Here is a 55085-nt window from a genome sequence, read left to right on the forward strand (position 1 = left end):
GCGGGACTTCAGGCCGAGGCGGTGCGCCTTGCCGATCACCGCATTGCGGCTCACCCCGCCGAGCTCGTCGGCGATCTGGCTGGCGGTGGCGCCGCCTTCCCACATCTTCTTCAGCGTGGCGATCCGTTCGTCGGTCCAGCTCATTCGGTTTCCATTCGCAATAAAATCTATCGGGGCGCGGCTTGCCAGCGAAGGCGCGGAGCACTAGTCGCGCCACAATGGCCGATCAAGCCCGCACACCCGCCGGTTCGCCTCTCGAAACAGGCTCATTCCCCGTTGACGAAAATCCCGGCGGCATGAGCCGGTTTCCGCCGCGCGGCGTGCCCGTGTTCGACGGGATCAACCGCATCGGTTTGTGGAGCCTCTATATGAAGGAGGTTCGGCGATTTCTCAAGGTGCAGACGCAGACCGTGTGGGCGCCTGCCGTCACCACGCTGCTGTTTCTGGTGATCTTCACCGTCGCGCTGGGCCGCTCGGGCCGCGAAGTGCTCGGCGTGCCGTTCGCAACGTTCGTCGCGCCCGGTCTGATCGTCATGGGGATGATGCAGAATGCCTTCGCCAATTCCAGCTTTACCCTGCTCGGCGGCAAGATCCAGGGCACGATCATCGACGTGTTGATGCCGCCGCTGTCGGAAGGCGAGCTGATGGCGGGCATCGTCGGCGCCGCGGTGACGCGCGCGATCATGGTCGGCCTCGCCGTGGCGCTGGCGATGGCGTTCTATCCCGGCGTCAGCTTGGCGATGGAGCATGTCTGGGCTGTCGTCTGGTTCGGCCTGATGGGCGCGGTGATGCTCTCGCTGATGGGCCTGCTGACCTCGATCTGGGCCGAGAAGTTCGACCACAACGCGGCGATCACCAACTTCGTCGTCGCCCCGCTCGCGCTGCTTTCGGGCACGTTCTACGTGATCCACAACCTCGCCCCGGTGTTCCAGACGATCAGCCGCGCGAACCCGTTCTTCTACGTGATCTCGGGCTTCCGCTACGGCTTTCTGGGGCAGAGCGACATCGGCAACACCGACGCGGCACTGGTAAAGAGCGCAATCGGCCTCGGCCTGTTCAACCTCGCCCTCGCGTACTTCTGCTACCGCGTGCTGAAATCGGGGTGGAAGCTCAAGGACTGAGCCGGCGCGCCTGCGCTCAATGCGTCAGCGAACGGCGCATCCGGTAGCGGCCGTTGCGGAATTCGTCGAACAGTTCGGGCACGTTCGGATGGTCGACCGGCCCCCCGTCGGAATCGGGCAGCAGGTTCTGCTGGCTGACGTAGGCGACGTAGGACGAATCCTCGTTCTCGGCGAGCAGGTGGTAGAACGGCTGATCCCGGCGCGGACGCATGTCCTGCGGGATCGCCTCGTACCACTCCTCGCTGTTCGAGAAGACCGGGTCGATATCGAAGATGACCCCGCGGAAATCGAACATGCGGTGGCGCACCACGTCACCGATCCCGAACCGGGCGGTGGCATGACGCGGCATCTCGATGAAGCGACCCGCCTGGGCGGAGAAGAACTGCGAACGTTCCATTACAGCCGGAAATATAGGACGTTGCATGCGCCAGACAAGCGCAGCGCGCGCATCATCCCCAGTCACGTCGAACAAGGGGCTTGGCAAGGCGCCGGACCTCGGCTAACCGCCGCCCTCCCGAACGCCCCGGGGCGCCCCGCGCCCCATGCGCTTTCTCGTGCGGAGAGGTGCCGGAGTGGTCGAACGGGACGGTCTCGAAAACCGTTGTGCCCTTACGGGTACCGTGGGTTCGAATCCCACCCTCTCCGCCATGAATCCCTCGTCCGATGAGCCGGGACCGCATAGCGCGGCCCGGTCGGCGATTCGTCACGATAAATTGAGCCTGACTACCGCCGTGCGATCGGTTAGGGCGGCGCGCATGTTACCATTCCGCCTCGCGATCTTCGCCCTCCCGCCTCTCACGCTCGCCGCTCCCCTTCTCGCGCAGGACTCTGCCGGGAAGTCTGACAGCGAGGCGAGGGAGATCGTCGTGCTGGGCCAGGGTCTCGAGGAGACGCCGGCGGCCCCTGCCTACGACACGATCGTGATCGGGCGCGACCAGATCGTCAGCGCGCCCTCCGGCCGGATAGAGGACGTGCTGGGCGCCGTTGCCGGTTTCCAGCAGTTCCGCCGTTCGGACAGCCGCTCGTCGAACCCCAGTGCGCAGGGCGTGACGCTGCGCGCGCTTGGCGGCAATGCGACGAGCCGCGCGCTGGTCCTGCTCGACGGCGTGCCGATGGCCGATCCGTTCTTCGGCTACATCCCGCTGAGCGCCGTCGCGCCCGAGCGTCTGGGATCGATCCGGGTGACGCGCGGCGGCGGCTCGGGGCCGTTCGGCGCCGGCGCGCTCGGGGGACGGATCGAGCTCGAAAGCGCCGATCCGGCGGCGCTCGGGCCGCTATCCGCCTCGCTGCTCGCCAACGACCGCGGCGAGACCGAAGCGAGCCTGGGCCTGGCCGAAGATCTCGGCGCCGGGTTCGTCGTCGTCGACGGGCGGTGGGACCGCGGCAAGGGCTTCTTCACCACCCCGGCGGAGGACCGCGTGCCCGCGACCGCCCGCGCCGCATTCGATAGCTGGTCGGTCGGCCTGCGCGGGGTCGCGCCGCTGAGCGAGACGATCGAGCTGCAGGCGCGGGGCCTGGTATTCCGCGACGACCGCACGCTGCGTTTCGAGGGCGCCGACTCCTCGAGCGAGGGTCAGGACGCCAGCCTGCGGGTGGTCGGCCGGGGCGACTGGCAGTTCGAGGCGCTGGGCTATGTTCAGGCGCGCAATTTCTCCAACGTCGTGATCAGTTCCACCCAGTTCACCCGCGTGCTCGACCAGCGCAACACGCCTTCGACCGGGCTCGGCGGCAAGCTGGAGCTGCGGCCGCCGGTTGGCGACGACCACGTGCTGCGCCTGGGCGTCGATTATCGCCGCGCCTCGGGCGAACTGCAGGAAGAGGCCTACAGCGCCATGTCCGGCGCGCTGACCGAGCGCCGCCGCGCGGGCGGCACGAACACCGACTTCGGCCTGTTCGTGGAAGACGACTGGACGCTCGGCAATCTCGTTCTCACCGGCGGGCTGCGCGCCGACCGGACGACGGTGGCGGGCGGGTTCTACCGCGCGGTCGACGCGAACGGCGTGCCGGTGGAGGTGACGGTCGCGCCCGACCGGGCAGACTGGACGCTGGGCTGGCGGGCCGGCGCTACCTACGGCCTCAGCGGCGCGCTGCGCCTGCGCACCGCCGCCTACAGCGCTTTGCGCCAGCCCACGCTGAACGAGCTCTACCGGCCGTTCGTGGTCTTCCCGGTGGTCACGCAGGCCAACGCTGCGCTGGAGAACGAGCGGCTCGAGGGTTTCGAGGCGGGGTTCGACCTGACCCCGGCCGAAGGTGTCGAACTCGCGGTCACCGCGTTCGACAATCGGGTGAAGGGGGCCATTGCCAACGTCACGCTCGCGCCGGACTTGCGCCAGCGGCAGAACCTGCCCGCGATCACCTCGCACGGGGTCGAGGGAGGCCTGTCGGTTACGCGCGGCGCCCTGCGGTTCGACGGCACGCTCGCGTGGACCGATGCCGAGGTCGAGGGCCGCGGCTCTTCCGCCGATCTCGACGGCAATCGTCCGGCGCAGACGCCGCGCTGGGCCGCCGGAGCGTCGCTCGCGTGGGCGCCTTCGCCGGGCTGGCTGCTGTCCGCTTCGGTGCGGCACGTCGGCGCGCAGTTCGAGGACGATCAGGAGACCGACGTGCTGCCGGCCGCGACAACCCTGGGCGCCTATGCCCAGGTGCCGCTGACGGAACGGCTGTCGCTTGTCCTGCGGGGCGAGAACCTGACCGACGAGGAAGTGGTGACCCGCAACGACGGCGGCTCGATCGATCTCGGTGCGCCGCGCACCGCCTGGGCGGGCATTCGCTTCGGCTACTGAACCGCGGAGGGCGGGCCGCTTTCCCGCCGGCGCCGAGGGAGACGTTCGGCACCGGCGAGATCGCGTTTCGCAGGATTGGCGTTACATCTTGATGCTGATGCTGCCGATCAGGCGGCGATCCGTGAGGCCCTGGAAGCAGAGCAGCGCGTTGTTGTTCACGCAGAACTGCGCCTGATCTTCCTGCAGCAGATTGATCCCCTCGACGCCAATGTTGATGTTGTCGGTGACGTCGTAGTTCACGCTCGCGTTGAGCTGGCCGCGCGCGCCGTTGATGCGCGGAAGACCGAAGAAGAACGAGTCGTTCGAAACGTAGCTGGAGCGCCAGGTGTACCGCACCCGCGCGTTGAGCCCGTACTTGTCGTAGAACAGCGTGGTGTTGAACGAGTGCTTGGAAAGGTTGGGCAGGGTGATCCGATCCTGAGCCCCGACGATTCCCAGCCGCGTGAAGACGTCGCGGGGGCCGTCGGCCTCGCGGAAGTTCGTCGGGAAGTTCGCCGCAGTGCCGCCGGTGACCTGATAGGTGTAGTTCCCGATGAACCCGAAACCGGAGGCGAAGCCCAGCGTGTCTTCGTAGGCCGACAGATCGTGCTGGAAGGCGACTTCGATGCCGGTCTGCGTCGTATTGCCTTCGCCGTTGATGGTGGTGACGCGCGGCACGCAGATCCCGTCACCCGGCGTCGGGTTGTTGATGTTGCGATCGGCGATCGGGTTGAAGATGCCCCCGTCTTCGCACGGTGGCGTGATATCGATGTTGAGGTTCCCGTCGGCATCGAGGTTCGGCGCCGGATCGTCCTGGAACCTGGAAAACAGGTTCGTGCGGATCTTGTGGAACACGCCGATGCTAAGAATGCTCGACGGTGCGAAGTACCAGTCGCCCGAAAGGTCGAACGACCACACGGCTTCGGGCACCAGCGCCGGGTTGCCGACCGAGACCGGCGTGTTCGGGCCGGTGCTGAAGCTGACCGAGGTCGAAAGATCGTCGAAGTCGGGGCGGTTGATGTCTCTTGCGACGCCGGCACGGATCACGAAATCCTGCGCCGGCTCGATCACGAGATTGAAGCGCGGCAGCCAGAAATTGTACGAACCCGTCTGGACGACCGGCGACGCCGCTCCGTTGACGATGGTGTTCCCGCGCGAATTAACGTCGGTGAGGACGTAGCGTACGCCCAGGTTGCCCCGCACCGGCAAGCCGAGGTCGTAGCCATCGAAATTGGCCTGCAGGTAGGCCGCGTGCGTCTGCTCCGTAATGTCGAAGAACGCACTGGCCGACTGCGTCGGCTCGGTGATCGGACTGACCGGAGGCAGGTCGGGATTCGCGGCATTGCTGGCCGCGATGGCGGCGTTGAGCGCATCGCGAACCGCGTCCGGATCCGAGAACGACAGCTCGGGATCGATGATGAGAAAGTCGCCGATGAACAGGTCCCGGCCGTCGGCCGCGCCGAAATTGCTGGGCCCCGGCACGACGATGTCGGAGAAGAAATCGGCACTCGGCCTGGCGAAGTCCGCCGTGGCGCTGGTGTAGTTGAAGTTCTGGGAGAAGTCGTCGTTCAGGCTGGAGGTTTCGTTGAAGCGATACCCGGCGTCGATCGACGTGATGAACGGCATGGACTGTTCCATGTCGTAGGTGAGATCGAACCGGAGCGCGAGTTCCCGGTTCTCCGAGATGTCATGGCTCTGCTGCACCTGGCGTAGCTGATAGTTCGCAGGATCGAGCAGTTGCGCCGTCGTCGGGGTCGTCGCCAGCCCTTGCGCGATGCCGAACTGAAGCATCTGATTGCTGAGGTCGAACTCCACCGGGACGCCATTGTCGACCTCGCCTCCGAAAACCGGCTGCGTGTGGTTCGGGTTGATGAAATCGAGAGTGGTGGTGAAATCGGGGTTCACCGTATCCGAAGTCGACAGCGCGCCTTCGAGCCGGACCTTGAACCGGTCGCGCTCCCACTCGCCGCCGAGCCTCCAGACGTGGCTCTTGGTCAGGCGAGCGCCGGTATTGCTCGATGTCCGCAGGTTCGGATCGGTCGCGCCGGGTTCGATCACGCCGGTCAGTGCGGCTTCGACCGTGCCCAGATCGATCGGGCCGTTCGGCCCATCCAGGCTGCCGAAATCGATGGTTTCGAACGAGGTGTTGGTGGTGTTGTCGACCACGTCGCTCGCCGAGACGCCGGAGAGCTGCACCCGGGAGCTTTCCTGCCTGCGCTGCTGGTCGTTGTAGATGCCGTCGAAATAGAACTTCAGCTCCGGGCTCGGCGACCATTCCAGCGACCCGACGAGGTTCAGCGTCTCGTATTCGTAGTTGTTGAGATCCTGGTCGAAGAACTGGGTGCGGAGGAACGGGAAGTCCTCGGCACTCGCGGTATCGTCGGTGGGCAGGACGACGGCGTCGCGGTCGACGCGCGGCCGGAACGCGGTGACGTCCTGACGGGCGTAACTTCCGCTGACCACGACACCGAACTCGCCCGCACCCGTCGACCAGCGGTTGCCGATCGTGCCGGAGAAGCGCGGCAGATAGCTTTCCGAGAAGTCGCTGTGCTCGACCTGGGCGCGGGCGGCGATGAGCGGCTCCGACAGATCCAGCGGGCGGATCGTCCGCAGGTTGATCGTGCCGCCGACCGATCCCTCGATCGTGCTGGCGTCCGGCACTTTGGTCACCTCGACCGAAGCGACGATCGAGGCGGACAGATCCTCGAAGCTGATGCCCCCGCGCCCGGCGCCGGAACCGACGGTGGACACCCCGTTGATCTCGGTGCGGTTCTCGTCCGTCCCGCGGATCTGCACCGCAGTGCCGACGCCTGCTTCCCGGGTGATCTGAATGCCGGAGATGTTCTCGAGCACCTCGGCCAGGTTCTGGTCCGGCAGCTTGCCGATATCCTCGGCCTGGATGACCTCGATCAGATTATCGGCCCGGCGTTCCTCCGCGAGCGCGCTTTGCAGCGAGCTGCGAATACCCTCGACGACGATGACGTTCTCGCTCTCGCCAGTCTGGCCGTCTCCCGCGTCGTTCACGGCACCGGCATCTTCTTCGGCCGTCTGGGCGAATGCCGCACCGGGTAGTGCCAGGGCCGACAATGCGGTCCCGGCCAGAAGCGCGGCGAGGAAACGAGAATTGATCGCGGCTGCGGGGCCGCCGTCGGCGAACTTCGACATGAGATCCCTCCCAAAGGGCTTGTTATGGGAGGCGAGATATCTCCTAGGCCAGATATGTCAACCGTAAATGCATACCCATAACATCCAATCTGTCATACCAATTTCTAAGCCAGAGGCAGTCGATCCTGGCTCCTCGTTCGATCCGTTGAGGTCAGCAAGCGTCGATATGGCCGCACGGTCGCGGTGGTCTGCGGATGGTCGGAGGACGTCCTGCCACCAGCTAGCTGCGACATGTCTTCAAATTCCCGGTCGACCGACGTAGGGGAAATGCTGGGGGAAGAGGAAAAGACATGCGGCACGAAGAACAGGCGGACCTCCCCTATCTGCGGAAGGTCGTCGGCGCATCGATGGCCGGCACGGTGGTCGAGTGGTACGAGTTCTTTCTCTACGGGACCGCGGCCACGCTGGTATTCGGCCAGCTCTTCTTTCCCGAAACGGGCAACGAACTCGACGGCATCATCGCTGCCTTTGCCACCTATGCCGTGGGCTTCATCGCCCGGCCCCTGGGCGGGATCGTGTTCGGCCATGTCGGCGACAAGGTGGGGCGCAAATCGCTCCTGCAATTCAGCCTGATCCTGATCGGTGTTTCGACGTTTCTGATGGGCTGCCTGCCCAGCTTCGACAGCATCGGCTACTGGGCGCCCGTGCTTCTGGTGCTGCTCCGCTTCGTGCAGGGCTTCGCGCTCGGCGGCGAGTGGGGCGGCGCGGTGCTGCTCGTCACCGAGCACAGTCCGAACAGGAGCCGTGCGTTCTGGGGCAGTTTCCCGCAGGCGGGGGTACCGCTGGGTAACCTGCTGGCGACGGCGGTGCTGCTGATCCTCTCGGCAACGCTGCCACACGAGGACTTCCTCGCCTGGGGCTGGCGCGTCGGCTTCTGGCTGTCGGTGGTGATCGTCGCGATCGGCTATTACATCCGCACCCAGGTCAGCGATTCTCCGATCTTCAAGGCGGCGAAGGCGAAAGCCGAACAGGCAGCCGAGACCGGCTATGGTCTGGTCGAAGTGTTCAAGCGTTATCCGCGGGGTGTGTTCACCGCGATGGGGCTGCGCTTCGGCGAGAACATCGTCTATTATATGATCGTCACGTTCTCGATCACCTATCTCCATCACCGCGAGATCGACACGACGCGCATCCTCGCCTTGCTGTTCGCGGCGCATATTCTCCACGTTGCCGTTATCCCGGCCGCAGGCGCGCTCGCCGACCGGATCGGCCGACGGCCGGTCTATATCGTCGGCGCGGCGCTCACCATGGCCTGGCCTTTTTCCGCGTTCCCGATGTTCGACACCGGCAGCACGGCGATGATCCTCGCGGCGATCATGCTCGGCCTCGCTATTCACGCCTTCATGTACGCCCCGCAGCCGGCGATCATGGCCGAGATGTTTCCTACCCGGATGCGCTATTCGGGCGTGTCGCTCGGCTATCAGGTGACCGCGATCATCGCCGGGTCCTGGGCGCCGCTGATCGGCACGGCGCTGCTGCGAGAGTACGACGACTGGATGCCGATCGCACTCTACATCCTGTTTGCCGGCGCAGTCAGCCTGATCGCTGCGCTCGTCATGCGCGAAAGCAAAGCTACCTCGCTGCTCGCGATCGACGAGGCCGATGCGGCTGAGACGGGAGGCAGGTAATCCTCCTCTGAGGCGATCGACGTGACGCGGCAGCTATGCATTCGCTCAGGCAAGCGATCGAAGGGCCGGGCCTATAATGGGCTGAGGATCGTGAAGCCATCGGCGGCGCGCGGCATTCCTGTTGCCAGACGCTCACAAGGAGATGAGCAGCTCATCGGGTTGCGATTCGGGAATATCTCCCGGCGAATTCCGTTGTTCGAAGTCACCCGTCGAACGAGCTAAGTGCTTGAAATCATGGTGGGCGCGGCAAGGATTGAACTTGCGACCCCACCCGTGTGAAGGGTGTGCTCTACCACTGAGCTACGCGCCCGCCGGAGTGCCTCGCGGCATGCCTCCACGGCAGGGGCGCGCCTTTGCCATGCACCGCCGGACTTGGCAAGCGCGGTGATCACCGTTTCCCGTTACGCGAACGCCGCCGGTCATTCTCCCGTCATCCCAGCGAAAGCTGGGATCGCATGCCGCGAAGTCCGACCTGACGGAGAACGACCCCAGCTTTCACTGGGATCACGGACTAGATTGACGCTTTGGCGGGTCAGTTCAGCAAGGCGAACATGCGCTTCAGCCAGCCCTTGGGCTCCGCCACACGCGCCCTCGCCTCGGGTGAGGGCGGGCAGGCGAGGCAGTAGGCTTGCATTCCGCTCACCGACAGCAGCCGGTCCACGTCGCTGGCGACGCGGGCCAGCAGCGTCTGTTCGCGGCGGGCGACCATGGCGAAGATGTCGCCGCTCCGCGCGCTTTCGCCCGCGACGATCTGGCGGATCAGCGAATCGTAAGGCTGCACATCGTCGCCGAGGAATTCGAGATGCCAGCCGCCTTCCTCCAGCTTGGCCTGCTTGGCGGCCCACGCGACCGCATCGTCGAGCCCGCCGTACTGGTCGACCAGGCCGATCTGGCGCGCGGTGCCACCGTCCCACACGCGGCCCTGGCCGATGGCGTCGACCTGTGCGGGCGTCATGCTGCGCGATTCGGCGACCCGCGTCAGGAAGTCGCGGTAGCCGTTCTCGATCGAGCTCTGCAGGATCGCCTCGATCTCAGGCGTGAACCCGCCGATCAGGTCGGGCTGGCCAGACAGCGGCGTGGTGCGCACGCCGTCGGCGTGGATGCCCCAGTTGGCCGCAGCATTCTCGAACGTCGGAATGACCGCGAAGATGCCGATCGATCCGGTGATCGTCTCGGGCTCGGCAAAGATGCGATCCGCCGGGGTCGAGACCCAATAGCCGCCGCTCGCCGCGACATTGGCCATGGAGACGACGATCGGAATGTCCTTCGCCTTGTGGCGCAGGATGCCGCGGCGGATCTCCTCCGACGCAGTGACCGAGCCGCCGGGCGAATCGACGCGCACGACCAGCGCCGCCAGATCCTCGTCGAGCGCATCGAGCAGGATGTCGCGGATGCGGTCGCCGCCCGCGGTGCCGGGCCCGGCATCGCCGTCGACGATCGTTCCCGCGATGGTGACGACACCGATCTTCTTGCCGGGCTGCTCCGGCTCGATGTCCGCCAGCCAGGGGTCGAGCTCGGTATGCGCGTACTTTCCGGGGGTGTCGTCCCAGGTGTCCGCGCCGGCGATCTCCGCCACGCGTTCGCCGAACTCGGTCTTGCTGCCCAGCTTGTCGACGAGGCCGGCTTCCATCGCGGCGGTCGCGAGATCGCCGTCCGCGCCGGCGATCCATTCGACCGGCTGCTGCGTGACCCGGTCGAGCTGGATCTGCGGGCGCGCCTTCTTCACGTTGGCCTGCCACTCTTCCCACAGTGCGCCGTAGAGCGCCTGGTAGTTCTCCCGCGCTTCGGGCGACATGTCGGAACGCGAATAGGGTTCGACCGCCGATTTGTACTCGCCGACCTTGTAGATGTGCGCGTTGACCTGAAGGTTCTCGAGCAGCTCGCCGAAATAGATGTTCGAACCGCCCGGCCCGGCGATGATCGCGCCGCCCAGCGGATCGACCCAGACCTCGCTGGCGTGCGAGGCAAGCATCATCGCATCGTCGCCATAGGCCACGGCATAGCTCAGCACCGGCTTGTCGGCCGCCCGCACGCGGTCGAGCGCTTCGCCGATGTCCTGCAGGTGCACTTGCCCGCCGCCGAGGAACGAGGTGAGATCGAGCACGACCGCCTTGACCCGGTCGTCGGTCGCCGCTTCGTCGATCGCGCGAACGAGGTCGCGCGACTGGAACTCCGTGATCGGCGGCTCTCCGCTGAGCAGCACCGTGAACGGATCGATCTCCGACTTTTCCTCCACCACGACACCGTCAAGCTCGAGCAGCAGCGCGCCTTCGCGCACCTGGGCAGGGCTGGGCCGGGCAGTCAGGAGGGCATAGAGCGCCATGAAGAAGAGCAGCAGGAAGAGGAGGCTCATCCCGTCCTTGATGCCCACCAGCAATCGCCAAACCTTGCCTGCGAAGCTCATCAGTTCGAATTCTCCGGAAATATCGTCCCAGCATGAACCCTAGGGAGTGCGGGCGAAAGGTTCCACCCGAAAGCGCGCGAGCGGCTGACGGGGCTCGACGAAGGGGACACATGCGCCTAAGGGCATGGCTTCAATGGCATCGACGGGAACCCACGACACACCGGGCCGCTTTCCGGCAGGCGCGCGCGCCTTTCCGCATCGCGACCTGACCGGCATTGCGCAGCTCGAACGGCACGAGATCCTGTTCCTGCTCGCCGAGGCGGAGCAGTGGGTGGAGCTCAACCGCCAACCGTCCAAGCACTGCGACGAGCTGGCCGGCCTCACCATCATCAACGCGTTCTTCGAGAACTCGACCCGCACGCTGCTGAGCTTCGAGATCGCGGGCAAGCGGCTGGGGGCGGACGTCGTCAACATGCACGCCGCGCAATCGAGCGTGAAGAAGGGCGAGACGCTGATCGACACCGCGATCACGCTCAACGCCATGCGCGCCGACGCGATCGTGATCCGCCACGGATCGAGCGGGGCGGTGGACCTGATCGCGAGCAAGGTCGACTGCCCGGTGCTCAACGCTGGCGACGGCCAGCACGAGCATCCGACGCAGGCGCTGCTCGATGCGCTCGCACTGCGGCATGCGCTGGAGGATCGGGGCGAGGGGAGCGAGGACTTCACCGGGCTGACGGTGACGATCTGCGGCGACATCCTGCACAGCCGCGTGGCGCGCTCCAACGTGCTCTGTCTGCAGGCGCTCGGTGCCTCTGTGCGCCTTTGTGCACCGCCCGCGCTGATGCCCGCCGGCGTCGAGGCGATCGGCGCGCAGCCGTTCCACGATTTCGATGCCGCGCTCGAGGGCGCGGACGTGGCGATGATGCTGCGCTTGCAGACCGAGCGGATGAGCGGCCAGTTCATCCCCTCGGCGCGCGAATACCACCACCTCTACGGCCTGACCCGCGAACGGCTGGAGCGCTGCGCGCCCGACGCGCTGGTCATGCACCCGGGCCCCATGAACCGCGGGGTCGAGATCGACAGCGACGTGGCCGACATGCTCGACCGCTCGATCATCACCCGCCAGGTCGAAATGGGCGTCGCGATCCGCATGGCCTGCCTCGACGTGCTGACCCGCAAGGCGCGGGGCGTGCCGGGCTGGAACGACGGGCAATGGGTATGAAGCAGGTGCGGCCTCTCACGATCACCGGCGGCCGGCTGGTCACGCCCGAGGGCGTCCGCACGGGCGCGGTTCGTCTCGCGGAAGGGCGGATCGCGGCACTTGGCGAGATTGCCGCGCAGGAGGGCGACGAGAAGCTCGATGCAAAGGGCAAGCTCGTCGCTCCGGCATTGATCGACTTCGGCGTCTTCGCGATCGACAAGCCCGCGTTTCGCTTCGGCGGCATTGCCCGCGCGGCGCTGATGCCGGATCAGAACCCCGCGCTCGACCTGCCGAGCCGCGTTTCGTTCATCGCCAAGAGCGGCAAGCCCGACTTGTGGGTCCACCCGCTCGCCGCGGCGACGCAAGGCCTCGGCGGGACCGAGCTTGCCGAGATCGCGCTGATGAAGGACGCGGGCGCCCGCGGGGTTGCGACGGGCCGGCGGTGGATCGCCGATTCGGGCGTGATGCTGCGGCTGCTGCAATATGCCGCGATGCTCGATCTCGTCGTGGTGACCCACGCGGAGGATGGCGGGCTGGTCGGATCGGCGGCTGCGACCGCGGGCGAGATCGCGACGCGTCTCGGTCTGCCCAGCGCACCCGCGGAGGCCGAGGCGCTTGCTGTCGCCCGCGATATCGCGCTGGCCGAGTTGAGCGGTGCGCGGCTGCACTTGCGGCAGGTCACCACGCGAGCCGCGCTCGATCTGGTTCGCACGGCCAAGCGGCGCGGGGTCGCGGTGACGGCGGGCGTGACGCCTGCGCATTTCATGCTGTCCGACCTGGCGACGGCCGATTTCCGCACCTTTGCGCGCCTCTCGCCGCCGCTCCGGTGCGAGGACGACCGCAAGGCGGTGATCGAGGCGATCGGCGACGGCACGATCGACGTGATCGGCTCGGGCCACGATCCGCGAGGACCTGAAGACAAGCGTCTGCCCTTCGCCGATGCCGAGCCCGGCATGGCGGGGGCCGAGACGCTGCTTGCGATGACGCTGACATTGGTGCGCGATGGGGTTATCGACTGGCCGCGCGCCTTCGACCTGCTGGCGGGCGCGCCTGCGCGGCTGCTCGGCGTGGACACGGGCGTCCTGCGCGAAGGCTGCGAGGCCGACGTGGCGCTGATCGACCCGGAGAAGCCGTGGGTCGTAGACAGCCGCAAGATGGAGGCGACCGCCGGCAACACGCCTTTCGACGGCCAGCCGACGCAAGGCCGCGTGCTCGCCCTCTTCAAGGGCGGCGTGGCGCTCTAGCGAACAGCGAGACCCTTCCCGGGAGGAAGGGGATGATTATCGGCGGGCCTAGCGCCGCGCCATGCGCACGCCGGTGTCGACCGCGCCCGGCAGGGGACGGCCCTCGGCCCAGGCGAAGCAGCCCTGGCCGCGCGCCTTGACGGTCGAGCACATCGAACGGGCGTCGGCCCGCTCCAGCCCGCCAGCGGAGACGCGATAGTAAGCCTTTCCGCGTACCTGCGCTTCGGTGATGACCATCCGGTAACGGTCGAGCCCCGGATACTCGCGCGCATAGATGCCCCAGGCGCGCCGCGCCCCCTCGCGGCTGGCGAACGAGCCGAGCTGGACCAGGTGCTTGCCGTCCGCCGCCTCGATAGCCGCTGCCGGCGTCTCCGCCGTCGCAGCGATGCGGGAGGCGGGGCGGGTCTCGCGGACCGGCGCAGCCTCAGCACCGTAGCGCGCAGGCATTTTCTGCACGACCGGGTTGGAGATGAAGGCGACCATGCTCTCGGTGATCTGCGCGGGCGTCGCGCCTGCGGGTGCCGGCGCGGCAAAAGCGGTGCGCACGTCGGTGGGGGCTGCAACCTGCGGCGCGGCCAGCGCGAGCTGCGGCGCGGGATCGACCGGCTCGAGCTCGCCCGCGGGCGCGGACGACGCGAGGGCGTGCGGAGCTTCCCCTGCAACCGGCTGGGCCAGCGCTGCGGCTTCTGCGGCGAGCTGTTCGGAACTGGGGTGGTTGCTCAGGGCGAGGCCGATCGGCTGGCCGGCATCGTGCACGACCGGCGCGCCGAGAAGCTTGGCGACGCGCGCCTGATACATCTCCGGCTGAACCGCGCGCGCCCACTCGGCGATCCGAGCACCGACCTGATCGGCGGGAACGTCCTCCGCGACCATCAGCCGCGCCGCGCGCCAGTTGCCCTGGAGGGCGTAGGCATAGGCGAGGTTCTGGCGCACCTTGGCCGTGTTCTGCCCGGCGCGCAGTGCGTTGGCGAGCACGTTGGCGCCTTCGTCGGGCCGCCCCGCCAAGGCCAGTGCCAGGCCGAGATCGGCCGGATCGAGATCGTCGCGCCAGTCGTCAAGCACGGCGACGGCCTTAGGGTAGTTGCCCACCGCAGTCTGGGCCAGCGCATAGCTGAGCGCGGTACGCGGCGAGTTGTCGCCGAGCGACATGGCATCCTGGAAACTGGTCGCAGCCGACTGGAACCGGCCCGCTTCCAGATAGGCGGCGCCGAGCATGGCGCGGTACTGCGCATCGCGCGGCGCGGCGAGAACCGCGGCTTCGGCGTGCGCGATGGCCTTGCTGACTTCACCTTCGCCCAGCGCGCTCTGCGCCTTGCTCGCGGAAAGGTTCGCGGGCGGAGCGGCTTTCGTGGTGCAGCCGCTCAGCGCCGCGGTCGCGAGCGCCGTGGTCAGCGCCAGCGCGGCGAGACGGGTGGTCTTGGCGGTGCGGATCATGGTTGTCCCCCCAGAGTTCTCACTGCCGCTCGATCTGCGCCGCAAGGCTGTCGAGTTCGGGCATTTGGGCGAGCAGCGCGTCGAGCGCTTCGGTGACGATCTGCTGCGCGCTGCGATTGCGGACGGTGCAGGCGAGCCGCAGCTTGAGATGCCGGTCGGCATCGAGCCGCAGCGTGAAGGCGGCACGCTTGCCCCGCTCGAGCGCAGAGCGGGGAGCGGCGGCATTGTGCGATTCCATCGCCGCATTCATGCGTTCGGCGAGCACGGTCTGCTGCTGGCGGACCGGCGGTTCCGGCAGGGCGCTTTCTTCGAGCTGACCGTGTGCGGCATGATCGATCTCGCGCGCCTCGGCCGCGGTCGCGGGATTGGACGGGAAGGGCGTCAACTGGAGAACTTCCGCCTCGCGTGCCGGCTCCTCGTCGGCGCCCATGTCGTTCCAGCCGAGATCCTCGATATTGTCCGGCAGGACCGCTGCATGGCCCGCGATCAGCGCGGACTGCGGCCGCATCGCGGGCCGTGCGCCGCCCTTGCGGGCGAGCAGAGAGGAATTGAGGGAGGCGAAGCTGGCGTCGCTCATGGTGATCGCGCCCTTACTGTGCGACCCGGCGGCCGAAGCCACCGGCGGGGCGATGCGCGCCCGGCAACGGAGAAACGGCGTGCGGCGCGGCGAACACGGTGCGGCGGAAGTTCTTCTCCAGCCGGTCGGCGACGTAGTTCCACAGCGCGGTGACCTCGGCGGCGCTGCGGCTGTCGGGATCGACCTCCATCACCGTTCGGCCGTCGATCATCGAGGCGGCGAAATCGGTGCGGTGGTGCAGAGTGATCGGCGCGACGGTGCCGTGCTGGCTGAGCGCGACCGCGGCTTCCGAAGTGATCTTGGCCTTGGGCGTGGCGCCGTTGACCACGAAGACCAGCGGCTTGCCGGCACGCTCGCACAGATCGACGGTGGCACCGACGGCGCGCAGGTCGTGCGGGCTCGGACGGGTCGGCACGACGATCAGTTCGGCCACGCCGATCACCGACTGGATCGCCATGGTGATCGCCGGCGGCGTGTCGATGACGGCCAGCTTGAAGCCTTGCTGCCGCAGGATCTGAAGGTCGCTGGCGAGCCGCGAGACGGTGGTCTGGGCGAAAGCAGGATATTCGGCCTCGCGCTCGTTCCACCAGTCCGCGAGCGAGCCCTGCGGATCGATGTCGATCAGCACTACCGGTCCGGCGCCGGCGCGCTGCGCCTGCACGGCCAGGTGACCCGACAGCGTCGTCTTGCCGGATCCCCCCTTCTGTGAAGCCAATGCCAATACTCGCACAGGCCCGTCCCCCCTGCTGTTCCTGTCCTGCGCCGCGCGAAGGCGGGCCGGGTGCCGGGATCGCAGGATACCCCTAATTTAAGGTTAACGACTGTTACCCAGCCAATGACGGCGGGTGAGGTCAGGTTAGAAACCTTTTGCTAACGGACCATTCACTATGTCAGTCTTTCCTGCAGGAGGGACTCAAGGGGCCGGAACGGATGATAAGGTTCGCACACGCACTGTCGCTCTTGGCCGCCGGCGCTGCGCTGGCCGTAGCCGCGCCCGCAGCCGCCGATGTCAAGGCCGGGGTCGATGCGTGGAGCCGGGGGGACTATGCCGCGGCGGTGCGCGAATGGCGCGAGCCGGCGGCCCAGGGCAATCCAGATGCGCAGTTCAACATGGCGCAAGCCTATCGGCTCGGCCGGGGCGTGGAGCGCGATCAGAGCCAAGCCGAGATCTTTTACGCCAAGGCAGCCGCACAAGGTCATATCAAAGCCGCCGACAATTACGGCCTGATGCTGTTTCAGGAGGGGCGGCGGGAAGAGGCGATGCCGTACGTCTCCGCCGCGTCCGACCGCGGCGACCCGCGCGCGCAGTATCTGATCGGTATCGCGCATTTCAATGGCGACCTGGTGGAGAAGGACTGGGTGCGAGCCTATGCGCTTCTGACGCTCGCCAATTCGGCCGGACTGCCGCAGGCGAGCCCGGCGATTCAGCAAATGGACGGCTACATTCCGCTCGAGCAGCGTCAGGAGGCGCAGGTGCTCGCGCAGCAACTCAAGCGCGAGAGCGACGCCGTGCGGGCGCAGCAACTCGCAGCGGCCGACCTCGCGCTTGGCGATGACACGCCCGCGACCCCGGCGCCTCGCGTGCCGCAAACGCGGCCTCCGGTCGCGGTAGCGCCGCCGCAGGGCCGGGTGCCGACGCCGATCCCGCAGGCGAGCGTTCCGCCCTCCGTGGCCGCCGCCGAGGCGGCGATCGTCGAGGCGAGCCGCGTAACGGGCACGGCGAGTCCGGCCCAGGCAGGCGCCGACTATGCACGGCCGGCGGCGGTGGCCACTGCCACCCCGCAGCCGAAGCCAATGCCGACGCCCACCCCGAAGCCTGCACCAGAACCGAAGGGCACCGCATCGCCGCCGCCGCCGCCCGCTGCGGCTGCGGAGCCCTCTCCGTCGTCGGACGGGCCCTGGCGGGTTCAGCTCGGCGCCTTCTCGGTGGCGGGCAACGCGGACCGGTTGTGGCGCGACGTGGCGGGTCTGGCACCGCTCTCCGGGAAAGAGAAGCTCCTCGTGCGCTCCGGCAAGCTGACGAAGCTGCAGGCCGGCGGTTTCGCGACGCGTGGGGCCGCACAGGCGGCCTGCGACAAGCTGAAGGCCGCGGGCAGAGCCTGTCTCGTCACGCGCTAGCTCCAGCGCACTGCAGGGTTTCCTGCGCGCCAACGAATGCTAACACTCTCGCTGATTGAAGGCAGGGAGGGGCCGTTGGCGCGCAATCCGGACGATCCGCAGTGGCACAATACGCCCGACCAGCCGCAACCTCTGCCTGCGGCCGGCACGGAGCGGATCGAAAGCCTCGATTTCATCCGCGGCATCGCCGTCATGGGTATCGTGCTCGCCAATATCGTGATCTTCGGCCAGCCGATCACCGCGGTCATGTGGCCGGGTGGATTCATCGGGCCGGACAACGATCCCGGCGGATGGCTCTGGATCGCGCAGTTCGTTCTGATCGACGGCAAGATGCGCGGCCTGTTTACCCTGCTGTTCGGCGCGGGAGTCATGCTGTTCATGGAAAAGGCCTGGGCGCGGGGCGCGACCGGCTGGCTCCAGGCGCGGCGGCTCGGCTGGCTGCTCGTATTCGGCCTGCTGCACTATTTCCTGCTGTGGCAGGGGGACATACTTACGCTCTATGCGCTCTGCGGGCTGATCGTGCTCGCCTGCGTCCGATGGGACGTGCAGACCAAGGTCGTCGCCGCGCTGGTGGTCTATGTCGCCGGTGCGCTGCTGTGGACGGCGCTGTTCTATTATTTCTACCTCATCGCCGAGACTCCGCTCGGCGAAAACCCGATGCTCGCCGAGGCGCATGCCGAGATTCTGGCGGCGAAAAGCGTGCCCGTTGCGGACGCGGCTGCCGAGACCGCGCTCATGCGGGATGGAAGCTGGCTCGCCAACGTCGCACACCGGCTGGGCGAGCACCGCTTCGGCTGGCTGACGGTGCTGTGGCAGGTCGCTTGGGAGACCGTGCCGCTGATGCTGCTCGGCATGGCGCTCTATCGCGCAGGCCTGTTCGACGGTCGGATGGATCCGCGCAAGCAGCGGCGCTGGGGCTGGGGCGGCCTGCTCGGTGGGGCGATCGCCACGCTGCTGCTCGCGCTATGGGTCCAGGCGAAAGGATTCACGTACTTCACCACGCTCTACGCCTTCCTCGGCCCCTCGATGCTGACGCGCCTGCCGATGATCCTCGGACTTGCAGCGCTGCTCGCCATGTGGGCGCCCAAGGCCACGGGGTGGCTGGGGCAGCGAACGGTGGCGGCAGGGCGAATGGCGTTCTCGAACTATCTCGGCACTTCGTTCGTCATGCTGTTCGTCTTCTCCGGCTGGGGGCTCGATCTGTTCGGACGGCTTGGCCGTCCGCAGCTTTACCTGGTCGCGCTGTTGAGCTGGGTCATAATGCTCGCCTGGTCCAAGCCATGGCTTGCACGCTTCCGCTATGGACCGCTCGAATGGCTGTGGCGCTGTCTTACGTATGGACGCCTGTTTCCGCTCCGGCGCTGATAGGGGTTGATATTGCGAACGGTTCGCATAAATTGACGCCTGCGAATCGATCGCAGGAGCCGCAATGTATATCTGTATCTGCAATGCCATCAGGGAATGCGACCTGCGCCGCGCCGCGCGTTGCTGCCCGGGCGATGCGGAGGCGGTTTACGCGGCCATGGGCAAGCGCCCCAACTGCCGCCAGTGCCTCGAAGAAGCCGACGAGATCCTGTTCGAGGAGCGCGAGGGCGCGCTTCTGCCCGCCCGCGCAGCCTGATTTCGATCTCCTCCAGGCTAACGCAAATCGCTCGCAAATGGCGGAATTCCGCCATTTTTTCGCCCTCCGACCCTTGCCAGCATGGCGATCGGGGCGCATATTCGCGCGCATATTCCCGAGCCATGGAGACGCCCCGTGAAAGGCGACGCGACAGTCATCGAGTTCCTCAACAAGGCGCTCACCAACGAACTCACCGCCATCAACCAGTACTGGCTGCACTACCGTGTGCTGAAGGACTGGGGCGTCGACCGGCTGGCCGAATACGAACGGCACGAATCGATCGACGAGATGAAGCATGCCGACGTTCTGGCGGAGCGGATTCTGTTCCTCGACGGGCTTCCCAATTTCCAGGCGATCCACAAGCTCAAGGTGGGCGAAACGGTCGAGGAGATCCTCAAGGCCGACCTCGCGATGGAACAGGAGGCGATCCCGCTCCTGCGCGATGCCATCGAGCATTGCGAAACCGTCCGCGACTACGTCAGCCGCGAAATCTTCGAGCGGATTCTGGAGAGCGAGGAGGGGCACGTCGACTTCCTCGAGACCCAGTTCGACATGATCGCGCGGATGGGCCTGCAGAACTACGTCCAGTTGCAGAGCAAGCCGGCCGAGGAAGGGGACTAGGGGGCGGCTCCGCGCCGAGCCGGCAGCCCGCGTCACCCCAGCAGAGGGCGGGGTGGTGCTCCTCGTGCTTTCCTACATGCAGCCATCGGTCCCAGCTTTCGCTGGGGTGACGGCGGAAGGAGGGGGCTGCTAGCTGCTAGCCTTCGTCCCGGTCCTGGTCGAACGCCCGCGCGCCGCGCACTGCGAGGCGGGTTTCGCGGAGGAAGAAGCCGAGGCCGGTCAGGAGCAGCAGCATCGTCAGGATCCAGGCGATGGCGATCAGGGTGCCGATCTGCGGGCGGATGAAGGCGCTGACGAACAGCAGCACGATCACCACGCTGATCACTGCGGCCGAGGCGGTGCTGAACGCCATCGCCTTTTGCACGTGTCTCCGCCGCTGCTCCAGCCACGGCAGTTCGCGCACTTCGTGATCGCCCGCCTCCTCGTCCTCGACGCGGCGATGGATTCGCTCGATGCGCTGGGCGACCCAGATCATCCGGCTCATCATCACGTTCATGATCGCGCCGATGCCGCCGAGAAGGAATGCGGGTGCGAGGGAGAGCTGCACCATCTGCTGCACCCGCGGCGTGCTCGCAGTGCGCTCCAGCATCTCGAGGGCGAGACTGGCGCTGGAAGAGAGCAGATCGAGCATCAGTCTCTCTTGTAGGGATTCTTCGGGCTCTTGAGAACGACCCGCACGGGCACCGCTTCGAAGCCGAGTTCGCGGCGGATGCTGTTGACGAGATAGCGCTCGTAGCTCTTGGGCAGCATGTCGAGCCGCGTACCGAACACGACGAAGCGCGGCGGGCGAGTGCTCGACTGGGTGATGTAGCGCAGCTTGATCCGCTTGCCCCCCGGTGCGGGCGGCGGATTGGCCTCCAGCGCGTCGTCGAACCAGCGGTTGAGCGCGGCCGTCGGGACGCGCTTCGACCAGCTCTCGCGGATTTCGAACGCCGCGCCGAGCATCGTGTCCAGGCCCTTGCCGGTTCGGGCGCTGACCGCGAGCAGCGGCAGCCCGCGGACCTGTGCGAGCCCTTCGTTGAGCGCCTCGCGGATGCCGTTGAAGAGGGACGAGGCGTTCTCCGCCACATCCCACTTGTTGATCGCGACGATCAGGGCGCGGCCTTCCTGCAGCACCATGTCCGCGATCTTGAGGTCCTGATGCTCTAGTCCCTTGGTCGCATCGAGCAGCAGGACCACGACTTCGGCGAAGTCGACCGCTCGCCGCGCATCGGCCACGCTCAGCTTCTCGAGCTTCTCGGTCACGCGCGCCTTCTTGCGCATGCCGGCGGTGTCGATCAGGCGGACGTCGCGCGCCTCGCCGCTGGCGGGATCGGTCCAGTTCCAGTCGATCGCGATCGAATCACGCGTGATGCCCGCCTCCGGCCCGGTGAGCAGGCGATCTTCGCCGAGCAGGCGGTTGATCAGCGTCGACTTGCCGGCGTTGGGTCGGCCGACGATCGCGAGTTTGAGCGGACCAAGCGGTGCTTCCTCGTCGCTCTCGATCGCTTCTGCCGTCTCGCCACGCTCGGCCTTCTCGCCGATGATCGGCCAGAGCGCGCCAAACAGGTCGGCGACCCCTTCGCCATGCTCGGCCGAAAGCGCGACGGGTTCGCCGAAACCGAGCGACCATGCCTCTATCGCCCCCGCTTCGCCGGCGGCCCCTTCGGCCTTGTTGGCGACGGGCACCACGGGCACCGTTTGGCTGCGCAGCCAGCGCGCGATTTCCTCGTCGAGGGGGGTGAGCCCGGCGCGGGCGTCGATCACGAACAGCGCGGCATCGGCACCTTCGAGGCTGACCTCGGTTTGCCGGCGCATCCGGCCGGGCAGAGTGTGGGGATCGTCGTCCTCCCACCCGGCAGTGTCGACCACCGTGAAATCGAGCCCCGCGATGGTCGCATCGCCGAAACGCCGGTCGCGCGTCACCCCCGGCTGATCGTCGACCAACGCCAGCCGCTTGCCCACCAGCCGGTTGAACAGCGTGGACTTGCCGACGTTGGGGCGGCCGATGATGATGACTTGCGGCTTCTTGACCATTGCGGCTGCGCAGGTGGAGCCTATTGCGGCGCTTGGCAAGCGCGCTCGGCTCACCGAGCCCAAAGGTTAAGATCCGTTAACCATAACGGGCAGGCTCGCGTTAACGATGATTCGGCAGCTTCCTGCCGCATGAGGGTGAGCAGCATCTGGATCCTGGCCGCAGCGGGCCTGTGCGCCTTTCACGGCCCGGCGCTGGCGGACGCCAGTCCTGGATTCGAACGGCCGGACCGGCACGAATTGCCCGCCTATCTCCAGTGCGTACCCTATGCGCGAGAGCTCTCGGGTATTCAGATCTACGGCGATGCGCATACCTGGTGGAACCAGGCCGCGGGCCGCTATGAACGGGGCGATGAGCCGCGCGTGGGCGCGGTGATGGCGTTCGTCCCGCATGGCGGCATGCGGCTCGGCCATGTGGCCATGGTGAGCCGGGTGATCGACAGCCGCACCGTGCTGCTCGACCACGCCAACTGGTCGCCGATCAATGGCCGCCGCGGCCAGATCGAGCGCGACGTGAAGGCGGTCGACGTCTCTCTCGCCAACGACTGGAGTCAGGTGCGCGTGTGGTACGGCCCGATCCAGGCGCTCGGCACCTCGGTCTGGCCGGTCCACGGTTTCATTTACGGCGAGCAGGCCCGTTTCCCCGAAACGCGCCTTGCCGCAGCTCCCCCGTCGCGCGCGGCGCCATCCCCCCCGGCGCCCGCGCGACTCCATTCCGCCGCGCCCTCGCGCACGTTCCTGAATGCGTTTGCGGGATTAGCGAAGCCTGCCGCGGAGGCTCGCGGAAATCTCGTTGCGCGCGCGCCCGTGCGGCCGGCCGAGAAGGTCATGCCACAGCGCAAGCCTGCGCCGGCCCCGCGTGATCCGATCGCGGCGGCCGTCGCCCGCTACGGCAACTGAGCCGCTTCAGGCTTTCGCGACCGGCGCCTCGTCGCCAAGATCCTCGTACCAGGCTTCGACCGGCCCGCTGAGCTTGATCGTCAGCGGTTGGCCCTTGCGGTCCATCGCCTTGCCCGCCTGTACCCGCACCCAGCCTTCGGAGATCGAGTATTCCTCGATGTCGGTGCGCTGGCGGCCCTTGAAGCGAATGCCCACGCCGCGCCGGAGCTTCTCGGCGTCGAAGTGTTCGCTGCGCGGATTGACCGAAAGGCGGTCGGGCGGGGTGTCGTTGCTGGTCTCGTCGCTCATGGGAGCGCCCTAGTCCGCCGCTGCGCGCCTCGCAATATTCAATCAATCGGGCGGAGGCGGTGTCTCGATCGGGCTGCGGTCGGGCCTGTCGAAATCGGGATCGGGTTGTTCGATCTCGTCCGGCTCCTGCATCGGATCCTCCAGCGGGGGGCTATCGGGCGGTGTCTCGGGCGGGGAGCCGGGTTCGATTCTGTCGGGAGCGGGATCAGGCTGGGTGGCCATGGGGAAGTTCCTTCAAGTGGTGCGTCGTGCGAATCCAACGCCTCGCGCAGCGGCTGCGTTCCGCCGCCGCGCGCCGCCAATCGCAGCGCTTGCCCTTTTCGGCCCGCCCTTCTAAGGGCGCTCCCCTGTTCGTGTGGGTTTCCCACGCGCGGCTTCGTTCGGGTTGCGGGCGTGGCGGAACTGGTAGACGCGCTGGTTTTAGGTACCAGTATCGAAAGATGTGGGGGTTCGAGTCCCTTCGCCCGCACCAGTGACCGGCCCCGATGCCCTTCGATAAATCGTGATTTTGAAAAGGCTTAAGTTCGCACCATGCAGATCAAAGAGACCACCAGCGAAGGCCTCAAGCGCGGCTTCCAGCTCACCATTCCGGCCGGTGACATCGAGGCCAAGGTCGATGCGGAGGTGAAGAAGATCGCCCCGCAGGTGCGCATGCCGGGCTTCCGTCCGGGCAAAGTGCCGGCCAACCTGATCCGCAAGATGCATGGCGAGAACGTCCATGCGCAGGTGGTCAACGACGCGATTCGCGGTTCGGTCGACGAACTGATTCGTGACAAGAAGCTCCGTCCGGCGATGCAGCCGAAGGTCGAGCTGGGCGAGGGATACGAGCAGGGCAAGGACGCGGTGCTCGACGTGGAGCTCGAGGTTCTGCCCCAGATCGAGGCGCCCGAGGTCGAAGGTCTCGCTCTCGAGCGGCTGGTCGTGCCCGTGAGCGACAAGGAAGTGGACGAGGCGCTCGAACGGATTGCCGGTCAGCAAAAGAGCTACAAGGACGCACCGAAGACCAAGAAGGCGGCTGAGGGCGACCAGCTCATCGTCGATTTCGTCGGTTCTATCGACGGGACCGAGTTCGAAGGCGGCAAGGCGGAAGACGCGCCGCTGGTGATCGGCTCGGGCCAGTTCATCCCCGGTTTCGAGGAACAGCTCACCGGCGTGAAGACGGGCGACGAGAAGACGATCACCGTCACGTTCCCCGAAGATTACCCGGCCGAGCACCTCAAGGGCAAGGAAGCCCAGTTCGCCGTCACGGTGAAGCAGGTGAAGGTCGAAGGCGAGACGAAGATCGACGACGATTTCGCCAAGAACCTCGGCCTCGAAGGGCTGGACCAGCTCAAGGGCTTGCTGCGCGGCCAGCTCGAGCAGGAAACCGCTGGCCTCACCCGCACGCAGATGAAGCGCCAGCTTCTCGACCAACTCGCCGCGGGCCACGACTTCGCGGTGCCGCAGGGCATGGTCGATGCCGAGTTCGAGCAGATCTGGGCCCAGCTCCAGCAGGAAGCCTCGCGCGACGAGGACCCGGCCAAGGCGCTCAAGGAAATCGAGGCGGAGAAGGACGACTACCGCAAGATCGCCGAACGCCGCGTGCGCCTCGGCCTCCTGCTCAGCGAGATCGGCCAGAAGAACGGTGTCGAAGTGAGCCAGCAGGAAATGAGCATGCTCGTCCAGCAGGCCGCGCAGCAGTATCGCGCCGAGGACCGTCAGCGCTTCGTGCAGTACATCCAGTCCGAGCCGATGGCGGCCGCCCAGCTCCGCGCGCCGCTCTATGAGGACAAGGTCGTCGACTTCCTGTTCGACAAGGCCGAGATTTCCGAGCGCGAAGTGACGCGCGAGGAACTCGAAGCCGCGATCGAGGCCGAAGAGAGCGAACCCGCCGAGAAGCCGGCGGCGAAGAAGAAGGCGCCGGCGAAGAAGCCCGCCGCCAAGAAGGGCGCGGCCGAGACCGAAGGCGAGGAGAAGGCCCCGGCCAAAAAGCCCGCGGCCAAGAAGGCTCCCGCCAAGAAGGAAGCGGCGAAGGACGAGGGCAAGAAGGCCCCGGCCAAGAAAGCCGCCGCCAAGTCCGGCGACGAAGCACCGGCGGCCAAGAAGCCGGCCGCAAAGAAGGCGCCGGCCAAGAAGGCTGCTGCCAAGAAGTGATCGTCGGGCTACTGCCGGGTGACGAACAGGGGCGGCGAGCGTGTCTCGCCGCCCTTTCTCGTCCGGGGAGCGCTCGGTGGCGCAGAGGCGAAGGTGCCGATTTCCCCGGCCGCAAGGTTAATCCCCTTGAACATCGCGCTCGCCATCGCGACATAGCCGGTCGCACTTCTGACGAGAGGGAATTTTTCGCATGATCGACCTGTTCGGCACCGACGCCCACGCTTCGCAGGGCCAGTTCACCCGCGATCCGGTGACGGGTGCGCTGGTGCCGGTGGTGGTCGAGCAGACCAGCCGCGGCGAGCGCAGCTTCGACATCTTCAGCCGCCTGTTGCGCGAACGGATCGTGTTCGTGACCGGGCAGGTCGAGGACAACATGGCCTCGCTGATCGTGGCCCAGTTGTTGTTCCTCGAAAGCGAGAATCCCTCGAAGCCGATCTCCATGTACATCAACTCGCCGGGCGGCGTGGTGACGGCGGGCATGGCGATCCACGACACCATGCAATACATCAAGCCGCGCGTTTCGACCGTCTGCGTCGGTCAGGCGGCGTCGATGGGCAGCTTCCTCCTCGCCGCCGGCGAGCCGGGCATGCGCATCGCGCTGCCGAATGCGCGGATCATGGTCCACCAGCCTTCGGGCGGTGCACGCGGCATGGCGAGCGACATCGAGATCCAGGCGCGGGAGATCCTGCGCATCCGCCAGCGGATGAACGATCTCTACGTGAAGTATACCGGCCAGAGCCTCTCGGATATCGAGAAGGCGATGGACCGCGACACCTTCCTCGAGGCCGACGAAGCGATGAAGTTCGGTATCGTCGACAAGGTGTTCGAGACCCGGCCCGAAAACGAGGAGCCGGCTGACGAATCGGGTTCGGGCGGCGCGCCCGAGTAACTCGCAGCCGGGGAACTGCCCCGGCGCGGAACGGTTGCGGTAGCAATCGGGCAACCCTGCCACTTCAGCTTGTGGCAATGCCCCGAATGCTAAACCCGGTGTGTTGATTAATGACCAACCGGCTTTAGAGTCGGTCGAATCCCGCCGTTGGAATCGGCGGGATCGGGAAGCACGGGATATGACCAAGTTGAGCGGAACCGATAGCAAGTCCACGCTGTACTGCAGCTTCTGCGGCAAGTCGCAGCACGAGGTGAGGAAACTCATCGCGGGGCCGACGGTGTTCATCTGCGACGAATGCGTCGAGCTGTGCAACGACATCATTCGCGAAGAGACCAAGGCCGGGCTCACGGGCCGCAAGGAAGGCGAAGTCCCGACCCCGAACGACATCTTCGTGACCCTGAACGATTATGTGATCGGTCAGGACCGCGCCAAGCGCGTGCTCTCGGTCGCGGTGCACAACCACTACAAGCGGCTGAAGCACAGCGGCAAGGCGGGCGACGTCGAGCTGGCGAAGTCGAACATCCTGCTGGTCGGCCCGACCGGTTCGGGCAAGACGCTGCTGGCGCAGACGCTGGCGCGCACGTTCGACGTGCCGTTCACGATGGCCGACGCGACCACGCTGACCGAAGCCGGCTATGTCGGCGAGGACGTCGAGAACATCATCCTCAAGCTGCTCCAGTCGAGCGACTACAACGTCGACAAGGCGCAGCACGGCATCGTCTACATCGACGAGATCGACAAGATCACCCGCAAGGCGGAAAATCCCTCGATCACGCGCGACGTGTCGGGCGAGGGCGTGCAGCAGGCGCTGCTCAAGCTGATGGAAGGCACGACCGCCTCCGTCCCGCCGCAGGGCGGCCGCAAGCATCCGCAGCAGGAATTCCTGCAGGTCGACACGACCAACATCCTGTTCATCTGCGGCGGCGCCTTCGCGGGGCTGGAGAAGATCATCGCCGACCGCCTGCAGAAGCGCTCGATCGGCTTCGGCGCGCACGTCGCCGATCCCGACAAGCGCCGCGTCGGCGAACTGCTCGAGAAGTGCGAGCCGGAGGATCTGCTCAAGTTCGGCCTGATCCCCGAATTCGTCGGCCGTCTGCCGGTCATCGCCACGCTGCGCGATCTCGATGTCGCGGCGCTGGTGCAGATCCTCAGCGAACCGAAGAACGCGCTGGTCAAGCAGTACCGCAAGCTGTTCGAGCTCGAGGATGTCGAACTGACCTTCACCGACGACGCGCTGGAAACGATCGCCGAGCGGGCGATCAAGCGCAAGACCGGTGCACGCGGCCTGCGCTCGATCGTCGAAGGCATCCTGCTCGACACGATGTTCGACCTGCCCGACATGGACGGGGTGAGCGAGATCGTGATCGATAAGGACGTGGTCGAAGGCCGCAAGGACCCGATTCGCGTGCTCGGCGGCGAGAAGAAAGAAGCGGCCGCCTGACAGGCGCCGCTCCGCCGCGCATGGCGCTGCGGACATAATCGGCCCCGCGCGGGCCGTTCACGCCTTACCGGGCGCAAGTGGCGCGGCACGCGGTTGCGCCCCGGACCGGGTCCTGTTTGGGCTCGGGCCGCACTGTCACGCGAAATACGAGGAATTCCCGAACATGGCCACCAACGCACAGCTCGCGGCCAAGCTTCTGCGCGATGCGAGCGGCTTCTTCCGCAACGTCGGCGAACAGAACCCGCAGCTCCAGCAGCAGATGGACGACAACGCGCAGGTTTACGAGCAGGTCGCCGAACTGGTCGAGAACGACCCGAACGGGGAGCTTCCCGCGCAGGAGGGGTAGGGCTTGCGGGCGGCGGGGCACGAGGACCGTTTCCCGCCGTCCCTCTACCTCACTTACCATCATCCCAGCGAATGTTGGGATGACGGCCGTCTCCTAACAACTCTCCGCCGAGGATAGCCCGCAATCGGCATCGCGCTCGATCTGGATCGTCGCGTGACCGATGCGGTGGTGATGGTCCAACTCGTGCGCAATCTCGCGCAGGAAGTCGTCGCCGGGATGGCCGGCCGGCATGACGAGATGCGCGGTCATAGCCGTTTCGGTCGTACTCATCGGCCAGATGTGCAGGTCGTGGATCGCGGCCACTCCGGGCAGACGTGCCAGATAGGCGCGCACCTCTTCTTCCGAGATTCCCTCCGGCACGGCGAGCAGGCCCATCTTCACGCTGTCCTTGAGCAATCCCCAGGTGCCCCAGGCGATCACCGCCACGATCACGAGGCTTGTCGCCGGATCGATCCAGGTCGCACCGGTCAGCAGGATCGCCGCGCCCGCGATCACCACACCGAGCGAGACCAGCGCGTCGGCGACCATGTGCAGGAACGCGCCGCGAATGTTCAGATCGTCGTGCCGCCCGCGCATGAACAGCAGCGCAGTCGCGGTGTTGATCACGATCCCCACGCCCGCGACAACGATCATCGTCCACCCCTCCACCTCGGCCGGATTGGTCAGGCGGTTGAGCGTCTCGAACAGGATCGCACCGATCGCGACCAGCAGCAGCCCGGCATTGGCCATGGCGGCCAGGATGGTCGAGCTCTTGTAGCCGTAGGTGAACTTGCCGGACGGCGGCTTTCGCGCCGCAGCAGCGGCGGCCCAGGCGAGCAGCAGGCTCAGCACATCCGACAGGTTGTGCCCGGCGTCGGCCACCAGGGCCATCGAGCCCGAGATGAAGCCGTAGGCGGCCTCGACCAGGACGAACGCACCGTTGAGCACGATGCCGATCGCGAAGGCGCGGCCGAAATCCGCCGGCGCATGGGCGTGGCCATGGCCATGCGAATGCCCGTGCGAATGTCCGTGATTATGCGAATGACCCGCGCCCATCGCGCTCACTCATAGACGCAGGCGTCGAGCCCGTCACGCCCGACGACGCCCATGCGGGCCGCGATCGTGTTGCCGTAACGGCGCGTGAAGCCGGCCGGATTCACCACCGAACGCTGCTTGGGCAGCGGCAGTGCGGCCGCCATGCGTGCGGCCTCGATGCGGCTGAGGCGGGCGGCGGAGTGATTGAAATAGCGCTGCGCTCCGGCCTCGGCGCCATAGGTCCCGATCCCCGTCTCGGCGACGTTCAGGTAGACTTCCATGATCCGCCGCTTGCCCCAGATGTTCTCGATCAGGAAGGTGAACCAGGCCTCCAGCCCCTTGCGGAAGAACCCCCCGTCCTGCCACAGGAAGACGTTCTTGGCGGTCTGCTGGCTGATGGTCGACGCCCCGCGGATACGCCCGCCCTGCGCATTGTGCTGGATCGCCTTCTCGATCGCTTCACGGTCGAAACCGTTGTGGCTGCAGAACTTGCCGTCCTCGGCGGCGATCACCGCGGCGACGAGATTGCGGTCGATGTTCGAAAGCGGCTCCCAATCCTTGGTGATGCCATTCTCGTCCAGCAACATCGTGACCGTCACCGGCGGCGGCACGAACCTGTAGACGACCACGAGCAGGAGGCTGAGCCCCACGAACCACAGAACCAGCTTGGCGAGCAGCATCAGGAACCAGCGCATGGGCAAACCGGATAAGGGCGGCAGAAGCCGCGTGCAATCGCCTTACTTGCGTGCGTCGAACGCGGCGCGGGCGGCTTCGATCTTCTCGATGTTGCGCTCCGCCCAGTGCCATACTCCGCAAAATGCCTCGGCAAGATCGTGTCCGAGCTCGGTCAGCCGGTATTCGACCCGCGGCGGAACCTCCGGGTGAACCGTGCGCGTCACCAAGCCTTCGCGCTCCATTTGCCTGAGCGTCTGGGTGAGCATCTTCTGGCTGATTCCCGGCACCGCGCGGCCGATCGCGCTGAACCGCTGCTCGCCTGCTTCCTCGAGCGCCTCCAGCACGAGAAGAGTCCACTTGTCGGCAACGCGGCCGATCGTCTCGTCGACCAGTGCGTCCACACGCGGGTCCGAATGATAGCTCGTATGCGGCGGTTTTCCCATTTCTTTCCTTCCGGTAACTACCGCACGTTGAGGTGCCTACTTTCCATAAGAGAGTAATGGACTAGATGGAGTGCCTCTCCAACGCAAGCAAGGAAGGTTCTTCTCATGAAGACCAGTGGCAATACCATTCTCGTCACCGGCGGCGGCAGCGGGATCGGCCGCGAACTCGCGCGGCGCTGGCACGAACTTGGCAACACCGTGATCGTCGCCGGCCGTAACGAAAGCTCGCTCGCCGAAACCGCCGAGGGACATGCGAACATCCATCCGATGGTGTTCGATGTGTCCGATCCGGCCGATATCGAACGTTTCGTGCGGGACCTGATCGGGCGGTTCCCTGCGCTCAATGTGCTGGTGAACAATGCCGGCATCATGCACTACGAGGACGTGACGACGAAACGCGACCTGGCCGATGCGGAGGCGACGGTGGTCACCAATCTGCTCGGCCCGATCCGGCTCACCGACGCGCTCGTCGATCATCTGGCGAGGCAGGACGGCGCTGCGATCGTCAACGTCAGCTCGGGCCTCGCATTCGTGCCGATGCCCAAGGCGGCCACCTATTCGGCGACGAAGGCGGCGCTCCACAGCTATTCGATCTCGCTGCGCGCGAAACTCGAAGGCGCGGTTGAGGTGATCGAGATCGTGCCGCCCGCCGTGCAGACCGAACTGACGCCGGGCCAGTCGACCCGCGAAGGCTACCTTCCGCTCGGCACCTTCGTCGATCAGGTCATGATGCAGTTCGAAAGCGGTGCGCCGCCTGAGGTTTGCGTGCCCAATGCCCTGGTGCTTCGCAACGCGGAGAAGGAGGGGCGGTTCGAGGAAGCCCTGGCGATCACCAGGAGCTTCTGATCGCCGGCGTGGGGCGCTTGCGCGTCAATCGGGGAAGCGCACCACGCTGTTCGCCTCGGGCATGGACGGGCCCGGCACGGGTCCGGCCGGCTGCCAGGGCCCGCTGCCGAGGTCGGTGATCGAGGCGTATCGGCCGATGATCTCCGCGCCTTCGATCAGAAAGGGCAGGCCCTCCGCTGCAAGAGGCGATGGGCGTGAAGCGACATGGAAATGAAGATGCGGGGAGGTGCCCTGACCGGTCAGCCCGAGGCGCGCGATCACCTGCCCGCGCTTCACCCTGTCACCGGGCTTCACCAGAAGGCCCGGCTGCAGATGCTCGTAGAAGGCGAAGCGCCCGTTTCCGAGGTCGAGGGCGACGAAGTTGCCCGTCGCATCGCCGATCGAGACGCGCGGCAGGTCGGCACGCAAAAGCGGTTCGGTAAATTCGTCGCGAGTCGCCGCAACGACGGCGTCGGCCACCGCCAGCACTTCCGCACCATATCCGAGCGAGTCGGCCAACGTCTTGCTGTCGGAGCGATCGAGCCGCCCCTGCGCGTCCGCCTTCATCCAGTCGATCGCAAACCTGCCGGGGATCGTCGCCTGTCCGGCCGTGGCATAGACCACGCGGCGGTGGCCGCGCTCCATCTCGGGCGCATAGACGGCGACCCACGGTCCTCCGCGCAGGGGCGGACTCAGGATCGGCAGCGGGCGTGTGTCCACCTCGATCCGGCCGGCATCTATCACTGCCGCTCCGTCCTTGCTCGTAACCGCGACCTTGTGCGCCAGGCTCGCCGGGATGCCGGACCCACTCAGCGGAACGTCGAGATAGACGATCGTGCGTGCACCCGGCGCGATCGCGAGGCCGTCCGCCCCACTCGAAGGGACCCCGCCGAGCGCTGCGGCGAGCCGATCGCCGGAAAGGGCCAGCAGAGGCGCGCCCGTCGCACCGTCCTCGACCGTCAATTCATCCAAAGTCAGGGGCGCCGACGAAAAATTCGTCAGGTGCAGCTCATAGATGAGATGCTGGCGGCCGCCGATACGGACGGGAGCCGGGCGGTAAGGCAGTTCCGCATCGAACGCCTGGATAGTGGCAGGCGCCCGGACCGGGGGCGCCGGTTGCGCCGCCGCCGCCGGACCAATAACTGCCGGCAAGAGAAGAACGGCCGCCGCGTGACGCCCATACGAAAGGCGCCACGGGCGGACCATTTAGCTTACGCGATGCCCGGCAGCAGCCGCTCGCCGGCGATCCGCTGCATCGCCTTCTGCAGTTTCTCGAACGCGCGCACCTCGATCTGGCGGATGCGTTCGCGGCTGACGTCGTAGACCTGGCTCAATTCCTCCAGCGTCTGCGGATCGTCCGTCAGGCGCCGTTCGGTGAGGATGTGCTTCTCGCGCTCATTGAGGCTGTCCATCGCTTCGACCAGCATCTCGTGGCGCACCTGCGCCTCCTCGGCCTCGGCCACGGTCTCGTCCTGAAGCGGGCGATCGTCGGTCAGCCAGTCCTGCCATTCGCCAGAACCTTCCTCGCCGCCGCGCATGGGCGTGTTCAGCGATCCGTCGCCGCCCATCATCATGCGGCGATTCATGTTGATCACTTCCTGCTCGGGCACGCCGAGGTCGGTCGCGATCTTGGCGACATCGTCCGGATGAAGATCGCTGTCCTCGTAAGCCTCGAGGTTCTTCTTCATCCGCCGCAGGTTGAAGAACAGCTTCTTCTGCGCCGCGGTGGTGCCCATCTTCACGAGCGACCACGAGCGGAGAATGAATTCCTGGATCGAGGCCTTGATCCACCACATCGCATAAGTCGCCAGGCGGAAGCCGCGGTCGGCCTCGAACTTCTTGACGCCCTGCATGAGGCCGACGTTGCCTTCGGAAATGAGGTCGCTGACCGGCAGGCCGTAGCCGCGGTAACCCATGGCGATCTTGGCCACGAGCCGCAGATGGCTGGTAACGAGCTGCGCAGCAGCTTCCGAATCCTCGTGTTCCTCGTAGCGCTTGGCGAGCATGTATTCCTGCTCTGCCGTCAGCACCGGGAACTTCTTGATCTCGGCGAGATAGCGGTTGAGGCTCTGCTCACCGCCAAGCGCCGGAACTGTCAATGCCTTGTTGTTGCTCACGTCTACCCTGACCTTTCTCGTGTCGACCGCGCGGTGACGGACCCCTCATGGGCATCCGCGTTGCGGGCCACGCATTCACATATAGGACGCTGGTGGGGCGGATTGAACCGACTTTCATCGATTTCAACGAGCGGTTTCGTCGATGAGTTCCCGCATGTCCGAGGGCAGTTCGGCCCGGAAATCCACCCTCTCGCCCGTGATCGGATGATCGAACCCGAGCGATGCGGCGTGGAGCGCCTGACGGGCAAAACCGAGCTGCTTGAGGAGCGGGCGAAGCCCTGCCGGTGTGCGTCCATAAGTTGGGTCCCCCAATAGCGGATGGCCGATTGACGCACAGTGAACGCGGACCTGATGCGTGCGGCCGGTTTCCAGTCGGCATTCGATCAGGGCGCAATCCCGCAGCAATTTCAGGGTCTTGTAGTGCGTTACTGCGTGCTTGCCGCGGGCCGAATTGGGCGGCAGCACGGCCATCTTCTTGCGGTTCGCCTCGGACCGGCCGATTCGCCCTGCGATCGTGCCCATCGAGGGGACCGGGTGGCCGGCGCAGACGGCCAGGTAAGCACGGGTGATCGAATGGTCGGCAAACTGCCGCGCCAGCCCCTCGTGCGCCGCATCGCTCTTGGCGACGACAAGCAGGCCGGAGGTGTCCTTGTCGATCCGGTGGACGATGCCCGGCCGCGCCACGCCGTTGATGCCCGACAATTGCCCCCGGCAATGGTGCAGCAGGGCGTTGACCAGCGTCCCGTCAGGGTTTCCCGCCGCGGGATGCACGACCAGCCCCGCCGGCTTGTTCACCACGATCAGATGATCGTCCTCGAACACGATGTCGAGCGGGATGTCCTGCGCCTCGGCCGCCAGCGGCTGGGGCGGGGGAACGTCGATGGAAAACGTCGTGCCTTCGCCGGTCCTGGCCGAAGCGCTGCGCACCACCGCGCCGTCGACCTTGACTCGGCCTTCGCCGATGAGCCCCTTGATCCGCTCGCGCGAAAGCCCCGACGCGTCGGCGAGCGCCTTGTCGAGGCGGAGACCGGGCGCGAGAAATCCGCCGATGACTTGATCGTCCGCCATGCTAGGCCAATGCGCGATGATTGCCCAAGTCTCAAGTGCGGTCCTGGAGCGCATTCTCGCCGAGGCGGCAGCGGCGGCCCCCCGCGAATGCTGCGGCATCCTGCTGGGCGACGGCGCGGAGGTTCGCGCCCTCGAACCCGCGGACAACGTCCACCCCGCGCCCAAAACGCATTTCGAAATCGATCCGCGCGCGCTGATCGATGCGCACCGGGCCGCGCGCAGGGGCGGGCCCCAGGTCGTCGGCTACTATCACTCTCACCCGCGCGGTCCGGCCGAGCCTTCGCCTACGGACCAGGCCATGGCGGCGCGCGACGGCCGCGTCTGGGCGATCGCCGGCCAAGGCGAGGTACGGTTCTGGCGCGACGACGAAGCGGGCTTCGAACCGCTTTCCCTGCGAGTCATTGATCGGTAAGGCAGCGGTTAACCAGACTTTCGCAGTACGGGGCCACGTTTCTCAATCCATGACCGATACCGACGCCATCGACCTCGCCAGCATGCTCTGTTCGCGCCTGTGTCACGACATGCTCAGCCCGGTCGGGGCGCTTTCCAACGGGCTCGAACTCCTCGCAGGGGAGAAGGACCCGGAGATGCGCCAGCGCTGCTTCGAACTGCTCGAGCAGAGCGCGCAGATCAGCGCCGACAAACTCAAGTTCTTCCGCCTTGCCTACGGCGCTGCCGGCGGCTTCGGCGATCAGGTGGACGTGGCCGAGGCCCGCGCGGTGATCGACGCGCTGGCGCGTGATGCGAAGCGCGTCGCGGTGAACTGGGCGCTTGCTGAAAGCCGTTTGTCCAAGCCGGCGGTGAAGGTGCTGCTCAACTTCGCCCATATGGGCATCGAAGCGCTCGTGCGCGGCGGCACGATCGACATCGGGGCGGAAGTGCGGGACGGCGCGACCGAGATCGTCGTCCGCGCGGCCGGCGCCCGGATCGCATTCGACGAGACGATCGGCGCGGCGCTCGAAGGCAATCTGTCGAAGGACAAGCTTTCGAGCCGCACTGCGCCCGCGCACCTGCTATGCTTGCTGGCCGATCATGCCGGGGGCGGACTGCAATATCGGCAGACCCCCGACGCCTTGGTCCTCGGAGCGGTGCTGCCGAACGGCTGATGGACGAACTCGTCCACCACGAGCGGCCGTCGCCCAACTTCAACGAGCGTACGCTGCCGATCTCGATGGTGGTGATCCACTATACCGAGATGGAGAGCGCCGACGCCGCGCTCGAGCGGCTGTGCGATCCGGATGCGGGGGTGAGCGCGCATTACCTGATCTCGGAAGCGGGCGAAGTCACGCGGCTGGTGGCGGAGGACAAGCGGGCGTGGCATGCGGGTACGTCGTACTGGCGTGGGCACAAGGACGTGAACTCGGCGAGCATCGGGATCGAGCTCGATCACCCGGGGCATGCTCTCGGTTACCGCGAGTTTTCGGATGCGCAGTTTGCCGCGCTCGTCCCGCTGGTGGCGCGGATCGTGAAGGAACACGATATTCCGCGCGCCAACGTCGTCGGCCATTCCGATGTCGCGCCCGCGCGCAAGATCGATCCCGGCGAGCTGTTTCCCTGGGACCGGCTCGCCGAATACGGCCTGTGCCTGCCGCGTCCGGAGAAGCTCGAGCTGGGCGATCCCTTCGACAACGACGGCGCCTTCTACCTCGCGCTCGAGCGCTTCGGCTACGACGTGACCGACGGGCGCAAGGCGGTCGAAGCGTTCCAGCGCCGCTGGCGGCCCGAACGGATCGACGGGGAGATCGACGGGCAGATCCGGGCGATCCTGTTCCAGCTCCTCTTGGATCGCGACCGCGGACACGCTAGATAAGGGCCGCCAGGGGGCCGGGCAGCCGCGCCCCTTCGACAAGCTCAGGATGAGCGGGTCGGAGGGTCGAGGAAAGTCCGGGCTCCACGAAACGAGGGTGGCGGGTAACGCCCGCCGGGCTCGCGCGAGCGGGCTCAGGGAAAGTGCCACAGAGAGTATACCGCCGACGCGGCCCTAAAGGCCGCAGGCAAGGGTGAAAGGGTGCGGTAAGAGCGCACCGGGGCTTCGGCAACGCGGCCCGCATGGCAAACCCCACCCGGAGCAAGGCCGAATAGGGGCGGCGCGTCCGCGCAAGCGGGCTGGGGTGTTTCGCCCCAAGCGCAAGCTGCGACCGCCCGGGTTGGCTGCTTGAGCGCACGGAGCAATCCGTCGCCTAGACGAATGGCTGCCCTCACGGGGCCGGTCCCTCCAAGGAAACAAGGGCGGGATACCGCCCGCGAGACAGAACCCGGCTTACAGGCCCCCTGGCATTTTCGTCGTCGCGCAGCGAAAGGCCCTCATTCGCTCTCTCCCCTTCAGGGGAGAGATACGCAGGCTTGCGAGCTTGCTCGCTAGCCGGAGTTGAGAGGGGAGAGAGTAAGCCGAGAAAGAGTTGCGCGATTCCCCCTCTCCCAACCCTCTCCCCTGAAGGGGCGAGGGCTAAAATCGCTGCGAATCAGCCCCGTCCGACGCTGACGTAGGTGAAGCCCGCGGACTGCATGTGGTCGGGCTTGTAGATATTGCGCAGGTCCACCATCACCGGCGCGTTTGCCAGGGCCTTCACGCGCTCCAGATCGAGCGCGCGGAAGGCATCCCATTCGGTGACGATGGCGATCGCATCGGCCCCTTCGATCGCCTCGTAGGGGCTCTTGCACATCTGCACGTCGGGCATCAGCGGTGCGGCCTGCTCCATCCCCTCCGGATCGTACCCGGCGACCTTCACGCCGGCATCTCCGAGCGCCTGCGCGATCGCGATTGCCGGGCTGTCGCGCATGTCGTCGGTGTTCGGTTTGAACGTCAGGCCGAGCAGCGCGACCTTCTTGCCCCGCGCCGCTTCCATGCCGCCGAGCGCGTCGATCACCTTGCGCCCCATCGCGCGCTTGCGGCTGTCGTTGGTCTTCACCACCGCTTCGACGATCCGCACCGGGCTGTCGTAGTCCTCCGCGGTCTTGAGCAGTGCCAGCGTGTCCTTGGGGAAGCACGAGCCGCCGTAACCGGGGCCCGCGTGGAGGAACTTGGGGCCGATGCGGTTGTCCATCCCGATCCCGCGGCTCACGTCCTGCACGTTGGCGCCGACCTTCTCGCACAGATCGGCCATCTCATTGATGAAGGTGATCTTGGTCGCCAGGAATGCGTTGGCGGCATACTTGATCAGTTCGGCGCTGCGGCGGCTGACGAACAGGATCGGCGATTCGTTGAGGAACAGCGGGCGATAGACCTCGCGCATGACCTCGCGGCCGAAGTCGTCCTCCGCGCCGATCACGATCCGGTCGGGTCGCTTGAAGTCCCCGATCGCCGCGCCTTCGCGCAGGAACTCGGGGTTGGAGACGACCGATACGCGGTGCTTGCAGCCGGTCTCGGCGATGATCCGCTCGACCTCGTCGCCGGTGCCGACGGGGACGGTCGACTTGGTCACCACGACCGCATCGTTCGCCAGGTTCTCGCCCACTTCGCGGGCGACGGCGTGGACGAAGGAGAGATCGGCGTGGCCGTCGCCCCGGCGGCTGGGCGTGCCGACGGCGATGAAGATCGCCTGCGCACCGGCGATGCCCTCGGCAAGATCGGTGGTGAACGACAGCCGTCCGGCGGCGACATTGCTTTCGACCAGCGCGTCGAGCCCGGGTTCGTAGATCGGCATCACGCCTTCGTGCAGGCGGTCGATCTTCGACTGGTCCTTGTCGATGCAGACTACTTCATGCCCGAAATCGGCGAAGCAGGCGCCCGACACCAGGCCGACGTAGCCCGAACCGACCATTGCGATCTTCATTGCGCAGTCCCCATCTTGCGAATTGTAATCGTGCCCGCTTCGTCGGCGGCCTGTATGTAGCGCCGCGTATCGCCTTCCAGCACCAGCGCCGTCAGCTTGCCCGTCCGGTAGGCGCCGGTGTCGATCCCGATGCGGTTGGCGCACTCGGCCACCGGGTCGCAGATCGTGTGCCCGTGCACCACGACATGCGAATGCGGCGCGGAGTGGCGCAGGAACCGGTCGCGGATCCACAGCAGGTCGTGGCGCGACTGTTCCTCAAGCGGTACCTCGGGAAGGATACCGGCATGGACGAACAGATAGTCGCCGGCGATCACGTATTCCTCGAATCCGCGCAGGAAATCGCGGTCCGCCTGCGGCACCGCGGCGCACATCAGGTGCTGCAGCTCGTCGAGCGTGCTTTCGTTGTAGCGCTCGCGCGTGATGCCGTAGCTGAACAGCGTCTCGCGCCCGCCGTGCTTGAGGAAGTGGCGCAGTATGCTGCGTTCCTCGAACGACTGGAGGAACATTTCCTCGTGATTGCCGGCGAGGATACGCACGCGGCGGCGCGCCTGCAACTCGCGTGCCTGGGCCACCACACCCGCACTGTCGGGTCCGCGGTCCACCAGGTCGCCGAGCAGCACGATGGTGGTTTCGGCCGGCTGGGCCTCGCGATCATCGCGCTCGACCGCATCGATGAGCGGCTTGAACAGATCGATACGCCCGTGAACGTCACCGACGACATAGATCCGCTCTCCCTCGGGAACGGAGGGGCGCGGCGTCTCGGGGCGGGCGCGAAAGATCTTGCGGAACGGTTCGAACATAGGGTGTTTTGGCGTGGAACAGGGGGCGCCGATAGGCCAGCCGCGCCTGCACGGCAACCGATGACTCGCCACTGAACCTGCGGGGCAGCTGGTGCACGAATTCAACACGTCCGTCTCCCGTCGAACACGGTCTGAAATATTCCTTGTGCATCGCAGCATGATGCTGCACGATCGTTTCGCGTTCGCAAGAGTGTGCTCGATAAAACGAAGCATCCGGCGAACCGGCAGGTGGGACGAAGCACAACTGCAAACGCAAGGAAGTTTGTCATGCTCACGTCCATCCGCGGCCTCACCGCCGCAGCTATTCTATCATCCGCTGTCATGGCTGCTGCGCCGGTGCATGCGCAGGGCGAGACCGACCCGCCGAGCGCGGTCGAAGTGTCCGGCAACGTCGCGATCGTCAGCGACTACCGCTTCCGCGGCGTTTCGCTGTCGGGCGGCGACCCGGCGATCCAGGGCGGAATCGACATAGCCCACGAGAGCGGGTTCTACATCGGCACCTGGGGCAGTTCGATCGACGACGGCGGCACCGATCTGCTGGGCGATGTCGAGCTGGATATCTACGGCGGCTGGAGCGGCCCCGTCGCCGAGGGCCTGACGCTCGACGTCGGGCTGCTGTACTACATGTATCCGACCGAGGATCTCGGCGCCGACACCGATTATCTCGAGCCCTACGCCTCGCTCACGTTCGCGCTGGGCCCGGCAGAGGCTACCGTCGGCGCGGCCTATGCGTTCGATCAGGCCGCGTTGGGGGACAGCGACAATCTCTATGTCTACACCGATCTCGGCGTCGGCATTCCGAACACGCCGATCACCCTGAGCGGCCACCTCGGCTACACCGACGGCGTGCTCGCGCCCCCGCTACTGGCCGGAAGCACGGACGATTCGGGGCTCGACTGGTCGCTTGGGGCGAGCGCCACGGTGCTGGGCGGCCTGAACCTCGGCGTCAGCTATGTCGGCGTCGAAGGTCCGTCGATCGACGGCTATACCGATGACGCCGTGGTCGCGACGCTGGGCATGAGCTTCTGAGCTTCGTCCGGCCGGCCCGCAGCCGTCAGTCCAGCGAGAAGTCCACCGTCGTGACGACGCGCACCTTCTTGTGGGGGCTGTCGGACACGCCCCAGCCGGCTGTCTCGCCGTCGCGCGCTTCGATCGAGAAGTAGCCCTGGGTCGCCTGTCGGATGCTGCCGACGTTCGCGCCGCTGTCTTCGGCAAATTGCTCGGCAGCGGCGCGGGCGTCCTTGGTCGCTTCGGCGATCATCGCCGGCTTGACGGCGTCCAGCTCGGTGAAGGTGTAAGCCATGCCGGAGCCGTCCTCGAGCACGACGCCGCGGCGGACGAGTTCCGCCTGCCGCTTCACTGCATTCTGCGCGCGCTCGATGTCGTTGGTCCGCAGCGACATGCGCTGGCGGACGGTGTAGCGCCCGATGCCCTGATTGTCCGTGAAGTAGCTGACGTTGACGCCCGTCGGTTCGACCGCGCCCGCAGGAAACCCGAGATCGCGAAAGAAGGCCTCGATCGACGCGGTGTCGCGGTCGACGCCCGCCTGCGCGGTCGCCAGATCGGTGGCGGTCGAGGAGTAGGAGATCGTCCAGGTCGCGAGATCGGCCATGACCTCGCGTTCGGAAAGGCCGCGGACGGTGACCGCGCGGTCCGCCTGTTTTGCCCGAACCAGTCCGTCGCCGAGCAGGAAGCCGCCGACGATCAGCCCACCGGCGACGATCGCCGAACTGGCAAGCCATCGCCGTGCGGTGGGCTCGCGCCACATCGGGAGGGAGGCGGACGGCGCATCGGATTTGCTCTCGACCATGATTGGCCCTTTCGTTTCGGGACGGGGAGACCCATGTAGGACGTCTAATATGCGCACGATGAACCGTGCTTTAATGTAGACGAATGGAACCCCCCATGACGAAGTACCTGCACACCATGATCCGCGTCACGGATATCGACGCGACCGTCGATTTCTTCCGCATGATCGGGCTCGAGGAAGTGCGCCGGTTCGACAACGAGAAGGGGCGCTTCACGCTCGTCTTCCTTGCCCCGCCGGGTCAGGAGGGGCTCGCCGAGGTGGAGCTGACCTACAACTGGCCGCCGGAGGACGGCAGCGCGCCGGAAGAGTACACCGGCGGGCGCAACTTCGGGCACCTCGCCTACCGCGTGGAGAACATCTACGAGACCTGTCAGCGGCTGATGGACGCGGGCGTGACCATCAACCGCCCGCCGCGCGATGGGCACATGGCCTTCGTCCGCTCGCCCGACGGCATTTCCATCGAGCTGCTGCAGGAAGGCCATCTCCCGCCGCAGGAGCCCTGGGCGAGCATGGAGAACACCGGAAGCTGGTAAGGCTCCGGATCAGTCGCTCCCGGCCCGACCAGGTTCGTCGCCGGGATGCGCCGTGGTCATGCGCAGGATCGTGAACCCGACGACGGCCGAGCAGAGGGAGCCAAGCAGGATCCCGATCTTGGCCTCGTCGATCAGCAGGCGATAACCGGGGAACGCCAGTTCGCCGATGAACAGCGACATGGTGAAGCCGATCCCGCACAGGATCGAAACGCCCCAGATTTCGGGCCAGTTCGCCCCCTGCGGCCGGGGAGCGAAGCCGATTCGATCGGCGACGAAGATCGCTGAGACGATGCCGATCTGCTTGCCGAAGAACAGGCCCGCGGCGATCGCGAGCGGCAGCGGCGCAAACACGCCTGCCAGCCCGAGGCCGGACAGGTTCACGCCGGCATTGGCGAAGCCGAACACCGGCACGATCAGGTAGGCGCTCCACGGCGCCAACTGGTGCTCGAGCCGTTCGAGCATCGTCTCGTCGTTCTTCCCGACCATCGGGATCAGCATCGCGGCGGCGACCCCGGCGATGGTCGCGTGCACGCCCGAATTGAGCACGAAGTACCACAGCACGACCGCCAGCAGCAGAAAGGGCACCACGGTCTTCACGCGCATCCGGTTGAGCGCCAGCATGACGCCCAGGATCACCAGTGCGCCGACCAGCCACATGAACTTGATGCCCGCGGTATAGGCGACCGCGATGATCAGCACCGCGCCGATGTCGTCGACGATCGCGACCGTCAGCAGGAACAGCCGCAACGACGCCGGCACCCGGTTGCCGAGCAGGCCGAGCACTCCCATCGCGAAGGCGATGTCGGTCGCGGCCGGAATGGCCCACCCCTGGGCGAGCTGCGGGTCCTCTCCCTGGACGAAGAAGAAATAAACCAGCGCGGGCGCCAGCATCCCCGCCGCCGCAGCAAGGACCGGCAGCCGCCGCTGCTCCGCGGTGCTGAGCTGCCCTTCAATCCACTCGCGTTTCACCTCCAGCCCGACGACGAAGAAGAAGATCGCCATCAGCCCGTCGTTGATCCACAGATGCAGCGTGTTGAGCTTCGCAACCGGCGTGAAAGCGAACGGCGCGTGAAACAGATCATGGTAGCTGTGCGCCAGCGGCGAGTTGGCGATCAGCATCGCCGCGGCTGCCACCAGGATGAGCAGCACCCCCGCCGAAGCATCGCCGACGAACAGCGCACGGACGGGGGCGACGAGATCGAGGATCGGTTTGGGTGCTTTGGCCATGGGAACGCTCCATTTCGGATTTCCTAGTGCGTTGCAAGTCCAGCGGCCCTTGGATAGAAATCCCCGCGGGGGGATAACGGATGCTGTCCGGGGGATTGCCGCTGCTCGATTGGGTGGTGCTCGTCCAACGCGAGCTGCTTCTTTTCGCAGCGGTGTTTTTTCTGATCGGTGCGCTCGACGAGTTCGCGATCGATTTCGCGTGGCTCTGGCTGCGGCTGAGCGGCCGCGCGCGGCCCGCGGTCTACGATCCCGCGCGTCCCGATCGCCCGCCGCTGCGCCAGGCGGCGGTGTTCATTCCCGCCTGGCACGAGGATCGCGTGATCGGCGCGACGGTGCGGCACATGCTGCGGGTCTGGCCCGACCGCACCTTGCGCATCTACGTCGGCTGCTACTGCAACGATCCGGCGACGATCGAGGCGGTCGCGGCGGCCGCCAGTGGCGACGACCGCGTGCGGGTGGTGATCAACGAAGCCGCAGGGCCGACGACCAAGGCGGATTGCCTCAACCGCCTCTACGCCGCGCTGGAGGCGGACGAGGCACGCGGCGGCACGCGTGCCGCCAGCGTCCTGCTGCACGATGCGGAGGACATGGTCGATCCCGCCGCGCTGGCGCTGATCGACGAGTGCCTGCGCGGCGCCGATCTCGTGCAACTGCCCGTCCTGCCGTTGCCCCAAGCGGAGTCGCGCTGGGTCGGCAGCCACTATTGCGAGGAGTTCGCCGAGAGCCACAGCAAGGGCCTGGTGGTCCGCGACGCGCTCGGCGCGGGCATCCCGCTCGCGGGCGTGGGGTGCGGCATCGCGCGCGACGCATTGGCCCGCCTCGCGGCCAGCCGGGGCCTCCACGCACCGTTCGCCACCGACAGCCTGACCGAAGATTACGAACTCGGCCTCGGCATCGCGGAGATGGGCGGGCGGACCCGCTTCGTGCGGCGCAGGTCCGCCGACGGGCAACTGATCGCCACGCGTGCCTTCTTCCCTTCGCGGCTTCATCAGGCCGTCCGTCAGAAGACGCGGTGGATCCTGGGGATCGCCTTCCAGGGCTGGGACCGGCTTGGCTGGCATGGGCGCCCGGTCGAAGTCTGGATGCGGCTGCGCGATCGGCGCGGGCCGTTCGCGGCGCTCCTGCTGGGCGTCGCGCTTGCCGCGCTGTTTCTCGGCGGGATCGGTTCGGCGGCGAGCCTCGCCGGCTGGACCGCCGCGCCCGAACTCTCGCCGGCGCTCGAAGCGATCCTCATCGCCAATATCGCCGCCTTGCTGTGGCGCTGCGTCTTTCGCTTCGCCTTCACCGCGCGCGAGCATGGTTTCGGCGAAGGCGTTCGCGCGGTCCTGCGCCTGCCGGTCGCCAATTTCATTGCGATGCTGGCGGGGCGGCGCGCCTTGTCCGCCTATGTCCGAAGCCTGCGCGGCGCGCGGCCGCAATGGGACAAGACCGAGCACGACGCGCATCCCGCGCTCCTGCCCCGCCGGGTGACGTCATGAGCGGCAACGCGGGCCGGCGCCGGGGTGAGCCCCTGCTGATGCTCGCGGTTCTGCTGACCGCCTGGGTCGGAACGCGGGCGATGGTGTGGGAATCCCCATCGCGGCCGCTGGAGACGATGTTGGAGAGTGTGGCCCCGCCGATGTCGACACCCAGCGCCGCGCCCGTAGCGGCGTCCCCCGCACAGGACGCGGCGATCGTTCAGACTACAGCGGATCGGAAGTTTGGCCCGTTGGCGGCTGGTCCCGGGCCGGTGCCCGCGAGCCTGGTCGCGCTGCTCGAACCGCTCCCGGTCTGGCAGGTTCAGGCGACCTCCAGTTCGCCGCCAGCCTCCCGCAGCGAGGTCATGGCCAGCCACCAGCTCCTGTGGCTCGCCGCGACCGCGCAGCTTCCCGTTCCGCCCGATGTGGCGGCGCTCCTGCGGGCGAGGGCGGCGTCGCCCGCAATCCGCACGCGGCCGCCTCTCGCGGTACGGAAGCCCGACCGATGGTCGTTCGACGCCTGGCTGCTCCTGCGCCCGGGGGAGGGCGGCGAAGCTGCAGCGGGCGGGCGGTCGGCGAGCTACGGTGCCAGCCAGGCGGGCGCGGTGATCCGCTATCGCCTCGCATCCGGCAGCGCGCGCCGGCCAGCGGCCTACGCCCGTGCGACGCAGGCGCTCGCCGCCGGCAGGGAGTCGGAACTGGCTGCCGGATTGGCCGCGCGCCCTTTCGCGGCGGTGCCGGTGTCGCTCTATTCCGAAGTGCGGGTGACGCGGCACGGTAGCGGTAAGGTCGAACTTCGGCCGGCGGCCTTTGCCGTCACCGAGCTCCCGCCGGTGGCTCTGCCGCTGGGGCTCCGCGGCGAGGCCTATGCGCAGGCGGGCTATGTCGGCGGCAGGTTCGCCACCGCCTTCGCCGACGGGCAGGCGCGGGTCGATCGCGAGGTCGCCCGCTTCGACCTCGCCGAAGTGCGGGCCGGAGCCGGAGTCTGGGGCGGAGCACAGAAGGGTGCGGCGCGGCTCGATATTGGCCCCACGGCGTCGCTCGACCTCGAGATCGGCGATGCGCCTGCCCGGCTGGCGCTCGACTACCGCTGGCGTATCGCAGGGGAAGCCGCGCCCGGGCGAGGCATTGCGGTCACGCTTTCGACCGGATTTTAATCCGCCCGCTTTCAACCGCCGCTGCCCTCGGTTAGGGTCGAAACCCGATCAGGTCGCGGTCGTGACGGAGCGGATTTTGGCACCAGGCAAGGAGCAAGTAGGGAGCGATGTTCCTGCATCGTGACCGACGCGCGACGCTGCATGGCGTCAAGATCCGCCCGCCGCGCAGCGGTTGCCCCTGGAAGCCCGCCGAGCGGCGTCGCTGGCTTGCGCGTAGCTTTGGCTACGCGACTGCGCTGCGCTCCTTGTCAGCGGGCTTCCAGGGGCAATCACGATCCTCGACCTGATCGGGTTTTGACCCTAGGGCTTCGTCATGGACGTGTACCTCCCCATCGCGAACCTGTCGGTGAACGGGCTGGTCATCGTCGGGCTGGGGGCGCTCACCGGGGTTCTTTCCGGCCTGTTCGGCGTCGGGGGCGGGTTCCTGACGACGCCGCTGCTGATCTTCTACGGCGTTCCGCCCACGGTCGCGGCGGCCTCGGCGGCGACCCAGATCACCGGCGCCAGCGTCTCGGGCGTGCTCGCCCACGGCCGGCGCGGCGGGGTCGACTACCGCATGGGCAGCATAATGGTCGCCGGCGGCATTCTCGGCGCCGGGATCGGCGCGCTGCTGTTCCGCTTCTTCCAGTCGATCGGCCAGATCGATACGGTCATCAACGTCCTCTACGTCTTCCTGCTCGGCTCGGTCGGATCGCTGATGGCGCGCGAGGCGTGGCAGGCTGTCCGCCCGCCGGAGGGGGGCACTGCGAAGCCTGCGATGAAGCGCCGGCACCACCGGCTGATCGCGGCCTTGCCGCTGCGCTGGCGGTTCTACGGATCGGGCCTCTACATCTCCCCCATCGCGCCGCTGCTGCTGGGCGTGGTGGTCGGCACGCTGACCATGCTGATGGGCGTGGGCGGCGGGTTCATCCTCGTGCCCGCGATGCTCTACATCCTGGGCATGAGCGCCAACGTCGTGGTCGGCACCTCGCTCTACAACATCCTGTTCGTCACCATGGTGACGACGATGATGCACGCGCTGACGACCCATGCAGTCGACATCGTGCTCGTCGCCCTGCTGCTGTTCGGGTCGGTAACGGGGGCGCAGCTCGGCACGCAGGTGGCGCAGAAGTTCAAGCCCGAATATCTGCGCCTCGCGCTGGCGGCCATCGTCCTCCTCATCACCGCCCGAATGTTCTTCGGCCTCTTCGTCCGGCCGGAGGAGATCTTCACCGTGGTGCCGCTGTGAAGCGCCTGTTCCTCCTCGTGGCACTGGTGATGCTCTCGGCCCAGCGGGACCCGATCCTGGTGCCCGAAGTCTCGCAGGACGACGTGCAGGTCCAGCAGGGCTTTACCGGCACCGAGCTGCTCCTGTTCGGCGCGATCCTCGATCCCACCGGCGCGCGGGCAGGGCAGGATTACGATATCGTCGTGGTCCTCAAGGGGCCGACGGAGCCGATCGCCGTGCGCGAGAAGGCGCGCGTCGGCGGCATCTGGGTCAATGCCGACAGCACCGCGTTCCAGTCCGCGCCGTCGTTCTTCGCGGTCGCGTCCTCGCGCCCCATCGGGGAGATCGTCGACGAGCGGACCGCTGCGATCTACGAGCTCGGGCTGGACTACCTGCAGCTCTCGCCGACCGGCGCGATCGATCCGGAAGAGCAGACGCGCTTCACCGCCGGCCTGGTCGACTTGCGCAGCCGGCAGGGGCTCTACAAGGAAGATCCCAGCGGCGTGCAGATCAGCGAACAGGTGCTGTATCAGGCGCGGATCTCGCTCCCCTCGAACGTCCAGACCGGCACTTACACCGCCGAAACCTTCGCCATCACCCGCGGCCGCGTGATCGCCTCTGCCATTGCGGAGGTCGAAGTGCGCAAGGTCGGGTTCGAACGGTTCGTGGAAGTCTTCTCGGAACGGCAATCGCTGTTCTACGGCTTCCTGGCGGTCTTCCTGTCGGTCGGGATGGGCTGGGTCGCGGGGCGCCTTTTCGCGCTGATCTAGCTGGCCTTTCGGCCCCGTGTTGACCCGATCTTAACCACCCGGCGTTACGCCCGGCGCCCGGGCAGACGCAGGGATCGACCACTTCATGACCGAGATGGGCCACGGCAACCTCGAACGGCGCCAGCCGCTCGACACGGCGACGCGGGACGGGGGCAGCGCCGCCGGGCACCCGCAGCCGCAAGCCGTCGCCTCCTCCACCCGGTCCGACAATGCCATCCAGCCGATCGGCGTGGTCGTCGAAGTCGCCGGCTCCGGTTCGCAGATCGCGCTCGACGTGCAGCGGCTGAACGAGTGCATGGCCGACGAAGACCCTTCGGTCGCCCTCGCGGGGCAGGTCGGCAGCCAGATCAAGATCCGCGCCGGCAATGCCTGGCTGCTCGCCAGCGTCCGCAACCAGCGGCAGGATCTGCGGGCAGGCGGCGGGATCATCGCCGACGTCGACTTTCTCGGCGAAGGAATGGAGGAGAACGGGACCGGCCGCATCTACGGCTTCCGCCGCGGCGTCACCCGCTACCCCGTTCCCGGGGCGAAGATCTACCCGGCGACCACCGCCGATCTCCGGCACATCTACGCCAGCGATGGGCGCGCGAGCATCCAGATCGGCACCGTCTATCCGACCCGGGACATTCGCGCGGGCCTCTACATCGATGCCATGCTCGGCAAGCACTTCGCGCTGCTCGGCTCGACCGGCACCGGCAAGTCGACCAGCGCTGCGCTGATCCTTCACCGCATCTGCGAGGCCGCGCCCGAGGGGCATGTGGTGATGATCGACCCGCACGGCGAATATGCCGCGGCGTTCCGCGACACCGGGATGATCCTCGACGTCTCCAATCTCCAGCTCCCCTACTGGCTGATGAACTTCGAGGAGCATTGCGAGGCGCTGCTGACGACCAGCGGCAACGAGCGGCAGACCGACATGGACATCCTCGCCAAGTGCCTGCTGCGGGCGCGAGGCAAGAACCGCCTGGCCGAAACGATGGGCAAAATCACCGTCGATTCGCCGATCCCCTATCTCCTCTCGGACCTCTCGAACGAGCTCCAGAACGAGATGGGCAAGCTGGACAAGGCGACCTCGTCGGCGCCCTACATGCGGATCAAGAGCAAGCTCGACGAGCTCAAGGGCGATCCGCGCTACCAGTTCATGTTCTCCGGCATGCTGGTCGGCGACACCATGGCGGAATTCATCGCCAAGATCTTCCGCATGCCCGGCGGGGGCAAGCCGATCTCGATCATCGACGTCTCCGGCGTCCCCTCGGACATCACCTCCACCGTGGTCGCCGTGCTGAGCCGTCTGGTGTTCGACTTCGCGATCTGGGGGCGGGAGGAGAAGACCCGGCCGATCCTGCTCGTCTGCGAGGAAGCGCACCGCTACGTGCCCAACGAGGCTAACGCGGACGGATCGTCGGTCGGCATGATCCTCAGCCGCATCGCCAAGGAAGGCCGCAAGTACGGCATCAGCCTCGGCCTCATTACCCAGCGCCCGTCCGATCTTGCCGAGGGCGTGCTGTCGCAATGCGGCACGATCATCGCCATGCGCCTCAACAACGACCGCGACCAGGCGTTCGTGAAAGCCGCCATGCCCGAAGGCGCGCGCGGCTTCCTCGATTCGATTCCCGCCCTCCGCAACCGCGAATGTATCATCTGCGGCGAAGGCGTCGCGATCCCGATCCGCGTCAGCTTCGACAGCCTGGAAGAAGCCAAGCGCCCGGCGTCGGAAGACCCGAGCTTCGTCGAACTATGGAATGAAAGCGGCGGGGAGGAAGAGGCTGTGCAGCGTGTGGTGCGCCGCTGGCGCTCTCAGGGCCGCTAGGTACGTTTAGGTCCTTCTAGGTTCCCCGCGTATCCCCATAAAGATGGATATGCAGCCGGTCGCTCATCCGGAAACCGCGCTCCAGGCATAACGGCGCAAGCCACGCCTGCCGCGCCCGCAGCGTCGCGCTGTCGGTGCCTTCGGGCATCAGGAACACATGCCCCGGCCGAAAGCGATAGCGCGCCTGAAGCGCCAGCACCTCCGTCACATCCTCGGGCGAGGCGATCACGAACTTGAACCAGGCGCGCGGATCGGCCGCGTAGGCATCGAGCCGCTCGGGCAGCAGCGCGAGCTCGGCCGGATTGCCGCTGTGCGCGAGCTTGGGGCTGACGTTGTACTGGTCGATGCGGATGTCGAGCCGGGGCGGGGCGGCGACGGTGCCGTTGGTCTCGATCTCGACCGTCATGTCGGGCAACAGCTCGAGCAGCTTCGCCAGCGCGCCCGCCTGAAGCAGCGGCTCGCCGCCGGTGATCACGAGGCGCTTCTGGCCCAGCGCCGCGATCCTCTGGGCAGCCTCCTCCTCGCTAAGTGTGATCTGATTGGCCTTGCGCTCGAACGTCTCGCCGGAGCGATGCGGCCGCTCGTCGCCCTCGAAATGCCAGGTATAGGCCGTGTCGCACCACTGGCATGCGAGGTTGCAGCGCGAGAGGCGCAGGAACGCGACCGGCACGCCGGCGCTTGGCCCTTCGCCCTGCAGCGAGGCGAAAATCTCCGGCTCGCCGGGACTTTGCGTGGCTAATACGATCGACATACCCGGTTCAACTCAAGCTGTTCTTAGCCCCCTCCTCTTCAGAGGAGGGGGTTTGGGGGTGGTGCTCGCAACGCGAGAACAGTTCGCTTCGCGAGCGATGCTGGCGCATCGCCACCACCCCTCGATCCCCTCCTCTGAAGAGGAGGGGAGGACTGTCATCCCAGCCGGTCCAGCGCGGCCTTGAGGCGTTCCGCTTCGGCCGCGTGGTGCGCGTGATCGGCGCGGGCCTTCTCGACCGCTTCGGGTTTCGCGCGCTCGACGAAGTTCAGGTTGGAAAGCCGGCCTTCGAGCGATTTCGCCTCTTTCTCCGACGCCGCGAGCGCCTTGGCAAGACGAGCCTTCTCGGCCTCGACGTCGATCAGCCCTTCCAGCGGGATCACCAGGCTGTCGCCGCCGACGCCGACCTGCAGCGCGGCGCCATGCGGTGCCGTCTCGGCATGGACCGCGGACAGGCGCGCCACGCGGTCGAGCGCTGCCGCGCTGGTCGAGAGGACCTTGCTCGCGATCGCGGACGGCTGCGCGAGCCAGGCTTCCAGCTTCGCGCCGGGCGCCAGACCGATCTCGTTCTTCGCCGCGCGCAGGTTGCGCGTCAGGTCGATCAACCACTCGATTTCGGCCTTGGCCTCGGCATCGATCGCCGCGACAGGCTCGGGCCATTTCGCAAGGATCAGCTCGTACGGCCGCTCACCCTGCGCGTGCCACAGTTCCTCGGTGATGAAGGGCATGAACGGATGCAGCATGACGAGGATCTGGTCGAGCGCCCAGCCGGCGACCGCCCGGGTCTCGTCGTCGATCTGGCCCTTGATCAGCTCGAGATACCAGTCGCAGAACGTGTCCCACACGAAATGGTAGATCGCATTCGCGGCCGCATCGAAGCGCAGGTCCGCCATGGCCTTGTCGAGTGCGGCGAGTGTTTCGACCACTTCGCCGACGATCCACTTGTTGACCGCGCTGGTCGCCTGCGGAGCGGCAATCGACTGCGAACCGCCGATGCCGTTCGCCTGGCAGAAACGCGTCGCATTCCACAGCTTGGTGGCGAAGTTGCGGTATCCCTCGACCCGGCTCTCGTCCATTTTCACGTCGCGGCCCTGGCTCTCCATGGCCGCCATGAAGAAGCGCAGCGCGTCGGCGCCATACTTGTCGATCAGGCCGAGCGGATCGACCACGTTGCCCTTGGACTTGGACATCTTCTGCCCGTCCGCCGCGCGCACGAGCCCGTGGAGATAGAGCCGCTTCCACGGCGCCTCCCCCATCAAATGCATCCCCTGCATGGCCATCCGCGCATCCCAGAAGAACAGGATGTCGAAGCCCGAGATCAACAGGTCGTTGGGATAGTGCTTGGCGAGGAGATCGGTCTGCTCGGGCCAGCCGAGCGTGGCGAAGGGCCAGAGGGCGGACGAGAACCAGGTGTCGAGGACGTCCTCGTCGCGGGTCAGCGCCTTGTTGCCGGCAAGGGCCTGGGCTTCTTCCTCGCTCTCGGCAACGTAGGCCTTGCCGTCCTCGTCGTACCACGCCGGAATCCGGTGCCCCCACCAGAGCTGGCGAGAGACGCACCACGGCTGGATGTTCTCCATCCAGTTGAAGAAGGTCTTCTCCCAGCTCTTCGGCACGATCTCGATCTTGCCCGAACGCACCGCCTCGATCGGCGCCTGCGCGAGCTTTTCGGCATCGACGTACCACTGGTCGGTCAGCCAGGGTTCGATGACCACGCCGCCGCGGTCGCCGAACGGGGTGGCGATCGTGCGCGGTTCGGCGTCGTGCGCCTCGCCGTCCTTGTCGACGTGCGGGATCAGGCGGCCGAGCTCCTTCATCCGTGCGACCACGAGTTCGCGCGCGCCGTCCACCCCGTCCTTGCGGAAACGGTGAAGGCCGAGGAATTCCTCGGGCACCAGGCCGTCGGCGGTCTGGCAGACGTTGCCTTCGGCATCGAGCATGTTGAGCATCTCGGCCGCCGCGATCCCGGCGCGCTTGCCGACCTCGAAATCGTTGAAGTCGTGCCCTGGCGTGATCTTCACCGCGCCCGAGCCGAGCTCCGGATCGGCATGCTCGTCGGCGATCACCTTGAACCGGCGGCCGGTGATCGGCTGGACGATCTCCTGGCCGATCACGCTGGCGTAGCGCTCGTCCGACGGGTGAACCGCCACGGCCATGTCGGCCAGCATGGTTTCCGGTCGGGTGGTCGCGACTTCGATGTAGTCCTGTCCGCTGTCCAGCGTCACACCGTCCGCGAGCGGATACTTGAAGTGCCAGAAATGGCCCTTCACGTCCTGCGTCTCGACCTCGAGGTCGCTGATCGCGGTCTTGAGCTTCGGGTCCCAGTTCACCAGCCGCTTGTCGCGGTAGATCAGGCCCTGGTTGTGGAGATCGACGAAGACCTTGGTCACCGCGCGGGTGAATTCGGGGCTCATCGTGAACTGCTCGCGGCTCCAGTCCATCGAGCAGCCGAGGCGGCGGAGCTGGCGGGTGATCGTGCCGCCGCTTTCCTCCTTCCACTCCCACACTTTCGCGACGAAGTCCTCGCGCGAGTAATTGGTGCGCTTGTCCTGCCGCTTCTCCAGCTCGCGTTCGACGACCATCTGCGTCGCGATGCCCGCGTGATCGGTGCCCACCACCCACAGCGCATCCTTGCCCCGCAGCCGCTCGTAGCGGACCACGATGTCCTGCAGCGTGTTGTCGAGCGCGTGCCCGATGTGGAGGCTGCCGGTCACGTTGGGCGGCGGATTGACGATGGTGAAGGGCTCGGCGTCCGGCCGCTCGGGCCGGAACAGGCCGTGCCCTTCCCAATGCGCGTACCAGCGCGCCTCGATTTCGGTCGGGTCGAAAGTCTTGGAAAGTTCGGTGCTCATAGGTTCGCGGCCTTTGCCAGCGGGTGCGCTGCGGCGCAACACGGCTGATTGCGCGCTTGTAGTGCACACGGTTTGGCCGCATAGGTCGCCGAGATGAAGGATGGGGCGTTCTTCGAGGTCGAGGATGGCGGCGCCGGTGGTGCGCGGCTTGTCCTTTCAGGGCCTTATCTGGTTTCCACGATCGGCGCGGTCGACAGCGACCTGCGATCGATCGAGGGCGATCTCGCCACCGTCGACCTGTCGAACGTCAGCGAAATCGACACGGTCGGGGCGTGGATCGCCAGCAGCCTCGCCAAGCGGCACAATGCGGAGATCATCGGCGCCAGCGAACGCGCGCAGCGTTTGCTGGCGGCTGTCGAACCCGCCGGCGACGGAGCCGACATTCGCGCACCGCGCCTTCCGGTGTGGGAGCGCGTGCCCGAGCGGGTGGGGGAACTGGTCCACGAGTTCGGGCAGGGCGTCGTCGGCATGGTCGGGTTCCTCGGCCAGATCCTGCTCGCGGCGGGAAGCCTGATCCGCCACCCCTCGCGCTTTCGGGGCAAGGCGATGGTGCACCAGCTCGAGCTGGTCGGTGTCTCCTCGCTGCCGATCATCGGCCTGATGAGCTTCCTGATCGGTATCGTGATCGCGCAGCAGGGTGCGGTGCAGCTCGCGCAGTTCGGGGCGGAGACGCTCACCATCAACCTCGTCGGCCGCATCACCTTGCGCGAGCTCGGCGTGCTGATGACGGCGATCATGGTTGCCGGCCGCTCGGGCAGCGCCTTCGCCGCTCAGCTCGGGACGATGAAGCTGACCGAGGAAGTGGACGCGATGCGCACGATCGGCATCTCGCCGATCGAGGCGCTGGTGATCCCGCGTATTCTCGCCGCGGTGTTGATGATGCCGCTGCTGGGCTTCTTCGCCTCGTGTATCGCGATCATCGGCGGCGCCGTGATCGGCGACCTGATGCTGGGCATCCCGTTCCTGACCTTCCTGTCGCGCACCCAGGAAGTGGTGCCGATCTACGACCTCTATGTCGGACTGGCCAAGGCGCCGGTCTTCGGCCTGATCGTGGCGCTGACCGGCTGTTATCAGGGCATGCAGGTCCAGGGGAATTCGGAGGAAGTGGGCCTGAAGACGACCAAGGCGGTGGTCCAGGCGATCTTCATGGTCATCGTGCTCGACGCGTTTTTCGCGGTGTTCTTCACCGAGATCGGCTGGGGCTGACGTGGCCGAGGATCTCGATCAGGAGCTGGAGGAGCGCGGCCTGGGCCGCTACGAGCGCTTTCGCGGCGAGCATCCGATCGTCGTGAAGGGGCTCGTCAACCGCTTCGGCGATCAGACCGTGCACGAGGATCTTTCGCTGACCGTGAACCGGGGCGAGATTCTCGGCGTCGTCGGGGGTTCGGGAACGGGCAAGTCGGTGCTGATGCGCTCGATCATCGGCCTGCAGACTCCGGACGAGGGGGAAGTCGAGGTGTTCGGCCGTTCGATGACCAACGCCGAGCCCGACGAGAACCTCGGCATCCGCAATCGCTGGGGGGTCCTGTTCCAGGGCGGGGCGCTGTTCTCCACGCTGACGGTGGGGGAGAACGTCGAGGTTCCGCTCAAGCAGTTCTACCCCGAGATCGAACCGGACCTGATGCACGAGATCGCGCGCTACAAGGTCATGCTCTCGGGCCTTCCCGAAGACGCGGTGACCAAGTACCCGGCCGAGCTTTCGGGCGGGATGAAGAAGCGCGCAGGGCTGGCGCGGGCGCTCGCGCTCGATCCGGAGCTCCTGTTCCTCGACGAACCGACCGCGGGGCTCGATCCGATCGGCGCCGCGGCGTTCGACCACCTGACGCGCGAGCTCAAGCAGACGCTCGGCCTCACGGTCTTCCTCATCACCCACGATCTCGATACGCTCTACGAGATTTGTGACCGCGTTGCGGTGCTGGCGGACAAGAAGGTGATCGCGGTCGGGACGATCCCCGAACTGCTTGAAACCGATCATCCGTGGATCGAGGAATACTTCAATGGACCGCGCGGCCGTGCCGCCCAGGCGAGCAAGCGCCGGGCCGAGAGCATGGACAAACGCGGGCAAAGCGGGGATTAGGGCAAGCGAATGGAAACGCGCGCAAATCATGTCTGGGTCGGGGCCGTCACGCTGGTGCTGCTGGCCGGGCTTGCGCTGTTCTTCGTCTGGCTCGCCCGGCTCGGGCAGGGGGAGCAGGACGAGTACGACATCTTCTTCAAGCAGTCGGTCGCCGGGCTTGCCAATGGATCGCAGGTCTCGTTCGCCGGCGTCCCGGTGGGGCAGGTCAGCGAGATATCGCTGTGGGAGACCGATCCCCAGTTCGTCCGCGTGCGGGTGAAGGTGAAGAGCGACGTGCCGATCCGCGTCGGCACCACGGCGACGATCCAGGGATCGTTCACCGGCGTCTCGACGATCCTGCTCGACGGCGCGCGCCGGGATGCGCCGCCGATCACTTGCGAGGAGGGGCCGGGCAACACCGCGTGCCCCGAAGACGTGCCGGTGATCCCGACCAAGCCGGGCGGCCTCGGCGAACTGCTTGCCAACGCGCCGCTGCTGCTGGAGCGGCTCGCCACGCTTACCGAGCGGCTGACGATGCTGCTGTCGGACGAGAACCAGGGCGAGATCGCCGGCATCCTGCGCAACACCAACCAGATCACCGCCGATCTCGCGCAGACGGCGCCCGAAGTGCAGCGCACGCTGGCCGAACTCCAAGTGACCTTGCGCGAATCGAGCGAGGCACTGGATTCGTTCGAGAAAGTGATGGGATCGGCCGATCAGTTGCTCAATCAGGAAGGGCAGGGGCTGGCGGATCAGCTGCGCAAGACGCTCCAGTCCGCCGACAGCGCCGCGCAGGCGCTCAGCACCACGTTGACCGAAGTGCAGCCGGCGGCCCGTCAGCTCAACGAGAGCACTCTGCCGGCGGCCGAGGCGGCGATGCAGGACCTGCGCGCGACC

At 66.8% G+C, this 55085-nt stretch carries 51 protein-coding genes, 3 tRNA genes and 1 other RNA gene (2 of these 55 running past the window's edge); 31 read left to right on the forward strand and 24 right to left on the reverse strand.

Annotated features, from left to right (window positions below; all coding sequences use genetic code 11):
- A protein-coding gene (locus JNO53_RS07770) for a GcrA family cell cycle regulator (RefSeq protein ID WP_203109370.1) crosses the window boundary here: on the reverse strand, window positions 1–144 show its beginning. The gene continues 549 nt to the left of window position 1, outside the view; 144 of the gene's 693 nt are visible here — the first part of the coding sequence; its start codon is at window positions 142–144; its stop codon lies beyond the left edge, outside the window.
- Between the two features lie 152 nt (window positions 145–296).
- Between JNO53_RS07770 and JNO53_RS07775 the strand changes: the two genes are divergently transcribed.
- A complete protein-coding gene (locus JNO53_RS07775) occupies window positions 297–1121 on the forward strand; it encodes an ABC transporter permease (RefSeq protein ID WP_238401738.1) in 825 nt (274 codons plus the stop codon).
- 16 nt (window positions 1122–1137) lie between these two features.
- Here the strand turns inward: JNO53_RS07775 and hspQ are convergent, their stop codons facing one another.
- Window positions 1138–1518 (reverse strand): heat shock protein HspQ, encoded by a 381-nt coding sequence (hspQ, locus tag JNO53_RS07780; RefSeq protein ID WP_203109374.1) that lies wholly within the window; start codon window positions 1516–1518, stop codon window positions 1138–1140.
- 161 nt (window positions 1519–1679) lie between these two features.
- Here hspQ and JNO53_RS07785 point away from each other — a divergent pair.
- Window positions 1680–1769 (forward strand) — tRNA-Ser (locus JNO53_RS07785).
- Window positions 1770–1876: 107 nt separating this feature from the next.
- Window positions 1877–3904 (forward strand): TonB-dependent receptor plug domain-containing protein, encoded by a 2028-nt coding sequence (locus tag JNO53_RS07790; RefSeq protein WP_203109376.1) that lies wholly within the window; start codon window positions 1877–1879, stop codon window positions 3902–3904.
- Window positions 3905–3985: 81 nt separating this feature from the next.
- Here the strand turns inward: JNO53_RS07790 and JNO53_RS07795 are convergent, their stop codons facing one another.
- A complete protein-coding gene (locus JNO53_RS07795) occupies window positions 3986–7048 on the reverse strand; it encodes a TonB-dependent receptor (RefSeq protein ID WP_203109378.1) in 3063 nt (1020 codons plus the stop codon).
- A 290-nt stretch (window positions 7049–7338) separates the two neighbouring features.
- Here JNO53_RS07795 and JNO53_RS07800 point away from each other — a divergent pair, with 290 nt between their 5' ends.
- Window positions 7339–8676, forward strand: a complete 1338-nt coding sequence (locus tag JNO53_RS07800; protein ID WP_203109380.1) for an MFS transporter — start codon at window positions 7339–7341, stop codon at window positions 8674–8676.
- 235 nt (window positions 8677–8911) lie between these two features.
- On the opposite strand, the gene JNO53_RS07805 is transcribed toward JNO53_RS07800, so the two are convergent.
- Window positions 8912–8986, reverse strand: a tRNA-Val gene (locus tag JNO53_RS07805).
- A 222-nt stretch (window positions 8987–9208) separates the two neighbouring features.
- The gene (gene sppA / locus JNO53_RS07810) at window positions 9209–11080 is read right to left on the reverse strand and encodes a signal peptide peptidase SppA (RefSeq protein ID WP_203109382.1); all 1872 of its coding nucleotides are present in this window, start codon (window positions 11078–11080) and stop codon (window positions 9209–9211) included.
- Window positions 11081–11213: 133 nt separating this feature from the next.
- Here sppA and JNO53_RS07815 point away from each other — a divergent pair, with 133 nt between their 5' ends.
- Entirely contained in the window at window positions 11214–12245 is a 1032-nt protein-coding gene (locus JNO53_RS07815) for an aspartate carbamoyltransferase catalytic subunit (protein ID WP_443111168.1), read from the forward strand.
- A complete protein-coding gene (locus tag JNO53_RS07820) occupies window positions 12242–13468 on the forward strand; it encodes a dihydroorotase (RefSeq protein WP_203109746.1) in 1227 nt (408 codons plus the stop codon). Before JNO53_RS07815 ends, JNO53_RS07820 begins: the two co-directional genes overlap by 4 nt.
- A 48-nt stretch (window positions 13469–13516) precedes the next feature.
- Here the strand turns inward: JNO53_RS07820 and JNO53_RS07825 are convergent, their stop codons facing one another.
- From JNO53_RS07825 to JNO53_RS07835, 3 genes are read right to left on the reverse strand one after another with little or no spacing between them, the layout of a single operon-like run.
- Entirely contained in the window at window positions 13517–14902 is a 1386-nt protein-coding gene (locus JNO53_RS07825; protein WP_203109386.1) for an SPOR domain-containing protein, read from the reverse strand.
- 19 nt (window positions 14903–14921) lie between these two features.
- Window positions 14922–15479 (reverse strand): hypothetical protein, encoded by a 558-nt coding sequence (locus tag JNO53_RS07830; protein ID WP_203109388.1) that lies wholly within the window; start codon window positions 15477–15479, stop codon window positions 14922–14924.
- Between the two features lie 13 nt (window positions 15480–15492).
- Entirely contained in the window at window positions 15493–16209 is a 717-nt protein-coding gene (locus tag JNO53_RS07835) for an AAA family ATPase (protein ID WP_203109390.1), read from the reverse strand.
- Window positions 16210–16409: 200 nt separating this feature from the next.
- Between JNO53_RS07835 and JNO53_RS07840 the strand changes: the two genes are divergently transcribed.
- The 4 genes from JNO53_RS07840 to bfr all read left to right on the forward strand — a co-directional run bounded on the left by JNO53_RS07840 (window position 16410) and on the right by bfr (window position 19839).
- Window positions 16410–17597, forward strand: coding sequence for an SPOR domain-containing protein (locus JNO53_RS07840; RefSeq protein ID WP_203109392.1), 1188 nt, complete (start codon window positions 16410–16412; stop codon window positions 17595–17597).
- Window positions 17598–17672: 75 nt separating this feature from the next.
- Window positions 17673–18962, forward strand: coding sequence for a DUF418 domain-containing protein (locus JNO53_RS07845; RefSeq protein WP_238401740.1), 1290 nt, complete (start codon window positions 17673–17675; stop codon window positions 18960–18962).
- A gap of 64 nt (window positions 18963–19026) precedes the next feature.
- Complete coding sequence (locus tag JNO53_RS07850; RefSeq protein WP_203109394.1) at window positions 19027–19218, forward strand: (2Fe-2S)-binding protein; 192 nt, start codon at window positions 19027–19029, stop codon at window positions 19216–19218.
- A gap of 135 nt (window positions 19219–19353) precedes the next feature.
- Window positions 19354–19839, forward strand: a complete 486-nt coding sequence (bfr, locus tag JNO53_RS07855; RefSeq protein WP_203109396.1) for a bacterioferritin — start codon at window positions 19354–19356, stop codon at window positions 19837–19839.
- A gap of 136 nt (window positions 19840–19975) precedes the next feature.
- Here the strand turns inward: bfr and JNO53_RS07860 are convergent, their stop codons facing one another.
- Entirely contained in the window at window positions 19976–20470 is a 495-nt protein-coding gene (locus tag JNO53_RS07860) for a DUF2721 domain-containing protein (RefSeq protein WP_203109398.1), read from the reverse strand.
- Window positions 20470–21855, reverse strand: coding sequence for a ribosome biogenesis GTPase Der (der, locus tag JNO53_RS07865; protein WP_203109400.1), 1386 nt, complete (start codon window positions 21853–21855; stop codon window positions 20470–20472). The genes JNO53_RS07860 and der overlap by 1 nt, the downstream gene beginning before the upstream one ends.
- 129 nt (window positions 21856–21984) lie before the next feature.
- Here der and JNO53_RS07870 point away from each other — a divergent pair, with 129 nt between their 5' ends.
- Window positions 21985–22752, forward strand: coding sequence for a CHAP domain-containing protein (locus tag JNO53_RS07870; protein WP_203109402.1), 768 nt, complete (start codon window positions 21985–21987; stop codon window positions 22750–22752).
- Window positions 22753–22758: 6 nt separating this feature from the next.
- Here the strand turns inward: JNO53_RS07870 and JNO53_RS07875 are convergent, their stop codons facing one another.
- Complete coding sequence (locus JNO53_RS07875) at window positions 22759–23040, reverse strand: DUF3297 family protein (RefSeq protein WP_203109404.1); 282 nt, start codon at window positions 23038–23040, stop codon at window positions 22759–22761.
- 42 nt (window positions 23041–23082) lie between these two features.
- On the reverse strand, window positions 23083–23262 hold the full coding sequence (locus JNO53_RS07880; RefSeq protein WP_119513107.1) for a hypothetical protein: 180 nt from the start codon (window positions 23260–23262) through the stop codon (window positions 23083–23085).
- Window positions 23263–23427: 165 nt separating this feature from the next.
- On the opposite strand from JNO53_RS07880, the gene JNO53_RS07885 reads away from it, so the two are divergent.
- The 5 genes from JNO53_RS07885 (at window position 23428) to JNO53_RS07905 (ending at window position 27849) form a co-directional block, all read left to right on the forward strand.
- Window positions 23428–23512: transfer RNA gene (locus JNO53_RS07885), tRNA-Leu, on the forward strand.
- Window positions 23513–23571: 59 nt separating this feature from the next.
- The gene (gene tig / locus JNO53_RS07890; protein WP_203109407.1) at window positions 23572–25173 is read left to right on the forward strand and encodes a trigger factor; all 1602 of its coding nucleotides are present in this window, start codon (window positions 23572–23574) and stop codon (window positions 25171–25173) included.
- A 190-nt stretch (window positions 25174–25363) separates the two neighbouring features.
- Window positions 25364–26062: an ATP-dependent Clp protease proteolytic subunit gene (locus JNO53_RS07895; RefSeq protein ID WP_203109409.1), complete on the forward strand. Its 699-nt coding sequence runs from the start codon at window positions 25364–25366 to the stop codon at window positions 26060–26062.
- Window positions 26063–26240: 178 nt separating this feature from the next.
- On the forward strand, window positions 26241–27503 hold the full coding sequence (clpX, locus tag JNO53_RS07900) for an ATP-dependent Clp protease ATP-binding subunit ClpX (RefSeq protein WP_203109411.1): 1263 nt from the start codon (window positions 26241–26243) through the stop codon (window positions 27501–27503).
- Between the two features lie 163 nt (window positions 27504–27666).
- Entirely contained in the window at window positions 27667–27849 is a 183-nt protein-coding gene (locus JNO53_RS07905) for a hypothetical protein (RefSeq protein ID WP_119513115.1), read from the forward strand.
- Between the two features lie 93 nt (window positions 27850–27942).
- Here the strand turns inward: JNO53_RS07905 and JNO53_RS07910 are convergent, their stop codons facing one another.
- The 3 genes from JNO53_RS07910 to JNO53_RS07920 are packed head-to-tail and all read right to left on the reverse strand — an operon-like array spanning window position 27943 to window position 29981.
- Entirely contained in the window at window positions 27943–28884 is a 942-nt protein-coding gene (locus JNO53_RS07910; RefSeq protein ID WP_203109413.1) for a cation diffusion facilitator family transporter, read from the reverse strand.
- A gap of 5 nt (window positions 28885–28889) precedes the next feature.
- Entirely contained in the window at window positions 28890–29558 is a 669-nt protein-coding gene (gene mtgA, locus JNO53_RS07915; protein ID WP_203109415.1) for a monofunctional biosynthetic peptidoglycan transglycosylase, read from the reverse strand.
- Between the two features lie 42 nt (window positions 29559–29600).
- Complete coding sequence (locus JNO53_RS07920) at window positions 29601–29981, reverse strand: winged helix-turn-helix transcriptional regulator (RefSeq protein ID WP_203109417.1); 381 nt, start codon at window positions 29979–29981, stop codon at window positions 29601–29603.
- Window positions 29982–30086: 105 nt separating this feature from the next.
- On the opposite strand from JNO53_RS07920, the gene JNO53_RS07925 reads away from it, so the two are divergent.
- Window positions 30087–30827, forward strand: coding sequence for an SDR family oxidoreductase (locus tag JNO53_RS07925; RefSeq protein WP_203109420.1), 741 nt, complete (start codon window positions 30087–30089; stop codon window positions 30825–30827).
- A 24-nt stretch (window positions 30828–30851) separates the two neighbouring features.
- On the opposite strand, the gene JNO53_RS07930 is transcribed toward JNO53_RS07925, so the two are convergent.
- The 3 genes from JNO53_RS07930 to JNO53_RS07940 all read right to left on the reverse strand — a co-directional run bounded on the left by JNO53_RS07930 (window position 30852) and on the right by JNO53_RS07940 (window position 33991).
- Window positions 30852–31778, reverse strand: coding sequence for a M23 family metallopeptidase (locus tag JNO53_RS07930; protein WP_203109422.1), 927 nt, complete (start codon window positions 31776–31778; stop codon window positions 30852–30854).
- A gap of 239 nt (window positions 31779–32017) precedes the next feature.
- Window positions 32018–32923, reverse strand: a complete 906-nt coding sequence (gene rpoH, locus JNO53_RS07935; protein ID WP_203109424.1) for an RNA polymerase sigma factor RpoH — start codon at window positions 32921–32923, stop codon at window positions 32018–32020.
- Between the two features lie 123 nt (window positions 32924–33046).
- The gene (locus tag JNO53_RS07940; RefSeq protein WP_203109426.1) at window positions 33047–33991 is read right to left on the reverse strand and encodes an RluA family pseudouridine synthase; all 945 of its coding nucleotides are present in this window, start codon (window positions 33989–33991) and stop codon (window positions 33047–33049) included.
- A 16-nt stretch (window positions 33992–34007) separates the two neighbouring features.
- Here JNO53_RS07940 and JNO53_RS07945 point away from each other — a divergent pair, with 16 nt between their 5' ends.
- The 4 genes from JNO53_RS07945 to rnpB all read left to right on the forward strand — a co-directional run bounded on the left by JNO53_RS07945 (window position 34008) and on the right by rnpB (window position 36270).
- Window positions 34008–34403 (forward strand): M67 family metallopeptidase, encoded by a 396-nt coding sequence (locus JNO53_RS07945; RefSeq protein WP_203109428.1) that lies wholly within the window; start codon window positions 34008–34010, stop codon window positions 34401–34403.
- Window positions 34404–34452: 49 nt separating this feature from the next.
- Complete coding sequence (locus JNO53_RS07950; protein WP_203109430.1) at window positions 34453–35097, forward strand: histidine phosphotransferase family protein; 645 nt, start codon at window positions 34453–34455, stop codon at window positions 35095–35097.
- Window positions 35097–35801, forward strand: a complete 705-nt coding sequence (locus JNO53_RS07955; RefSeq protein ID WP_203109432.1) for an N-acetylmuramoyl-L-alanine amidase — start codon at window positions 35097–35099, stop codon at window positions 35799–35801. The genes JNO53_RS07950 and JNO53_RS07955 overlap by 1 nt, the downstream gene beginning before the upstream one ends.
- Before the next feature lie 6 nt (window positions 35802–35807).
- Window positions 35808–36270, forward strand: an RNA gene (gene rnpB / locus JNO53_RS07960) — RNase P RNA component class A.
- A gap of 183 nt (window positions 36271–36453) precedes the next feature.
- Here the strand turns inward: rnpB and JNO53_RS07965 are convergent.
- Together JNO53_RS07965 and JNO53_RS07970 are read right to left on the reverse strand one after the other, a co-directional pair.
- Window positions 36454–37764, reverse strand: coding sequence for a UDP-glucose dehydrogenase family protein (locus JNO53_RS07965; RefSeq protein ID WP_203109434.1), 1311 nt, complete (start codon window positions 37762–37764; stop codon window positions 36454–36456).
- Window positions 37761–38564: a metallophosphoesterase family protein gene (locus tag JNO53_RS07970; RefSeq protein WP_203109436.1), complete on the reverse strand. Its 804-nt coding sequence runs from the start codon at window positions 38562–38564 to the stop codon at window positions 37761–37763. Before JNO53_RS07970 ends, JNO53_RS07965 begins: the two co-directional genes overlap by 4 nt.
- 267 nt (window positions 38565–38831) lie before the next feature.
- Here JNO53_RS07970 and JNO53_RS07975 point away from each other — a divergent pair, with 267 nt between their 5' ends.
- Window positions 38832–39593, forward strand: a complete 762-nt coding sequence (locus JNO53_RS07975; protein WP_203109438.1) for a TorF family putative porin — start codon at window positions 38832–38834, stop codon at window positions 39591–39593.
- A gap of 25 nt (window positions 39594–39618) precedes the next feature.
- Here JNO53_RS07975 and JNO53_RS07980 read toward each other — a convergent pair whose 3' ends face one another.
- Entirely contained in the window at window positions 39619–40332 is a 714-nt protein-coding gene (locus tag JNO53_RS07980; protein WP_203109750.1) for an SIMPL domain-containing protein, read from the reverse strand.
- Window positions 40333–40469: 137 nt separating this feature from the next.
- Between JNO53_RS07980 and JNO53_RS07985 the strand changes: the two genes are divergently transcribed.
- A complete protein-coding gene (locus tag JNO53_RS07985) occupies window positions 40470–40907 on the forward strand; it encodes a VOC family protein (RefSeq protein WP_203109440.1) in 438 nt (145 codons plus the stop codon).
- A 9-nt stretch (window positions 40908–40916) separates the two neighbouring features.
- On the opposite strand, the gene nhaA is transcribed toward JNO53_RS07985, so the two are convergent.
- Window positions 40917–42134: a Na+/H+ antiporter NhaA gene (nhaA, locus tag JNO53_RS07990; RefSeq protein ID WP_203109442.1), complete on the reverse strand. Its 1218-nt coding sequence runs from the start codon at window positions 42132–42134 to the stop codon at window positions 40917–40919.
- 80 nt (window positions 42135–42214) lie between these two features.
- Here nhaA and JNO53_RS07995 point away from each other — a divergent pair, with 80 nt between their 5' ends.
- The 5 genes from JNO53_RS07995 to JNO53_RS08015 all read left to right on the forward strand — a co-directional run bounded on the left by JNO53_RS07995 (window position 42215) and on the right by JNO53_RS08015 (window position 48535).
- On the forward strand, window positions 42215–43612 hold the full coding sequence (locus tag JNO53_RS07995; protein ID WP_203109444.1) for a glycosyl transferase family protein: 1398 nt from the start codon (window positions 42215–42217) through the stop codon (window positions 43610–43612).
- On the forward strand, window positions 43609–44748 hold the full coding sequence (locus JNO53_RS08000; protein ID WP_203109446.1) for a hypothetical protein: 1140 nt from the start codon (window positions 43609–43611) through the stop codon (window positions 44746–44748). The genes JNO53_RS07995 and JNO53_RS08000 overlap by 4 nt, the downstream gene beginning before the upstream one ends.
- A 313-nt stretch (window positions 44749–45061) precedes the next feature.
- A complete protein-coding gene (locus JNO53_RS08005; RefSeq protein WP_203109448.1) occupies window positions 45062–45976 on the forward strand; it encodes a sulfite exporter TauE/SafE family protein in 915 nt (304 codons plus the stop codon).
- 29 nt (window positions 45977–46005) lie between these two features.
- The gene (locus JNO53_RS08010; RefSeq protein WP_203109752.1) at window positions 46006–46725 is read left to right on the forward strand and encodes a TIGR02186 family protein; all 720 of its coding nucleotides are present in this window, start codon (window positions 46006–46008) and stop codon (window positions 46723–46725) included.
- A 94-nt stretch (window positions 46726–46819) separates the two neighbouring features.
- Complete coding sequence (locus tag JNO53_RS08015; protein ID WP_443111169.1) at window positions 46820–48535, forward strand: ATP-binding protein; 1716 nt, start codon at window positions 46820–46822, stop codon at window positions 48533–48535.
- Between the two features lie 16 nt (window positions 48536–48551).
- Here JNO53_RS08015 and JNO53_RS08020 read toward each other — a convergent pair whose 3' ends face one another.
- Together JNO53_RS08020 and JNO53_RS08025 are read right to left on the reverse strand one after the other, a co-directional pair.
- Window positions 48552–49286 (reverse strand): 7-carboxy-7-deazaguanine synthase QueE, encoded by a 735-nt coding sequence (locus tag JNO53_RS08020; RefSeq protein ID WP_203109452.1) that lies wholly within the window; start codon window positions 49284–49286, stop codon window positions 48552–48554.
- 155 nt (window positions 49287–49441) lie between these two features.
- Window positions 49442–52132: a valine--tRNA ligase gene (locus JNO53_RS08025; protein WP_203109454.1), complete on the reverse strand. Its 2691-nt coding sequence runs from the start codon at window positions 52130–52132 to the stop codon at window positions 49442–49444.
- Window positions 52133–52225: 93 nt separating this feature from the next.
- Here JNO53_RS08025 and JNO53_RS08030 point away from each other — a divergent pair, with 93 nt between their 5' ends.
- The 3 genes in view from JNO53_RS08030 to JNO53_RS08040 are tightly spaced (at most 40 nt apart) and all read left to right on the forward strand, a layout consistent with a single transcriptional unit that may run on beyond the window.
- On the forward strand, window positions 52226–53338 hold the full coding sequence (locus JNO53_RS08030; RefSeq protein ID WP_203109456.1) for an ABC transporter permease: 1113 nt from the start codon (window positions 52226–52228) through the stop codon (window positions 53336–53338).
- Between the two features lie 40 nt (window positions 53339–53378).
- Window positions 53379–54209, forward strand: coding sequence for an ABC transporter ATP-binding protein (locus JNO53_RS08035; RefSeq protein WP_443111170.1), 831 nt, complete (start codon window positions 53379–53381; stop codon window positions 54207–54209).
- A 9-nt stretch (window positions 54210–54218) separates the two neighbouring features.
- Window positions 54219–55085, forward strand: partial view of an MlaD family protein gene (locus tag JNO53_RS08040; protein WP_203109458.1) — the 5' portion only. 93 nt of this gene lie beyond the right edge of the window; the window shows 867 of its 960 coding nt (coding positions 1–867); its start codon is at window positions 54219–54221; its stop codon lies off the right edge, out of view.

The sequence above is a fragment of the Altererythrobacter sp. C41 genome (assembly GCF_016803135.1).
GTDB lineage: Bacteria > Pseudomonadota > Alphaproteobacteria > Sphingomonadales > Sphingomonadaceae > Pelagerythrobacter.

Excerpts from the sequence above, each read along its gene's own strand:
- JNO53_RS07905 (WP_119513115.1), top strand. The coding sequence starts at position 27,667 with ATGGCCACCAACGCACAGCTCGCGGCCAAGCTTCTGCGCGATGCGAGC.
- JNO53_RS07945 (WP_203109428.1), top strand. The coding sequence starts at position 34,008 with ATGATTGCCCAAGTCTCAAGTGCGGTCCTGGAGCGCATTCTCGCCGAG.
- JNO53_RS07825 (WP_203109386.1), bottom strand. The coding sequence starts at position 14,902 with ATGATCCGCACCGCCAAGACCACCCGTCTCGCCGCGCTGGCGCTGACC.
- JNO53_RS07970 (WP_203109436.1), bottom strand. The coding sequence starts at position 38,564 with ATGTTCGAACCGTTCCGCAAGATCTTTCGCGCCCGCCCCGAGACGCCG.
- JNO53_RS07860 (WP_203109398.1), bottom strand. The coding sequence starts at position 20,470 with ATGCTCGATCTGCTCTCTTCCAGCGCCAGTCTCGCCCTCGAGATGCTG.
- JNO53_RS08005 (WP_203109448.1), top strand. The coding sequence starts at position 45,062 with ATGGACGTGTACCTCCCCATCGCGAACCTGTCGGTGAACGGGCTGGTC.
- JNO53_RS08020 (WP_203109452.1), bottom strand. The coding sequence starts at position 49,286 with ATGTCGATCGTATTAGCCACGCAAAGTCCCGGCGAGCCGGAGATTTTC.
- JNO53_RS07955 (WP_203109432.1), top strand. The coding sequence starts at position 35,097 with ATGGACGAACTCGTCCACCACGAGCGGCCGTCGCCCAACTTCAACGAG.
- JNO53_RS07820 (WP_203109746.1), top strand. The coding sequence starts at position 12,242 with ATGAAGCAGGTGCGGCCTCTCACGATCACCGGCGGCCGGCTGGTCACG.
- JNO53_RS08030 (WP_203109456.1), top strand. The coding sequence starts at position 52,226 with ATGAAGGATGGGGCGTTCTTCGAGGTCGAGGATGGCGGCGCCGGTGGT.
- JNO53_RS08015 (WP_443111169.1), top strand. The coding sequence starts at position 46,820 with ATGGGCCACGGCAACCTCGAACGGCGCCAGCCGCTCGACACGGCGACG.
- JNO53_RS07940 (WP_203109426.1), bottom strand. The coding sequence starts at position 33,991 with ATGGCGGACGATCAAGTCATCGGCGGATTTCTCGCGCCCGGTCTCCGC.
- tig (WP_203109407.1), top strand. The coding sequence starts at position 23,572 with ATGCAGATCAAAGAGACCACCAGCGAAGGCCTCAAGCGCGGCTTCCAG.
- JNO53_RS07800 (WP_203109380.1), top strand. The coding sequence starts at position 7,339 with ATGCGGCACGAAGAACAGGCGGACCTCCCCTATCTGCGGAAGGTCGTC.
- JNO53_RS07980 (WP_203109750.1), bottom strand. The coding sequence starts at position 40,332 with ATGTGGCGCGAGCCCACCGCACGGCGATGGCTTGCCAGTTCGGCGATC.
- JNO53_RS07880 (WP_119513107.1), bottom strand. The coding sequence starts at position 23,262 with ATGGCCACCCAGCCTGATCCCGCTCCCGACAGAATCGAACCCGGCTCC.
- JNO53_RS07920 (WP_203109417.1), bottom strand. The coding sequence starts at position 29,981 with ATGGGAAAACCGCCGCATACGAGCTATCATTCGGACCCGCGTGTGGAC.
- JNO53_RS07965 (WP_203109434.1), bottom strand. The coding sequence starts at position 37,764 with ATGAAGATCGCAATGGTCGGTTCGGGCTACGTCGGCCTGGTGTCGGGC.
- sppA (WP_203109382.1), bottom strand. The coding sequence starts at position 11,080 with ATGAGCTTCGCAGGCAAGGTTTGGCGATTGCTGGTGGGCATCAAGGAC.
- JNO53_RS07910 (WP_203109413.1), bottom strand. The coding sequence starts at position 28,884 with ATGGGCGCGGGTCATTCGCATAATCACGGACATTCGCACGGGCATTCG.
- hspQ (WP_203109374.1), bottom strand. The coding sequence starts at position 1,518 with ATGGAACGTTCGCAGTTCTTCTCCGCCCAGGCGGGTCGCTTCATCGAG.
- clpX (WP_203109411.1), top strand. The coding sequence starts at position 26,241 with ATGACCAAGTTGAGCGGAACCGATAGCAAGTCCACGCTGTACTGCAGC.
- JNO53_RS07985 (WP_203109440.1), top strand. The coding sequence starts at position 40,470 with ATGACGAAGTACCTGCACACCATGATCCGCGTCACGGATATCGACGCG.
- JNO53_RS07795 (WP_203109378.1), bottom strand. The coding sequence starts at position 7,048 with ATGTCGAAGTTCGCCGACGGCGGCCCCGCAGCCGCGATCAATTCTCGT.
- JNO53_RS07895 (WP_203109409.1), top strand. The coding sequence starts at position 25,364 with ATGATCGACCTGTTCGGCACCGACGCCCACGCTTCGCAGGGCCAGTTC.
- JNO53_RS07950 (WP_203109430.1), top strand. The coding sequence starts at position 34,453 with ATGACCGATACCGACGCCATCGACCTCGCCAGCATGCTCTGTTCGCGC.
- JNO53_RS07815 (WP_443111168.1), top strand. The coding sequence starts at position 11,214 with ATGGCATCGACGGGAACCCACGACACACCGGGCCGCTTTCCGGCAGGC.
- JNO53_RS07995 (WP_203109444.1), top strand. The coding sequence starts at position 42,215 with ATGCTGTCCGGGGGATTGCCGCTGCTCGATTGGGTGGTGCTCGTCCAA.
- JNO53_RS07850 (WP_203109394.1), top strand. The coding sequence starts at position 19,027 with ATGTATATCTGTATCTGCAATGCCATCAGGGAATGCGACCTGCGCCGC.
- JNO53_RS07790 (WP_203109376.1), top strand. The coding sequence starts at position 1,877 with ATGTTACCATTCCGCCTCGCGATCTTCGCCCTCCCGCCTCTCACGCTC.
- JNO53_RS07840 (WP_203109392.1), top strand. The coding sequence starts at position 16,410 with ATGATAAGGTTCGCACACGCACTGTCGCTCTTGGCCGCCGGCGCTGCG.
- JNO53_RS07870 (WP_203109402.1), top strand. The coding sequence starts at position 21,985 with ATGAGGGTGAGCAGCATCTGGATCCTGGCCGCAGCGGGCCTGTGCGCC.
- nhaA (WP_203109442.1), bottom strand. The coding sequence starts at position 42,134 with ATGGCCAAAGCACCCAAACCGATCCTCGATCTCGTCGCCCCCGTCCGT.
- JNO53_RS08010 (WP_203109752.1), top strand. The coding sequence starts at position 46,006 with ATGCTCTCGGCCCAGCGGGACCCGATCCTGGTGCCCGAAGTCTCGCAG.
- JNO53_RS08000 (WP_203109446.1), top strand. The coding sequence starts at position 43,609 with ATGAGCGGCAACGCGGGCCGGCGCCGGGGTGAGCCCCTGCTGATGCTC.
- JNO53_RS07830 (WP_203109388.1), bottom strand. The coding sequence starts at position 15,479 with ATGAGCGACGCCAGCTTCGCCTCCCTCAATTCCTCTCTGCTCGCCCGC.
- JNO53_RS07925 (WP_203109420.1), top strand. The coding sequence starts at position 30,087 with ATGAAGACCAGTGGCAATACCATTCTCGTCACCGGCGGCGGCAGCGGG.
- JNO53_RS08025 (WP_203109454.1), bottom strand. The coding sequence starts at position 52,132 with ATGAGCACCGAACTTTCCAAGACTTTCGACCCGACCGAAATCGAGGCG.
- JNO53_RS07975 (WP_203109438.1), top strand. The coding sequence starts at position 38,832 with ATGCTCACGTCCATCCGCGGCCTCACCGCCGCAGCTATTCTATCATCC.
- mtgA (WP_203109415.1), bottom strand. The coding sequence starts at position 29,558 with ATGCGCTGGTTCCTGATGCTGCTCGCCAAGCTGGTTCTGTGGTTCGTG.
- JNO53_RS07875 (WP_203109404.1), bottom strand. The coding sequence starts at position 23,040 with ATGAGCGACGAGACCAGCAACGACACCCCGCCCGACCGCCTTTCGGTC.
- JNO53_RS07775 (WP_238401738.1), top strand. The coding sequence starts at position 297 with ATGAGCCGGTTTCCGCCGCGCGGCGTGCCCGTGTTCGACGGGATCAAC.
- der (WP_203109400.1), bottom strand. The coding sequence starts at position 21,855 with ATGGTCAAGAAGCCGCAAGTCATCATCATCGGCCGCCCCAACGTCGGC.